Annotated in this window: 54 protein-coding genes (2 of these 54 cut by a window edge); 29 read left to right on the top strand and 25 right to left on the bottom strand. The window is 67.3% G+C overall.

The annotated features are described in order from the left end of the window. Window positions 1–271, top strand: the final stretch of a protein-coding gene (locus ACFVVI_RS22735; RefSeq protein WP_378992903.1) for an SDR family oxidoreductase. The gene continues 500 nt to the left of window position 1, outside the view; only the last 271 of its 771 coding nucleotides appear in the window; its start codon lies beyond the left edge, outside the window; its stop codon occupies window positions 269–271. A gap of 213 nt (window positions 272–484) precedes the next feature. On the opposite strand, the gene ACFVVI_RS22740 is transcribed toward ACFVVI_RS22735, so the two are convergent. Then, the gene (locus ACFVVI_RS22740) at window positions 485–2,653 is read right to left on the bottom strand and encodes an acyl-CoA dehydrogenase (protein WP_387446683.1); all 2,169 of its coding nucleotides are present in this window, start codon (window positions 2,651–2,653) and stop codon (window positions 485–487) included. Between the two features lie 339 nt (window positions 2,654–2,992). Here ACFVVI_RS22740 and ACFVVI_RS22745 point away from each other — a divergent pair, with 339 nt between their 5' ends. The 6 genes from ACFVVI_RS22745 (at window position 2,993) to ACFVVI_RS22770 (ending at window position 8,626) form a co-directional block, all read left to right on the top strand. Beyond that, window positions 2,993–3,601 carry a TetR/AcrR family transcriptional regulator gene (locus ACFVVI_RS22745; RefSeq protein WP_387446684.1) on the top strand — a complete coding sequence of 203 codons (609 nt, stop codon included), beginning with the start codon at window positions 2,993–2,995 and terminating at the stop codon, window positions 3,599–3,601. A 169-nt stretch (window positions 3,602–3,770) separates the two neighbouring features. After that, on the top strand, window positions 3,771–5,318 hold the full coding sequence (locus ACFVVI_RS22750) for a nitric oxide reductase activation protein NorD (protein WP_387446685.1): 1,548 nt from the start codon (window positions 3,771–3,773) through the stop codon (window positions 5,316–5,318). Then, window positions 5,315–6,109 carry a CbbQ/NirQ/NorQ/GpvN family protein gene (locus tag ACFVVI_RS22755; RefSeq protein ID WP_378992907.1) on the top strand — a complete coding sequence of 265 codons (795 nt, stop codon included), beginning with the start codon at window positions 5,315–5,317 and terminating at the stop codon, window positions 6,107–6,109. The genes ACFVVI_RS22750 and ACFVVI_RS22755 overlap by 4 nt, the downstream gene beginning before the upstream one ends. Window positions 6,110–6,260: 151 nt before the next feature. Beyond that, window positions 6,261–6,998: a hypothetical protein gene (locus ACFVVI_RS22760; RefSeq protein WP_387446686.1), complete on the top strand. Its 738-nt coding sequence runs from the start codon at window positions 6,261–6,263 to the stop codon at window positions 6,996–6,998. Between the two features lie 42 nt (window positions 6,999–7,040). After that, a complete protein-coding gene (locus ACFVVI_RS22765; RefSeq protein ID WP_387446688.1) occupies window positions 7,041–7,466 on the top strand; it encodes a hypothetical protein in 426 nt (141 codons plus the stop codon). After that, a complete protein-coding gene (locus tag ACFVVI_RS22770) occupies window positions 7,466–8,626 on the top strand; it encodes a phosphotransferase family protein (RefSeq protein ID WP_387446690.1) in 1,161 nt (386 codons plus the stop codon). Before ACFVVI_RS22765 ends, ACFVVI_RS22770 begins: the two co-directional genes overlap by 1 nt. A gap of 63 nt (window positions 8,627–8,689) precedes the next feature. Here the strand turns inward: ACFVVI_RS22770 and ACFVVI_RS22775 are convergent, their stop codons facing one another. Together ACFVVI_RS22775 and ACFVVI_RS22780 are read right to left on the bottom strand one after the other, a co-directional pair. Continuing rightward, window positions 8,690–9,946: an amidohydrolase family protein gene (locus ACFVVI_RS22775; RefSeq protein ID WP_387446691.1), complete on the bottom strand. Its 1,257-nt coding sequence runs from the start codon at window positions 9,944–9,946 to the stop codon at window positions 8,690–8,692. A gap of 60 nt (window positions 9,947–10,006) precedes the next feature. Then, window positions 10,007–10,867, bottom strand: coding sequence for an acyl-CoA thioesterase (locus ACFVVI_RS22780; RefSeq protein WP_387446692.1), 861 nt, complete (start codon window positions 10,865–10,867; stop codon window positions 10,007–10,009). Window positions 10,868–10,997: 130 nt separating this feature from the next. Here ACFVVI_RS22780 and ACFVVI_RS22785 point away from each other — a divergent pair, with 130 nt between their 5' ends. Then, on the top strand, window positions 10,998–11,315 hold the full coding sequence (locus ACFVVI_RS22785; protein ID WP_387446693.1) for a hypothetical protein: 318 nt from the start codon (window positions 10,998–11,000) through the stop codon (window positions 11,313–11,315). A 16-nt stretch (window positions 11,316–11,331) separates the two neighbouring features. Here the strand turns inward: ACFVVI_RS22785 and ACFVVI_RS22790 are convergent, their stop codons facing one another. After that, the gene (locus ACFVVI_RS22790; protein WP_387446694.1) at window positions 11,332–12,771 is read right to left on the bottom strand and encodes an amidohydrolase family protein; all 1,440 of its coding nucleotides are present in this window, start codon (window positions 12,769–12,771) and stop codon (window positions 11,332–11,334) included. Continuing rightward, window positions 12,768–14,009, bottom strand: a complete 1,242-nt coding sequence (locus ACFVVI_RS22795; RefSeq protein WP_387446695.1) for a CoA transferase — start codon at window positions 14,007–14,009, stop codon at window positions 12,768–12,770. Before ACFVVI_RS22795 ends, ACFVVI_RS22790 begins: the two co-directional genes overlap by 4 nt. 72 nt (window positions 14,010–14,081) lie before the next feature. Here ACFVVI_RS22795 and ACFVVI_RS22800 point away from each other — a divergent pair, with 72 nt between their 5' ends. Further along, complete coding sequence (locus ACFVVI_RS22800) at window positions 14,082–15,122, top strand: enoyl-CoA hydratase/isomerase family protein (RefSeq protein ID WP_387446697.1); 1,041 nt, start codon at window positions 14,082–14,084, stop codon at window positions 15,120–15,122. A gap of 141 nt (window positions 15,123–15,263) precedes the next feature. Beyond that, window positions 15,264–16,061, top strand: a complete 798-nt coding sequence (locus tag ACFVVI_RS22805) for an SDR family NAD(P)-dependent oxidoreductase (protein ID WP_378992923.1) — start codon at window positions 15,264–15,266, stop codon at window positions 16,059–16,061. A 49-nt stretch (window positions 16,062–16,110) separates the two neighbouring features. On the opposite strand, the gene ACFVVI_RS22810 is transcribed toward ACFVVI_RS22805, so the two are convergent. The 6 genes from ACFVVI_RS22810 to ACFVVI_RS22835 all read right to left on the bottom strand — a co-directional run bounded on the left by ACFVVI_RS22810 (window position 16,111) and on the right by ACFVVI_RS22835 (window position 21,499). Then, entirely contained in the window at window positions 16,111–17,301 is a 1,191-nt protein-coding gene (locus tag ACFVVI_RS22810) for an acyl-CoA dehydrogenase family protein (protein ID WP_387446698.1), read from the bottom strand. Window positions 17,302–17,371: 70 nt separating this feature from the next. Further along, window positions 17,372–17,830 carry a MaoC family dehydratase gene (locus ACFVVI_RS22815; RefSeq protein WP_378992926.1) on the bottom strand — a complete coding sequence of 153 codons (459 nt, stop codon included), beginning with the start codon at window positions 17,828–17,830 and terminating at the stop codon, window positions 17,372–17,374. 2 nt (window positions 17,831–17,832) lie between these two features. After that, complete coding sequence (locus ACFVVI_RS22820; protein ID WP_387446700.1) at window positions 17,833–19,044, bottom strand: acetyl-CoA C-acetyltransferase; 1,212 nt, start codon at window positions 19,042–19,044, stop codon at window positions 17,833–17,835. Further along, window positions 19,037–19,924, bottom strand: coding sequence for a hypothetical protein (locus tag ACFVVI_RS22825; RefSeq protein WP_387446701.1), 888 nt, complete (start codon window positions 19,922–19,924; stop codon window positions 19,037–19,039). Before ACFVVI_RS22825 ends, ACFVVI_RS22820 begins: the two co-directional genes overlap by 8 nt. Beyond that, complete coding sequence (gene fabG / locus ACFVVI_RS22830) at window positions 19,921–20,649, bottom strand: 3-oxoacyl-ACP reductase FabG (protein ID WP_378992929.1); 729 nt, start codon at window positions 20,647–20,649, stop codon at window positions 19,921–19,923. The genes ACFVVI_RS22825 and fabG overlap by 4 nt, the downstream gene beginning before the upstream one ends. Before the next feature lie 28 nt (window positions 20,650–20,677). Beyond that, the gene (locus ACFVVI_RS22835) at window positions 20,678–21,499 is read right to left on the bottom strand and encodes a mycofactocin-coupled SDR family oxidoreductase (RefSeq protein ID WP_387446702.1); all 822 of its coding nucleotides are present in this window, start codon (window positions 21,497–21,499) and stop codon (window positions 20,678–20,680) included. Between the two features lie 281 nt (window positions 21,500–21,780). Between ACFVVI_RS22835 and ACFVVI_RS22840 the strand changes: the two genes are divergently transcribed. Beyond that, entirely contained in the window at window positions 21,781–22,590 is an 810-nt protein-coding gene (locus ACFVVI_RS22840; protein WP_387446703.1) for an NAD(P)-dependent oxidoreductase, read from the top strand. A 56-nt stretch (window positions 22,591–22,646) separates the two neighbouring features. Here ACFVVI_RS22840 and ACFVVI_RS22845 read toward each other — a convergent pair whose 3' ends face one another. Further along, a complete protein-coding gene (locus ACFVVI_RS22845; RefSeq protein ID WP_379312491.1) occupies window positions 22,647–23,834 on the bottom strand; it encodes an acyl-CoA dehydrogenase family protein in 1,188 nt (395 codons plus the stop codon). A gap of 193 nt (window positions 23,835–24,027) precedes the next feature. Between ACFVVI_RS22845 and ACFVVI_RS22850 the strand changes: the two genes are divergently transcribed. Continuing rightward, window positions 24,028–24,537 (top strand): DoxX family protein, encoded by a 510-nt coding sequence (locus ACFVVI_RS22850; protein ID WP_387446704.1) that lies wholly within the window; start codon window positions 24,028–24,030, stop codon window positions 24,535–24,537. A 19-nt stretch (window positions 24,538–24,556) separates the two neighbouring features. Continuing rightward, on the top strand, window positions 24,557–26,068 hold the full coding sequence (locus ACFVVI_RS22855) for a class I adenylate-forming enzyme family protein (RefSeq protein ID WP_387446706.1): 1,512 nt from the start codon (window positions 24,557–24,559) through the stop codon (window positions 26,066–26,068). Window positions 26,069–26,146: 78 nt separating this feature from the next. Here the strand turns inward: ACFVVI_RS22855 and ACFVVI_RS22860 are convergent, their stop codons facing one another. The 4 genes from ACFVVI_RS22860 to ACFVVI_RS22875 are packed head-to-tail and all read right to left on the bottom strand — an operon-like array spanning window position 26,147 to window position 29,674. Further along, window positions 26,147–26,569, bottom strand: coding sequence for a PaaI family thioesterase (locus ACFVVI_RS22860; RefSeq protein ID WP_378992937.1), 423 nt, complete (start codon window positions 26,567–26,569; stop codon window positions 26,147–26,149). Continuing rightward, entirely contained in the window at window positions 26,566–28,071 is a 1,506-nt protein-coding gene (locus ACFVVI_RS22865; RefSeq protein ID WP_387446708.1) for a class I adenylate-forming enzyme family protein, read from the bottom strand. The genes ACFVVI_RS22860 and ACFVVI_RS22865 overlap by 4 nt, the downstream gene beginning before the upstream one ends. After that, window positions 28,071–28,886 (bottom strand): enoyl-CoA hydratase/isomerase family protein, encoded by an 816-nt coding sequence (locus ACFVVI_RS22870; protein ID WP_387446710.1) that lies wholly within the window; start codon window positions 28,884–28,886, stop codon window positions 28,071–28,073. Before ACFVVI_RS22870 ends, ACFVVI_RS22865 begins: the two co-directional genes overlap by 1 nt. Next, complete coding sequence (locus tag ACFVVI_RS22875; RefSeq protein ID WP_387446711.1) at window positions 28,871–29,674, bottom strand: enoyl-CoA hydratase/isomerase family protein; 804 nt, start codon at window positions 29,672–29,674, stop codon at window positions 28,871–28,873. Before ACFVVI_RS22875 ends, ACFVVI_RS22870 begins: the two co-directional genes overlap by 16 nt. Before the next feature lie 109 nt (window positions 29,675–29,783). On the opposite strand from ACFVVI_RS22875, the gene ACFVVI_RS22880 reads away from it, so the two are divergent. Beyond that, complete coding sequence (locus tag ACFVVI_RS22880) at window positions 29,784–31,034, top strand: CaiB/BaiF CoA transferase family protein (RefSeq protein ID WP_387446712.1); 1,251 nt, start codon at window positions 29,784–29,786, stop codon at window positions 31,032–31,034. A gap of 70 nt (window positions 31,035–31,104) precedes the next feature. Beyond that, window positions 31,105–32,004, top strand: coding sequence for an enoyl-CoA hydratase/isomerase family protein (locus ACFVVI_RS22885; protein ID WP_387446714.1), 900 nt, complete (start codon window positions 31,105–31,107; stop codon window positions 32,002–32,004). Window positions 32,005–32,072: 68 nt separating this feature from the next. On the opposite strand, the gene ACFVVI_RS22890 is transcribed toward ACFVVI_RS22885, so the two are convergent. Both ACFVVI_RS22890 and ACFVVI_RS22895 read right to left on the bottom strand, forming a co-directional pair. Continuing rightward, complete coding sequence (locus tag ACFVVI_RS22890) at window positions 32,073–32,837, bottom strand: SDR family NAD(P)-dependent oxidoreductase (protein ID WP_387446715.1); 765 nt, start codon at window positions 32,835–32,837, stop codon at window positions 32,073–32,075. Between the two features lie 57 nt (window positions 32,838–32,894). Further along, the gene (locus ACFVVI_RS22895) at window positions 32,895–34,070 is read right to left on the bottom strand and encodes a cytochrome P450 (RefSeq protein WP_387447014.1); all 1,176 of its coding nucleotides are present in this window, start codon (window positions 34,068–34,070) and stop codon (window positions 32,895–32,897) included. Between the two features lie 333 nt (window positions 34,071–34,403). On the opposite strand from ACFVVI_RS22895, the gene ACFVVI_RS22900 reads away from it, so the two are divergent. Continuing rightward, window positions 34,404–35,633 (top strand): cytochrome P450, encoded by a 1,230-nt coding sequence (locus ACFVVI_RS22900; RefSeq protein ID WP_387446717.1) that lies wholly within the window; start codon window positions 34,404–34,406, stop codon window positions 35,631–35,633. 69 nt (window positions 35,634–35,702) lie between these two features. After that, window positions 35,703–37,202 (top strand): acyl-CoA carboxylase subunit beta, encoded by a 1,500-nt coding sequence (locus ACFVVI_RS22905; protein ID WP_387446718.1) that lies wholly within the window; start codon window positions 35,703–35,705, stop codon window positions 37,200–37,202. Window positions 37,203–37,260: 58 nt separating this feature from the next. Here ACFVVI_RS22905 and ACFVVI_RS22910 read toward each other — a convergent pair whose 3' ends face one another. Beyond that, complete coding sequence (locus ACFVVI_RS22910) at window positions 37,261–38,388, bottom strand: NDMA-dependent alcohol dehydrogenase (protein WP_387446719.1); 1,128 nt, start codon at window positions 38,386–38,388, stop codon at window positions 37,261–37,263. A gap of 48 nt (window positions 38,389–38,436) precedes the next feature. Next, on the bottom strand, window positions 38,437–39,255 hold the full coding sequence (locus tag ACFVVI_RS22915) for an enoyl-CoA hydratase/isomerase family protein (RefSeq protein ID WP_387446721.1): 819 nt from the start codon (window positions 39,253–39,255) through the stop codon (window positions 38,437–38,439). Window positions 39,256–39,581: 326 nt separating this feature from the next. Between ACFVVI_RS22915 and ACFVVI_RS22920 the strand changes: the two genes are divergently transcribed. The 10 genes from ACFVVI_RS22920 to ACFVVI_RS22965 all read left to right on the top strand — a co-directional run bounded on the left by ACFVVI_RS22920 (window position 39,582) and on the right by ACFVVI_RS22965 (window position 50,249). Continuing rightward, window positions 39,582–41,222 carry an AMP-binding protein gene (locus ACFVVI_RS22920; protein ID WP_387446722.1) on the top strand — a complete coding sequence of 547 codons (1,641 nt, stop codon included), beginning with the start codon at window positions 39,582–39,584 and terminating at the stop codon, window positions 41,220–41,222. Further along, window positions 41,219–42,058: an amidohydrolase family protein gene (locus tag ACFVVI_RS22925; RefSeq protein WP_378992953.1), complete on the top strand. Its 840-nt coding sequence runs from the start codon at window positions 41,219–41,221 to the stop codon at window positions 42,056–42,058. Before ACFVVI_RS22920 ends, ACFVVI_RS22925 begins: the two co-directional genes overlap by 4 nt. A gap of 27 nt (window positions 42,059–42,085) precedes the next feature. Beyond that, a complete protein-coding gene (locus ACFVVI_RS22930) occupies window positions 42,086–43,138 on the top strand; it encodes an acyl-CoA dehydrogenase family protein (RefSeq protein ID WP_387447016.1) in 1,053 nt (350 codons plus the stop codon). A gap of 13 nt (window positions 43,139–43,151) precedes the next feature. Continuing rightward, window positions 43,152–44,354 (top strand): acyl-CoA dehydrogenase family protein, encoded by a 1,203-nt coding sequence (locus ACFVVI_RS22935; RefSeq protein WP_387446724.1) that lies wholly within the window; start codon window positions 43,152–43,154, stop codon window positions 44,352–44,354. A 21-nt stretch (window positions 44,355–44,375) separates the two neighbouring features. After that, window positions 44,376–46,034 (top strand): zinc ribbon domain-containing protein, encoded by a 1,659-nt coding sequence (locus tag ACFVVI_RS22940; RefSeq protein WP_378992957.1) that lies wholly within the window; start codon window positions 44,376–44,378, stop codon window positions 46,032–46,034. Next, the gene (locus ACFVVI_RS22945) at window positions 46,031–46,960 is read left to right on the top strand and encodes an alpha/beta hydrolase (protein ID WP_387446725.1); all 930 of its coding nucleotides are present in this window, start codon (window positions 46,031–46,033) and stop codon (window positions 46,958–46,960) included. The genes ACFVVI_RS22940 and ACFVVI_RS22945 overlap by 4 nt, the downstream gene beginning before the upstream one ends. After that, the gene (locus tag ACFVVI_RS22950) at window positions 46,961–47,377 is read left to right on the top strand and encodes a Zn-ribbon domain-containing OB-fold protein (RefSeq protein WP_387446726.1); all 417 of its coding nucleotides are present in this window, start codon (window positions 46,961–46,963) and stop codon (window positions 47,375–47,377) included. 17 nt (window positions 47,378–47,394) lie between these two features. Beyond that, window positions 47,395–48,543, top strand: a complete 1,149-nt coding sequence (locus ACFVVI_RS22955) for a thiolase family protein (protein WP_387446727.1) — start codon at window positions 47,395–47,397, stop codon at window positions 48,541–48,543. A gap of 64 nt (window positions 48,544–48,607) precedes the next feature. After that, a complete protein-coding gene (locus ACFVVI_RS22960) occupies window positions 48,608–49,627 on the top strand; it encodes an aromatic ring-hydroxylating dioxygenase subunit alpha (protein ID WP_387446728.1) in 1,020 nt (339 codons plus the stop codon). Between the two features lie 4 nt (window positions 49,628–49,631). Next, the gene (locus tag ACFVVI_RS22965; RefSeq protein ID WP_387446729.1) at window positions 49,632–50,249 is read left to right on the top strand and encodes a cysteine hydrolase; all 618 of its coding nucleotides are present in this window, start codon (window positions 49,632–49,634) and stop codon (window positions 50,247–50,249) included. Between the two features lie 80 nt (window positions 50,250–50,329). Here the strand turns inward: ACFVVI_RS22965 and ACFVVI_RS22970 are convergent, their stop codons facing one another. From ACFVVI_RS22970 to ACFVVI_RS22990, 5 genes are all read right to left on the bottom strand, one after another. Next, complete coding sequence (locus tag ACFVVI_RS22970) at window positions 50,330–50,632, bottom strand: hypothetical protein (RefSeq protein ID WP_378992962.1); 303 nt, start codon at window positions 50,630–50,632, stop codon at window positions 50,330–50,332. Window positions 50,633–50,640: 8 nt separating this feature from the next. Continuing rightward, window positions 50,641–52,149 carry a class I adenylate-forming enzyme family protein gene (locus ACFVVI_RS22975; protein WP_387446730.1) on the bottom strand — a complete coding sequence of 503 codons (1,509 nt, stop codon included), beginning with the start codon at window positions 52,147–52,149 and terminating at the stop codon, window positions 50,641–50,643. 77 nt (window positions 52,150–52,226) lie between these two features. Beyond that, window positions 52,227–53,525, bottom strand: a complete 1,299-nt coding sequence (locus tag ACFVVI_RS22980; RefSeq protein ID WP_387446731.1) for an amidohydrolase family protein — start codon at window positions 53,523–53,525, stop codon at window positions 52,227–52,229. A gap of 54 nt (window positions 53,526–53,579) precedes the next feature. Further along, window positions 53,580–53,726 carry a DUF1059 domain-containing protein gene (locus tag ACFVVI_RS22985; protein ID WP_378992966.1) on the bottom strand — a complete coding sequence of 49 codons (147 nt, stop codon included), beginning with the start codon at window positions 53,724–53,726 and terminating at the stop codon, window positions 53,580–53,582. Window positions 53,727–53,763: 37 nt separating this feature from the next. After that, the gene (locus ACFVVI_RS22990; RefSeq protein ID WP_378992967.1) at window positions 53,764–54,984 is read right to left on the bottom strand and encodes a CaiB/BaiF CoA transferase family protein; all 1,221 of its coding nucleotides are present in this window, start codon (window positions 54,982–54,984) and stop codon (window positions 53,764–53,766) included. A gap of 169 nt (window positions 54,985–55,153) precedes the next feature. Here ACFVVI_RS22990 and ACFVVI_RS22995 point away from each other — a divergent pair, with 169 nt between their 5' ends. Together ACFVVI_RS22995 and ACFVVI_RS23000 are read left to right on the top strand one after the other, a co-directional pair. Further along, entirely contained in the window at window positions 55,154–56,617 is a 1,464-nt protein-coding gene (locus tag ACFVVI_RS22995) for an aldehyde dehydrogenase family protein (RefSeq protein ID WP_387447017.1), read from the top strand. A 52-nt stretch (window positions 56,618–56,669) separates the two neighbouring features. Next, window positions 56,670–56,864 carry the start of a mycofactocin-coupled SDR family oxidoreductase gene (locus ACFVVI_RS23000; protein WP_067446961.1) on the top strand. 654 nt of this gene lie beyond the right edge of the window, so only the first 195 of its 849 coding nucleotides appear in the window; its start codon is at window positions 56,670–56,672; its stop codon lies off the right edge, out of view.

Here is a 56,864-nt window from a genome sequence, read left to right on the forward strand (position 1 = left end):
TGGCGTGATCTCGCTGACCCTGACAGGCGCTCGCGACCTCAGTGCGGTGGGCATCCGGGTGAACAGCATCGCGCCGGGAACGATGCACACCCCGATCATGGACTTCCTCGGCGAGGAGAAGCTCGCGAAATTCGCTGCGGCGGTGCCGTTCCCGAAGCGGCTCGGCGCACCTGCCGAATACGCGTTGCTGGCACAGCATCTGCTCGAGAATCCGTATATCAACGGTGAAGTCGTGCGTATCGACGGCGGGCAGCGTTTCCAGCCCAAGTAGATTCGCCGCCATCCTTGTCGATGGACAGTCGCAGATGGCCGCCACTTCGAATGCGGAGTGGCGGCCATCTGCTGTTCGGGCGGGTTCCGGCTCGGCTACAGCTCCGTACGTCCGCGATCAGAGCGGGTATGGAAATACACATCGCAATCTATCCCGTAAGTGAAACCGTTGCCCTATCGCCAGCGTGTTGGATCAACGGTACGAAGATGTCTGTCAGCGCAGGAGCGGATCGCGTGGCATTCCGAGAATGCGTTCCGCGATCTGGTTCCGGGTCACCTCTGAGGTGCCGCCCGCGATGCTCATCGCTCGGGCGCCGAGCAACATGAGCCCCGCCATGGCGGCGTCACCGTCGGCCAGTGCGATATCGGGGCCGAGCAGCATCGCTGTGATGGCTGCGTACTCGCTGAAGTGTTGCGCCACTTTCAGTTTGGTGATGTTGCCCTCGGGGCCCGCGCCTGCTCCTTCGATGCTGCGGACGGCACGGCGCAGGTTGAGCAGACGCAGGGCGTGGGCTTGCGCCAGGTATCGGCCCACGCGGACGTCGGTATCGGCCGAGCGCGATCGGTGCCGCTCGACCAGGCGCAGCAGCGTGCCGGAGTCTGCGGTGCCGGTGCCCGAGCCACCGCCGATGCTGACCCGCTCGTTTCCCAGCGCCGCTCGCGCGACGGCCCAACCATCGTTCACGGCACCGACCACGTCGGCGTCCGGCACGAAGACCTCATCGAAGAACACCTCGTTGAATTCCGAGCTGCCCAGAAGCATGCGCAATGGTCGCACCTGTACGCCGGGAGCCGTCATGTCGACGATCATCGTGGTGATGCCCGCGTGTTTGGCGACGCCGGGGTCGGTGCGGACGGTGGCCAGACCGCGCCGGCTGTAGTGTGCGCCGCTGGTCCACACCTTCTGGCCTGTGATTCGCCAGCCGCCGTCGACCCGCGTCGCCTTGGTTTTCACGGCGGCCGCGTCGGAACCGGCGTCCGGCTCGGAGAACAACTGGCACCACACCTCCTCCTGGCGCAGCGCCCGGTCGACGAATCTGTCGATCTGGCTCGGCGTCCCGTGCTGGATCAGGGTCAGAACGACCCATCCGGTGATCGAATAGTCGGGTCGCCTGAGTCGGACCCGTGCGAACTCCTCGTCGATCACCACCTGCTCGACCGCGGTGGCCGAACGGCCCCATGGCTTCGGCCAATGCGGCATGACGTAACCGGTAGCGATCAACTCCGGCAGGCGGATCGATTCGTCCATCGCGGCAATGCGCTCGACATCCCCACGGATCTCGGCGCGCACCTGGTCGGCTTCCGTGGGCAGGTCGACGGTACTGGTGCGGTCGACCCCGGCCGACGTCAGGGCGAAGACATCGGCGGCGGGCGCGTCACCACCGATGAGGGCGCGTAGCGTCACCGCCCGCCGCAGATGCAGGTGTGCGTCGTGGGCCCAGGTGAACCCGATTCCACCGTGCACCTGAATGTTCAGTTCGGCGTTGTGGACATAGGCGGGCAGCGCGATCGCCGCGGCGGCCGCGGCCATCAGCTGGAACTGACGCTCATCGTCGGCTGCTGCGCGTGCGGCGTCCCAGACGGTCGCGACCGCGGACTCCGCCTCCACCAGCATGTTCGCGCAATGGTGCTTCACTGCCTGGAATGTCGCGATGGGTCGCCCGAACTGCGTGCGGATCGCGGCGTAGTCGACGGCGGCATCGACACAATCGCCTGCCCCGCCGGCCGCCTCGGCGGCGAACAACAGCCGCGCCCGCGCCACCGCGGCGGCGCGTGCTCCGGCCAGAACCTGGTGCGGCTCGACCGAGACGTCATGGAGGACCACGCGTCCACTCCGTCTGGTCGGATCCATATTCGACGGTGTCTGTACCGAGATGCCCGCGGCAGCGCGTTCCAGGATCACCACGTCGTCTCCGGCGCAGATCAGCAGCAGTTCCGCCGAATCGGCACCGAGAACGATTCCCGCGCGACCGTGCGCGCGTCCCCGGTTGTCGATGGTGACCTCGCCGCCGAAGCCCACTGCGGCGGTGACTGTTCCGTCGACGAGTCCGGGCAGGAAACGCTCGCGCTGTTCGGTACTGCCCACGGCCGCCACCACCGCCGAGGTGATCACGGTCGAGACGAACAATCCCGGTGCGATCGCACGGCCCAACTCCTCGACGACCACCACCGATTCGGGCAACCCGTATCCGGAACCGCCGTACGCCGGGTCCACATGCAGACCGAGCAATCCCAGCTCGGCCAGTTGCGCCCAGAACGCGGGCGGGTCCTCTGTCGCGGCGTCGAGCAGTTCGCGCGCCGCCTGTCTCACCGCGCGGTCGGTGGCGAACTTCCGGGTGACCTCGGCCAGCGCGCGGTGTTCGTCGGTCAGTGCGATACCCATGAATACGTCCTCGGGGGCTGAGTCGATCGAGCGTTCGCGGGCAGGGAGGCTGTGATCGTGACGCGAACGAAGAGGTATTTACAGTATAGCTTTCGGTATGTCTGACGTGGGGAAATGCTGATCGGCGCCTTCGATCCACCGGGGTCCCGTGGATCGCGGTTCGCGAATTCATTGACGTGGTTCAATGACATATGTCAGTATTACCGACATGGTCAACGGCAGGACGATCAGCGACCTTCTCTCCTGAATTGATAAGGGGGAGAAGGAATTTGGTGACCACCCCATGAGCTCTGTGCGCGCCTGATTGACGCGAGTCAATGACGGGAGTTAGCTCGCCGCATGAGCGAAATCCAGGACAAGCCTCAGGGGCGACAGGCCCAACGTCTCCACACACGGAAGCGAGTGCTCGATGCGGCGGTTGCGGAATTCGGTAGAGCGGGCGCGGCCGAGGCCGACATCGCCACGATCGTCGAGGACGCGGGCGTGGCACGCGGAACCTTCTACTTCCACTTCCCGACCAAAGAGCACGTGCTGCTCGAACTCGAACAGCGCGAGGAGAAGCGCATCGCCGGGGAACTCGGACGGTACCTGCGGACACCGCACGATCTCGCGGGAGTGCTGGCGAAAGTCGTCCGGCTGGTCGCGGCTCTGGAGCGGCGATTGGGTAGCAAATTGTTCAAAGACCTACTTGCCGTGCACTTCTCACCGACCAGACCGTTGGACGACACCTGGCGAGAACATTCCGTGATCGCTTTGGTCGCCCAGGAGATCGAACAGGCCGCCGAGCGCGGTGAAGCGCAACTCGCCGTCGAGTCGTACCACAGCGCCGTGTTCTTCCTCATCGGCTTGTACGCCCTGCTCACCAGTACGAGCGGCTCGAAAGCGCTGCGCACCGCGGTGCTCGCCGACTACGTGACGACGACGCTGCGCAGCCTGGAGCCCCGATGACGCTGCCGCACCACACGATCCGCCGACAGATATGGAAACCCGATCATGCTTCTCGATCTCGTCCGACTTCTCCTCGCCTGGGGCGCGGTGGTGCTGATCATCGCCTTCTGGTACTGGATCCTGAGCAATATCGGGACATTCTGATCATGTGTACGGCTCCTGAACCGGCATGTACCCGCGGAGATCCACCGTGACCGCCACCCGGCCCGCCGCGTCGGTCGAACGCAGCTGCGCGGTGACGGCGGTCGCGCTGTCGGGTCGCCGCCGCGAAGGCGTCCGCCTGGTGACCGGCGAGCGGCGCGGCTTCGGCTTGAGCCCTGGACTCTGCATCGTCCATGTGCCGTATCCACAGCCGGTGCCCGACTGGAACCACACGACAGTGACCTGCGGCATCGCCCTGCAGTGTTCGCCGTCCAAGGACCGGATCGCGCGGTATCCGCTGCACGAGTTGTCCCCGCGGGAGCGCGGTGCGCTCTCGATCGTGGAGGGCGACGTCGCCGCGACCTGGGCCGGTGAGCGGTTTCCCGGACTGGTACCCGAGCTGCGCCGTCGGCTGCGCGCCCTGGAGTCCACCGATCCCGACCTGTCGGGCGAGGACATGATCGAGCGTGCCGTCGCGCTCGCTCGGTCACCGGGTGTGCTGGGGCAGTACCCGCTGCTCGGGAGCCTGCCGCTGGCCGTTGCGCCGCGTAGTCGCGTGTCGATCGCGGCGCGGCGGATCTACGGCCGGATGCCGTGGACCTCTACCCGTACCGACAGCTACCGCGTGTGGTCGGTACCGGTCGGCGGCGAAGGCGGCAGCCGGGCCTCGAACCTGCCGCCACCGAGCCGACCCGAGAACGAGGACATCGAGATCCGCGCCGACCAGCGCGCGGGGATCCCCTATCCGGAGTGGAACCAGTGGACGTCGAGTTTCCTGCCCGACCACGTCGCCGTCCTGGAACGCCGCCAACCCACCTCGTCGAGCCCGATCGCGCCCGCCGCACCCGAGGTGCGGCGCTGGTTCGAGGAACTCACCCATCGGTCCATGCGCGGTGGCCTCGTGGACGGGTCCGACCTCGACATCGACCGCTACATCAGCCACTACGTCGACACCCAGGTCGGTGCGACACCGCAACCACAGGTGTTTCGTGAACTGCTGCCCAGTGCCCGCGATGTCACGACCGCGGTCCTGCTCGACGGCAGTTCCTCGCTCGGTATCAACGGGGGCGCGACCTTCCGGTTGGAGCTGGACTGCGCGGACGCCCTCTCGCGGGCCATGACGGTCGCCAGGGAACGGCACGCGATCTTCGTGTTCACCGGCAATACGCGTCATCGCGTGGAAGTCCGGTGTCTGAAGGACTTCGACGACCGGACCTTCGTCGATGTCGGTGGGCTCGGGCTGGCGGCCGGTGGCTACACCCGACTCGGCGCGCCACTGCGGCACCTGACCAGTCGGTTGCTCGACCAACCCGCGCAGCGTCGCCAGCTCATCATCATCGGCGACGGCCTCATCTCCGACGAAGGGTACGAGGGCCGCTACGCGTGGGCCGATGTGGCGCACGCCGTCGAGGAGGCCGTCACCGCCGGGATCGCCGTCTACTACATCGGCATCGGACCGGTCCGTGTCGATCCACTGCCCGAAGTCTTCGGGCCCACCCGCTCGCAACGGATTCGGCGGGTGGAGGAACTTCCCCGCGTTCTCGCACATATTCACCGAGAGTTGGTCGACCTATGACATCTGATTCCTATTTCGCCGGTGGCGGCGAGGTCGAACTGTTCGAACGAGCGTTCCAGCAACGCCTTCCGGTCATGCTCACCGGACCGACCGGCTGCGGTAAGACCCGATTCGTCGAGCACATGGGCTCGCTGCTGGGTCGCCCGGTGGTCACCGTCAGCTGCCATGACGACATCACCAGCTCGGATCTGGTCGGGCGGTTGCTCGTCACCGGCGGTGATGTGGTCTGGAACGACGGCCCGCTCACCAGGGCCGTGAAGGGCGGGGCCATCTGCTATCTGGACGAGGTGATCGAGGCACGCCACGATTCGCTGGCCGTGCTGCATTCGCTCGCCGACCACCGGCGCGCGCTCTACCTCGACCGCGCCGATGAGGTAGTGCAAGCCCCCGAATCGTTCATGCTCGTCTGTTCCTACAACCCGGCCTACCGCAGTTCGCTCAAGGTCCTGAAACCGTCGTTTCGGCAGCGCTTCGTCACCATCGCCATGGACTACCTGGCGCCCGAGCGCGAAACCGACGTGGTGGTGACGGAATCCGGCGTCGATCGGGCCGTGGCGACGCGATTGGTGCACTGCGCGAACACCATTCGTGGCGCGGACGAGATATTCCACTTCGAGCCACCGTCGACGCGCGTACTGGTGGCCGCGGCCCGGCTCATCGCCGCGGGCGCGCGCGAGATCGACGCGGTGCAGGCCTGTGTGCTGGCGCCGCTGAGCACCGATACCGCCATTGGTGACGGCCTGCGCCAGATCGCCACCGCCGGTCTGCTCGCCGGCGAAGAACCCGTGTGACCACCTCGAGGAGAACGCTCTCATGAACGAGCAAGACCGTAGACGTAAGCGTGCGCTGATCGTCTTCCAATTCACCATCTATGGGTTTCTGCTGCTGATGTTCCTCATCCAGTTGCGGATGCTGATGACCAGTGACTGGTAGGAGAAAAATATGAATCTGCCGACATTCGTCAAGCGCCGTACCGGATCGGGGAACCCTCAGAGTTCCGATATCCGGACCGCCGGAAGCTATGACGAGCACGAAGCGGAAAGCCGGGCGAGCCAGCGCCGCGCCGACGTCTGGCTCACCGCGGGCACGGCACTGATGGGCACCTATGTTCTGGGCCTCTTCGGACTACCGATCTTTCTGCGCGGCGTCTGGTTGCAGCGCCGCGCGCAACAAGAGGGTTTGTCCGTGCGGCCGCTCATCGTCACGCTGATCGGGTATCTCGTCATCCTCGATGCCTTCCTCAACAGCGTCGGCTGGGTGCTCGATGTCTTCGCCAGCCACACCTTGGTCACACGGGTCTTCTTCACCGCCTGGGGCAATTTCTTCGACGCGGGCTACTGGTGGCACTACAACGAGCTCTGGATCGGCGGCGCGGGCGCGCCCGGTGAGAAGGGCTGGGAGTTCGCCTGTGTGCTCGTCGTCTTCCCGATGCGGATCGCCGCCGCGATCGCCTTCCTGCAGATGAAGCGGTGGGGCCATCAGTGGCTGATCGTCACCTGCTGGTTCGGTGTGGTCATCTGGGTCGGCTACATCGTGAACATGACCGTGTACGCCGATATCCGCTTCGACGGTGTCGTGCTGCCGGTGTTCGGCTGGTGGCTGTACGACATCTTCTACATCACGCCATTCCTGGCAATTCCCTATCTGCACACGGTCAATCGCGAGATATTCGCCGACTGACCGCGGTTCGACTCGATTTATCTGCTGAAGGAGAGTTTCGCGATGAGCACACCATCGTCCGAATCGGGATCGGCTCCGGCGGAAGAACTTCCGCTGGGAACCACGCCACCGTTCGCGCGCATGCATCGATGGCTCAAACGGGGAATCATGGTCTGCCTGGTCGCGCTGGTGGTCGAAGGGGCTTTCACCGTGCCGGCGCTCGCGCTCTGGTACGGCTGGCCGACCCTGTCGCTGCAGGAGATCTGCGACGAGATGATCAAGGTCCGCTACGACGACGACGCCTTGGAATGCCAGTATCCCGCCGATTTCAACGCACCGCCGCTCGGCGGGCAGCCCGAGGCGGCCGGGCAGACCACCGCACGTGACGAATGGGGCGTCCAGCCCAAACCCGGTTGGGACCACATCGGATTCCGGGAGCTCGTCCATCGCCACAACGAGCGGATCGCTCGAGAAGGCGGGGGCCGATAGTGCGCGATTCGGTACTCACTGCCCGAGCCGTCGGATCGGCGGTGGGGCAGGCGGTGCGGGTCGCGGTGGACCGCGCGGTGCCGGGAGGCGCCGCGCGCGTGCCGCTACGCGTGGAAGATGTCACCGAGGCCTGGCTCGCCGAGGTCTTCGGGGTGGCACCGGAACGGATCCATCGGATACGTGTCGTGGAATCCCACTCCGGGACCGCGGCGCGGGCGCGCATCGAGGTGACCTCGAACGCCGATGTCCCCGAGTTCCTGTTCCTGAAACTGCCGCCGCGCAACTACTTACAGCACGTCCTGATGAACCTGTTCAGCCTCGGGTCGCGCGAGGTCACCGCCTATCGCGTACTGGGCGATACGCCGCCGATCCGGGTCCCGCGATGCTATGCGACCCGCTCCGACCGGGTGCGTGGTCGCGATGTCCTGGTCTTGGAGGATCTGTCGCCGACCGCGCGTTTTCGTACGGTTGTCGATCCGCTCGGCCGCGACGAAGCGGAGGCTGTCGTCGACGCCATGGCGGATCTGCATGCCGCCTTCTGGCGCGACCCCGCGGACGCGGCGGCGGGCACCTCGTCGTGCCCACGGTCGGAAGTGGAAACCCAGCTCGGGCTCCTGATCCGGCGCCGTTTGCTCGGTGAGCTCACCGGGCCCGCCGCGGACCTGGTCCCGGCGACGATCCGGGAGCAGATCCGGATCTTCTACGAGCGGGGCAGGGAGATCGACGCCTTCTGGGCGCGTCAACCGCAGACCTTGATTCACGGTGACCCGCACCTGGGCAACCTGTTCTTCGAGGACGCGGGACCCGGCTTTCTGGACTGGCAGATCTCGACAACGGGTTGTGGCATACGCGATGTCGCCTACTTCGCGAACGCGTCGGTGGAACCCGAGTTGCTGCGCGAGATCGAACGCGGACTCGTCGAGCGCTATGCCGCCCGGCTCGCCGCCGCCGGCATCGCGGTAGATCCTGAGCGGCTGTGGACGCTGTACCAGGTCGGCATCACCGAGTTGCTGCTCGCCATCGTCTGCACCGCGGAGGCGGGCGAACGAATGCAGTCGAGCGCGGTGACCCGGTGCGGCGTCGCGCGGGCCGTCGCGGGCGTCGAGGCGCACAACAGCCTGGTATTGCTCGCCGCATTCCTCGATGGCAGGCGCGTCTGAGGTCGGGCGTGCCGGAAGGCTGCTGCCGCCGAATCCGATTCGGCGGCAGCGCAAGTCGTTGGGTCAGTGGGTTGTGGTGGTAGCGGCGCTCGGTTCGGGGTTGGCAATGGGCAGTCCGAGGAAGCGGCGGGCGTTGTCGCCCATGAAGTCGTAGGTGCGCTGGACGTCCATGCCTTCCGCGTATTTCCAGAAGCCCTTCGGCTCGGCCAGACCCTCCGGATGCGGGTAGTCCGAGCCGAAGAGGACTTTGTCCCAGCCGACGGTGTCGACGACGTCGGCCACGCATCCTTCCCAGAACGGGCTGACCCAGATATTGCGGCGGAACACCTCGTGCGGGTGCTCGGGGAAGTTCTGCGGCATCTTCTTGTACAGGTCTTCGAAGTCGTGGAACAGCGGGTAGATCCACGAACTGCCGTTCTCGACGCTGGCGACGCGCAGCTTCGGGAAGCGGGTCAGGGTGCCGTGGCAGATCAGACTGGTGATCATGTCGGAGATCTCGCGGTGGCCCAGCGCCATCCAGCGGAAGGGGCTCTGCGCCATGAAGTTCGCGGTGTGTGGCGGTTCCCAGGAGGCGATGTAGCTGTCCAGCGGGGGGTAGCTGGCGTGCAGCACGATCGGCAGGCCGGCGGCCTCGACATCGCGCCAGAACGGATCGAATTCCGGCAACGCGGGTGAACGCCAGCCGTGCAGGCCGTTCACCGGGCCCGGCTTGATCAGGGCGACCTTCGCGCCGTTGTCGAGGATGTACTCCAGTTCGCGCTGGGCCGCGTCCACCTCGGACAGATTGATGATCGGGGTCGAGTAGATCCGGTCGGCGTAGTTGTAGGACCAGTGCTCGGCCATCCACTGGTTGAGCGCATGGATGATCGCCAGGGTGAGCTGTGGATCGTCGGCCGCCGAATGCTCGACCAGACTGGCCAGCGTCGGATAGTTGAGGGCCTCGACGACTCCTTGGCGGTCGAGCTCGGTGATCCGGTCCACCGGATTACGGGTGGCCGCGGGTGCCTCGATCGCGGGTCCCTGCATCTCACGCAGCGTGAGCCCGTCGGAGTTCTCGCCCGCGAAGAACTTCTCGTGCGCGCCGGGCGCGGCGACCCGCTCGAAGGTCGGGTTGGGGATGAAGTCGGTGACCTTGTTGTTGATCACGATCCGGGTCTGCCGACCGATCTGCGCGAACTGCACCGCACGCGCGTACTGCTCCGGCAGATACTTCGTCAGCGAGTCCGGGGTCTCGTACATGTGCTGGTCGGCGTCGAAGATCGGCGCATCGCGGAATTGCTCCTCGGTCCGGCTCGCGGTCGGGTCGGGGGTGTTCGTCATCTGGTTCCCTTCCATCACTGCAGTCTTAGCTACTGTAATGCATACAGTATAAGTTGTGGTTCACCTGGCCGGTACGGCGTCGACATGGAACCTGAGTAGGGCCTCCTGGGCGAACGAGGCGACCAACGTGCCGTCCGCCGTGAAGACGTCCCCGCGTCCGAAGCAGCGCCCGTGTGCGATCGTCGCGCCGTAGTGGCGCAGGAGTAGCCAGTCGTCGGTGGCGAACGGCCGGTGGAACCAGACCGTGTGCGAGGTCGTCGCCGAGGTGAACGCGGTGCCGTTTCCGCGTTGGTCGATACCGTCGAACGGGCGCAGCGCGGTGCCGATCACGTTCAGGTCGGTGGAATAGGCCAGCAGCGCCGCGGCCGAGCCTTCGTCGTCGAGGGTGGGCATCCGCATCCACAGGTCGTAGTCGGTCCGTCCACAGCCGGGGGCGTCGAGATCGGTGACCGACCTGGTGTCCCAGGGGAGTAGGTCGAATCGGACACGGTTCTCGGGGCCCGGCAGTGAGGCGGTGGGGTGAAGGGGCTGGTAGGACGGGCCCGCTTCGGCGGCGTGGAGCGAGACGGCGCACGTGGCGATCGGGCGGCGGCCCTGCGTCGCGGTCACCGTCAGCGCACCGAACGAGCGGCCGTCGTGCAGTAGATCGGCGAGGTAGTGAACGGGGGTGTCGGAGGTGCCCTCCCGGAGGAACGACGCATGGAGGGATTTGACCGCTTTGCTCGGGTTCGCCGCGTTCGCCGTGCGCACGAACTGGCCGAGCAACTGCCCGCCGAAAAGGCGCCGGTGGGGCAGGTGCTGGTTCGGCCCCTCGAAGGTGTGTGGCGGACCGGTCGGGCTCGATCCAGCGCCATCGGTGGGCGGTGTGGGTATCGAGCGAAGTTCGAGGCAGGCCGCGAGGTCGTTCCAAATGTCTTCCACGGGAAGATTGTAAGTCATACGGTAATAGTTACAGTATATCCCTGATCTGCACTCGGGATCGAATTCTCTCACCTATGGTTGTGGCAACAGTATGAGTGTCAGGTTCTCGCGGATGCCGAGGTGATGGTCGATGACGAACTACAAGGATTTTCGGCGCAGGTCGCCCACGATCGGCGACCGGCGATCGTCGGCGTCACCCGCCGCCGACGAGCACGACGCGCCGATCCCCGGCGAGGTGGTTCGGACCATGAGCCACGACCTGCTCGACTATTTCGCGAAATGCCCACGGTGCGGTTACGCGGCGCAGGCAACGGAAACGGTCCGGGCCTTCTCGAGCGGGTTGGTCGAGCGCAGGCTGTATCGCACGTGCGGGTTGCCGTGTGGTTGGCACGATTCGGCGACGCAGGTCGCCGACACGGTTCCGGCGGTCCCGCTCCCCGCTCCGTAGCCGCCGATCACGGCGCTCACGCGAACAGTGCGCGATCGACGGCATCGGCCGACGGCTCGCGTAGTACCTGTTCCAGCGGCGCTCGCAGCACGACGAGATCCGCGGGCGCCCCCCGCCGAATCCGGCGTGGCCGCCCACCCGGGTCGTCGAGGGGGGTGAGGTATCCCGCGAGTGCCTGTGCGGGCGTGAGGCATTCGCCCGCGTTGAGGGTCGCGCCGGTTTCGGTGGATCGGCGACTGGCCGCGGCGATCACCGCCCATGGGTCGAGCGGGCCATAGGGCGAATCGCTGGACATGGCGAGGGGGACACCCTGAGTGAGCAGGCTTCGGCAGCGATATAGATCGTCAAGGTCGTCGGGTTCGACGTGGTCGAGGTAGTAGTCGCCGCGCTGGGACAGAAAACCCGGTTGGGTGATCACCCGCAGGCGGTGGCGGCGCAGATCGGCGATGCTGTCGGCGGGAACCAGCGCCGCGTGCTCGACGCGGTCGCCCGGGAAATCTCCTGCCACATCCAGGGCCGCGAGCAGCAGGAACAGCGCTGCACGGCTGACGCAGTGGACGGCCACCGCCCGCCCGCCGCGGTGGGCGGTGCGAATCCGATCCACCAGCGCGTCGAACTGTGGGAGTTCGGAGTCGGCGATGACGATCTTGTACGGTCCGACGCTGACCCGTTCGGGCAGTGGCGTGACGCTGTGCGCGGGCTCGCCGCGCAGGGGGACCCCGAGCAGGTGCAACCGCTGCGGCAGGTCGCCCCCGGTCACAGCGGTGACCAGCGCGGCTGCCGAGCGGGCCGACAGATCGGGGGTCGCGTCGGTGACACCGGTGATGCCGTAGCCGGTGAGGATCGCGCCGAGCGCACCGAGGTGCGGGGGCCTCGCGGGTGGCAGCCGGGTGCGTAACCAGGTGTCCGCGCGCCAGATCCGGCCCGTCGGGACACCATCGGCAGTGCATTCGACGCCGGGATGCGCCGCGTCGGTGATCTGCGCTGCGACGAGCGCGGCGGTGTTGAGGATCCACATCGCGCCACTGCGGTGCTGTACTCGCACCGGTCGGCTGCCGTGCAGGGCGTCGAGGGCGAGCGCGTCGAGATCGCCCGCGACGGTGTCGACATAGCCGACGCCGCGAACCCAGCCGTGCTCGTCGGCCGATGCCTCGGCCAGGGCAGTGCTCAGCGCGCGGCGGTTCGGGACGGCCGGTGGGCCGCAGCGCACCGATGCCGCGTCGGCGGCCGTGGCGTGCAAGTGCAGGTGATGATCGTGGAGACCGGGAATGACGGCACCACCGCGCGCGTCGATCACCTCCGTCGCCCCGTCCGTGGACAGCGACCGTCCGATATCGTCGATCCGGCCGTCCCTGATCCGGAGATCGAGACCGGGGATGCCGTCGATCTCCGCGTCGAGCACGATGACGACCCGGCCGCGCGCGGGTCGGCGAGTCCGGCTGGAGTCGTCGGTCACGGCACCGGAATCCTCAGCGACCCGAGTACGCGCGCCGTATCGGCACCGGAGTCCGCGGCGGAGCCGATCATCTTGCGGGACAGTGGTTTCGCGACCGGAATCGGCCCGTTCTCGGACTCGACGAACCAGGTATCACCGCGCTGCGCCGTGCGCGGGACCGGATCGGCGGTCAGCGTGCTCGCGACGACATCGGTCATCGAGATGTCCCACAGCACGCCGCGCCCATCGGCCGGCGCCGACATCGCGAGTACGGCGGCGGTCAGGCCGGTGAGTGGGTCGGCGATGGCGTCGCCGACGAAAGCCGTTGTGCCCGAATCGGGCTCGAAGGCGACCAGCCCGGCGGCCGCGGCGATGTCGTCCCCGAAACCGATCCGGTTCGACGCCCGACCCGCGGCGGTGATCGACACCCAGCTCGCCCCGCGCGCGACAGCCGCCTCGGCGTCGATCCCGAAACCGGCGAGCGCCCGGGGCCGCGACGCCTCGATGACGATGTCGGCGGCGTCGACCAGAGCCCGCAGCGCCGACCTTTCGGTGCGCTCGGTGGGATCGAGAACCACCGACTCGTGGCCGTGATGCAGGAGCGCGTAGAACTCCGGGCTGCCGCGGCGGGCGCCGTCGGGCCGTCCCGGGGTCTCGACCTTGACCACGCGCGCGCCCGCCAGACCGAGCAGATGGGCGCACAGCGGGCCCGCCCACAGGGCGCTGAAGTCGACGACGAGCAGCCCCTCGACCGGCCTCGGCGTCATCGGTGACGGGCAGTGCGCGGGCTCGTCGGGCCGCACCGGACCCGCCGCCACGCCGAGGAGTTCGGCGCGTTCGAGGAGTTCGTCGCCGCGATGCGTGCGTACCCAGTCGGCGAGCGCGGGCCACGGATCCGCCGCGTCGAGATCGTCGCCGATCAGCGCGCCGAGCAGCAGCGGATCATCGGGTCGGGCGCACGACACCGCCGCCCACCCGTCCGAGGTGCGCAGCAGTCGGCAACGGCCGCCCGCCGACACCGTTCCCCGGCGCCGTAGACCGGTGAGCGCCGCGCGTTCGCCCAGTAGCTGAGCCCCGTCGACAGTGATCGTTCGCTCCGAGAACGCGGCCAGCGTCGAGGACAGCTCCCTGGCCCTGGTGGCCGCGCGCCCCGGCGGCACCAGGGGCGGCCCGTCCGGGCGACCGGAGAGGGCGACCACGCCGCTCGCCGCCCAGTCCGCCGCGGGCGGACCGGGAACCGGCGCTGTCGTTGGCTGCACGGCTCGATAGTAGGTCGCGGGGCCCGCCCGGTCTCGGTCATCACCGAGCCGACACCGTGTCACTATTGCGCGGTGAGCCGTGAAGCGACTGATCTGGCCTCGGATGCCATGGAACTCGACATCAGCCCGCAGGGTATGCCGAGAAATCCGGTGCTGGTCATCGCGCTCGACGGGTGGGCAGGGGAGTCGCCCGAGCGGATCGCCCGGGTCGCCGAAGCGCTGGCAGGCTCGCTGCGCCTGTCGATCGGGGTGTTGCGTGGACCGGCCTCCCCACGTCTGGAGCCGCTGTTGCGCGCGCTCACCCTGACGCTGGCCGAGGATGCCGCGAGCTCGCCGATGATCGTCGACCATCCCGACCCCGAGGCGGCGGTGCGGCATCTGACGGAAGCTGTGCGGCGCAATCCGCAAGCGAGCGTGGCGCTGGGGCGACTGCTGCGCCAGACCGCGGTGCCCGATACGACCGCGGCCCTCGGTGCGGAAGCCGCGGTCTACTCGATGCTGCTGGCGGGCAAGGAGTTTCGGCGGTGGCTCGCCGAACGCGGCGGGCCGAAACCGGTGAACTTCCCCGATCGGCCGCTGGTGCGGCTGGACCGCGACGTCGACCTGCTGTCGGTGACCCTCGACCACCCTGAGCGCCGCAACGCACTGAGTGCCCCACTGCGTGAACAACTTCTGGAAGCCCTGCGGCTCGCCGAACTCGACGACAGCATCGAGCGGGTGCTCCTGCGCGGTGCGGGCCCGGTGTTCTGCAGCGGCGGCGATCTCGATGAATTCGGCACCGCCGTCGATGTGGTCGCCGCCTATCAGGTGCGGCTCGAGCGGGGGCCGTGGCGGGTCGTCGACCGGTTGGGCGAGCGGGTCTCGGCGCAGGTCCACGGCGCGTGTATCGGGGCGGGCATCGAGCTGTCGGCTTTTGCGCACCGGCTGGTCGCGGCGCCGGACGCGTACTTCCGGCTGCCCGAGATCGCGATGGGGCTGGTTCCCGGAGCGGGCGGCACCGTCAGCGTCCCGCGGCGGATCGGACGCTGGCGCGCGGCCTGGATGATGCTGACCGGCGATCGGATCGACACCGGTACCGCGTTGCGGTGGGGGCTTGTCGACGCCATCGAGTAGAGAGTTGATCGCTGCTCCCGTGAGGCATACTGAATGTATTACAGTAATGCCTTGCGGGACCGTGTCGTGTTGCCGGCTGTCGACAGTCCGCGGCGAGGTCCCACGGGAAACGGCGGTTCGCTCGAATGAGGTGGTTGCGGAATGGATTTGGGATTGCGGGGCGCGGCAACGGTCGTGGTGGGCGGTAGTCGCGGGATGGGGCTGGCCACAGCGCGCTGCCTGGCGGAGGAAGGCGCCAGGGTCGCGGTGATCGGCCGGTCGGCCGACGATGTCGAGCGGGCGAGCGTCGACTTGGCACAGCGGGGGAGTACCGACGCGATCGGACTTGTCGCCGACGTGCGCGATACCGGCCAGGTGGCCTCGGTCTTCACCGAACTGGAGCAACGGTGGGGTGGCGAACTCAACGCGCTGGTCAACACCGTGGGGCCGAACGTTCAGGGCACGGTCGAGGAACTGTCCGACGATCAGTGGCACGAGGCGGTCGACCACGGTGCGCTCGCCATCGTGCACTGCGTCAACGCGGCGCTGCCGCTGCTACGCAAGGCGCAGTGGGGACGGATCGTGAACTTCTCCGCGCATTCGACCCAGCGCCAGACCACCTCCCTGGTCGCCTACACCGCGGCGAAGGCGATGGTGACCAGCATCTCGAAGAATCTGTCGCTGTTGCTGGCCGAGGAGGAGATCCTGGTCAACGTGGTGTCGCCGGGGACCTTCGTCACTCCCGCGCTCACCGGCTGGGCGCGTTCGGTCGGTATCGACGACGACGATCCCTACCGGCTCATGGAGGCGATCGGCGCGCACTTCGGGCACCCCGCGCAGATGCCGAGAGCCGGCTTGCCCGAGGAGATCGGCCCGGTCGCGGCGTTCCTGGCCTCGCGCCGCAATTCGTACATGACCGGCGCCAACGTGAATGTCGACGGCGGCTCCGACTTCGTCTGAGCCACTATCGGTTTCGGCCGGACCCGCGAAGGGTCCGCCCTCGCTGACCTCAGAGCCGATAGTCGCGCAGCACGCCCTTGCCGATGATCCGCTTTTGGATCTCGCTGGTTCCCTCGCCGATCAGCATGAACGGAGCCTCCCGCATCAGACGTTCGATCTCGTACTCGGTGGAGTATCCGTAGCCGCCGTGGATGCGGAAGCTGGCCTGGGTGACCTCGTTGCAGAACTCGCTCGCCAGATACTTGGCCATGCCCGCCGCGACATCGTTGCGCAGCCCGGAATCCTTCAGGCGCGCCGCGTTGACCATCATCAGATGGGCTGCCTCGACCTTGGTCGCCATGTCCGCCAGCGAGAATCCGATCGCCTGATGTTCGACGATGGGTTTACCGAAGGCCGAGCGCTGCTGGGCATAGCGCGCGCCGAGTTCGAACGCGCGCAGCGCGATTCCGCAGGCGCGGGCCGCCACATTGACCCGCCCGACCTCGATGCCGTCCATCATCTGCTTGAAACCCTGACCGGGTTCGCCGCCGAGGACGGCGTCGGCCGCGACGACGTGGTTGTCGAGCAGCATCTCGGTGGTGTCGATGCCCTTGTAACCCATTTTGTGGATCTTGCCGGGAATGCTCAGTCCGGGAACGACCTCACCGAATCCGGCGGGTTTCTCGAGCAGGAAAGTGGTGAGATTGTCGTGCGGGCGTTCGTGACCCTCGTCGGTGCGGACGAGGGTGGCGACGAGCGTGGCCGTGGAACCGTTGGTCAGCCACATCTTGCGACCGTCGAGCGTGTATTCCCCCGAGTCCCCACGCACGGCCTTGGTACGGATGGCGGCCACGTCCGAACCGAGTTCGGGTTCGGACATGGAGAACGCGCCGCGCACTTCGCCGGTGGCCATGCGCGGCAGGAAATGCTGCTGCTGGGCCGTGGTGCCGTGGTGGGCGAGCAGATAGGCCACGATGAAATGGGTGTTGATGACGCCGGAGACGCTCATCCAGCCGCGCGCGAGTTCCTCGACACACAGGGCGTAGGTGAGCAGCGATTCGCCGAGGCCGCCGTACTCCTCGGGGATCATCAGGCCGAACAGCCCCATCTCCGCCATCCGGTCGACGATGTCGTGCGGATAGGTATCGGTGTGTTCGAGTTCCTGGGCGACGGGAATGATCTCCTTGTCCACGAATGTGCGCACAGTGGCCAGTATTTCGGTCTGCACCTCGGTGAGGCCGTGGGTTTGTCCGAGTTTCATCGGGAAATCCGTTCGGTGGAATCGGTGCCTGCGTGGCGTGAATCGGCGGCTGCGGTGGGCTCGGCGTGGGTCACAACACCACCACCGTGAGGGTTTCGGCCACCAGCGCCGGTTTGTCCTGCTCCTCGTCCTCGATGACCCATCGAACGGTGAGCAGGCACCGCGACTTCTCGACCGACAGGTCGAGCGGGGTCGCCGACGCCCGTATCCGGGTGCCGACACGCACAGCGGATGGGAAGCGAACCTTGTTGCTGCCGTAGTTTATTCGCGCCGTGCCGAATCCGATGGCGTAGAGGTCGCGGCCGAGGAACGGCAGCATCGACAGGGTCAGGTAGCCGTGGGCGATGGTGGCGCCGTAGGGGCCGTCGGCGGCGCGGGCAGGGTCGACATGGATCCATTGATCGTCACCGGTGCATTCGGCGAACGCGTCGACTCGTTTCTGGTCGATCGGGATCCACGGTCCCGGCCCGACGGTATCGCCGATCGCGGCCGAGAGGTCATCGAGTGAGGTGAAGGTGCGCGCGGCCATGATCACACCACCCGCTCGAAGACGGCGGCCAGGCCCTGGCCGCCGCCGATGCACATCGTCTCGAGCCCGTAGCGCTGTTCGCGTCGGTGCAGTTCCCTGGCCAGGGTGGCCAGCATCCGCCCGCCGGTGGCGCCCACCGGATGTCCGAGAGAGATGCCCGAGCCGTGCACGTTCGTGCGTTCGAGATCCCGGTCGCCGAACTTCCATTCCCGCATGACGGCGAGAGCCTGCGCCGCGAACGCTTCGTTGAGTTCGATCAGGTCGATGTCGGCGAGGGAGAGCCCCGCGTGGCGGAGCGCGGCGTCGGTGGCGGGGACCGGCCCGATCCCCATGACATCGGGTCGCACGCCGGCCACTGCCCACGACTTCAAGGTGACCAACGGGGTGAGGCCCAGTTGTTCGGCAGTCTCCCTGGTGGTCACCAGACACATCGACGCCGCGTCGTTCTGCCCGCTGGCGTTGCCCGCGGTGACCGTCGATTCCGGATCGATCCCGGCCCGAACGGGTTTCAGTGCGGCGAGTGATTCGAGGGTGGTGTCGGCGCGGGGGTGCTCGTCGGTGTCGATCACCGAATCGCCGCGCCGCGAGGAGACCGTGACCGGAATGATCTGCTCGGCGCTCGCACCGCTGTGGGCGGCATCGATGGCACGCTGGTGGGAGGTGACCGCCAGCCGATCCTGTTCTTCCCGGGGGATGGCGTAGGTCCGGCGCAGGTTCTCGGCGGTTTCGAGCATGCCGCCGGGCACCGGATAGTCCCTGCCGCCGGCGGTTTCGCGTCCGCGAGCCAGCGCATCGTGGACCCGGACCCCGCCACGCGCACCGCCCCAGCGCATATCGAGCGAGTAGAACGGGGCGTTGGTCATGCTCTCGACACCACCTGCGACCACTACCTCACTCGCACCACTGGTGACCTGCATGACCGCCTGGATCACCGACTGCAACCCGGATCCGCAGCGTCGATCGATCTGCATGCCGCCGACGGTCACCGGCAGCCCGGCATCGAGGGCCACGACTCGGCCGATGGCAGGCGCCTCGCTGTTGGGATAGCAGTGGCCCAGGATCACGTCGTCCACGACAGCGGGGTCGATCCCGGTACGCTCCAGCAGCCCGCGCAGGGCGATGACACCGAGATCGACCGCGGTGAGCGGGGAGAACACCCCGCCGTAGCGTCCGATGGGGGTGCGGACAGGTTCACAGATCACTGCTTCACGCATGGGTTCGGTCTCCGTCATGGTCGAATTCGGCGGTCAGAACGGTGTGTTCGACAGTTCGGTCGATGCCGTCACCGGTACGGACGGCGAGTTCGAGGTCGACATCGGCGTCGCGACGCTGGATGCGGGCGGGTTCGGCGCAGAACAGCGGCGCGAGATTGCGGTGACGCAATCGGGCCGGAGTCGACTGCGGCCGTTCCCGTCGCAGGGTCTCGGCCATGGCCAGGGTCATGAGTGGTCCGTGCACCACCAGCGCCGGATATCCCTCGACGCCGGTCGCGTAGGGCCAGTCGTAGTGGATACGGTGGGAATTGGCCGTGGCCGCGCTGAAACGCATCAAGACAGTGGGATCTGTGCGCAATTCCCAGTCCCATTCGGCCACGCGTCGCAATGGTCTACCCGCTGCCGCGGGGGCGGGCGGTGTCGCGATGCGGGCACCGGGTTTCGGGGCCTCGCGATAGATGAGATTCTGGCGTTCCACCACAGCGAGCGTGTCCGCTCCGGTGTAGAGCCGGATTTCGACATCGACCACCACCAGCGGTCCCGTCCGCCCGTTCTTGGGCGTCACCGCGACGACTCGCGATTCGCGCCGCACCGTCGACCCGATGGTCACCGCCTCGTGCAGTACCACGTCGCCGCCGGCGAACATGCGCCGCGGCAGCTCGACCGGAGGCAGGAACGAGCCACGGGCCGGGTGTCCGTCGGTCCCGATCGAAGACGACACTGGCCAGCGGGCCAGCGCCGCCCAATGCCACAGCGGCGGAAGCGGATCGCCCGCTCCGATCGAGGGTGCACCGGAGTCGAGGACCGCGCTCAGCGCGGCGACCGGTGCCGGATCGACGTATTCGTCGGTGACGACGGTGTGTGCCTGCCACGCGGTCACATGAACCGCCCGCCGGTCACTTCCAAGGTGGTGCCGGTCATATACGAGGACAGGTCGGAGGCGAGGAAGAGCGCGACGCCGGCGACCTCCTCCGGTTCACCCGCCCGCGACATCGGGATCTCCGCCATCTTCTGGTCCCAGACGTGGCCGGGCATCGCCGTGGTCATCGGCGACCGGATCAGGCCGGGTTGGATCGCGTTGACGCGCACCCCGAATCGGGCCGTTTCCTTGGCCGCCGCCTTGGTCAGACCGATGATGCCCGCCTTCGCGGCCGAATAGTTGGTCTGACCGGCCATGCCCACTTTGCCCGAGAGCGAGGAGATGTTGACGATGCTGCCACGTCCTTGCTCCCGCATGATCGTGGCGGCGAGTCGGGTCCCGTGCCAGCTGCCCTTCAGGTGCACTGCCACGACCTGGTCGAAATCGTCCTCGCTCATCGTGCGCATGGAGGCGTCGCGGGTGATGCCCGCGTTGTTGACCATGACATCGACCGAGCCGAATTCGCCGGTCGCGGTGGCGAGTAGTGCCGAGACATCGGCGGCGCTGGTCACGTCGCAGCGGACCGCGCGAACAGCGTCCGAGCCCAGCGCCTCCTGTGCCGCGTCAGGATTCAGGTCGCCGACGACCACTCGCGCACCCTCGCGCAGGAAGGTCGACGCGATGGCAAGGCCGATGCCCTGCGCCCCGCCGGTGACGACCGCGACGCGGCCCTCGAGAAGTGACATGGTGTGGAATCCTTTCGGCGATGCGCATTCAGTACTGCGTCGAGCCCAGGTCGACCGCGATCTGGGCGGCGGTGATGTAGCGGGACTCGTCGTCGGCCAGCCAGCTGACAGCGGCGGCGACGTCCTCGGGCATGGCCACCCAGTCCGGGAGGAACGGTGTCGTCATGTGTCCGAGTTGGGGATTGGATTCGAGCGAGCGGCCCAGCGCGGCGACCATGTCCCCGCTGCCCATGGGTGTCAGCACGGCGCCCGGATGCACGCTGTTGACCCGGATCCGATGTTTGCCGAGTTCGGCGGCCAATCCCCTGGCGATACCGGTCACCGCGTGTTTGCTGGCGGTGTAGTGAACCATGAACGGCTGCATCTTCAGCCCGGCGGCGGAGCTGATCAGGATGATCGAGCCGCCGCGCCCACCGTCGATGATGTGGTCGGCTCCGGCGATCGCGGTGTTCCAGGTGCCGGTGACATTGATGTCGATGACATCGCGAAACGACTCGGAGGTGATCTCGTTCCACCGCTGCGGGATACAGATGCCGGCGTTGGCGACGACGATGTCGAGCCGTCCCAACGTGGCGACCCCGTCGTCGACAGCGGCGCGCAACCCGTCCAGGTCGCGGGTGTCGACGGTGGCGGCGACGATGCGGCGGCCGGTCGCTTCGACCAGTCGTACCGTCTCCTCGAAATCCTCTGGCGTGGCCGAATCGTAGGGAACCGCGGCCGGCAGCGGGCCTGCGAGATCGACGGCGATGATGTCGGCGCCCTCGCGCGCCAGGCGCACCGCGTGCGCCCGGCCTTGTCCGCGCGCTGCGCCGGTGATGAAGGCGACCTTGTCGCTGTGTCGGCCGGTCACGTTTTCTCCTCGGGCTGTCGGGCGCTTACGGATCGTGTGGGACAGGGGTGGTGATCCCCGCCCGCGGATACAGCACCAGAACTCATTATCGTATGTTTTATCGTAAAGACAACAGTATTGCGTCAGGACACCTTATGGCCCGACCGTTCGCGGTGCAAGAACGACCGCGTCGGGTTCGGGCCCGCTGTTACAGTTGGCATTACTGGATCACTGTCTATTCGCGAATCGTCGCATCGTTCTCGGTGGCGAACGGGTGTCATCGCGAGGGAGGAGCGGCGCGGATGTCGAAGGTTGTCGGGTTCATCGGAGCAGGTCAGATGGGCGAGCCGATGGTGGTTCGACTGGTGGCGGCAGGTCATCGGGTCGTGGTGTACGCGCGGAAGGAGGTGGTGCGGGAACGGCTGCGGGCGGCGGGAGCCGAGGTCGTCGACTCGGTGCGGGAGGTCGCGGTCGCGGGCGAGGTGATCATCGCGTGCCTGTTCTCGGATCACCAGCTACGCGAGGTGCTGTCGGGGCCGGAGGGAGTGCTCGCGATGGCGCGGGAAGGTGCGGTGGTGGTCTCGCACACGACCGGTGCGGTCTCGACGATCACCGAGCTGGCCGGTGCGCGACCCGACGGTCCGGTCCTGCTCGACGGACCGGTCAGTGGATCGGCCGACGACATCGCCGCAGGGCGGCTCACGGTCTTGCTCGGTGGGCCGTCGGACGCGGTCGAGACCGTCCGGACGGTGCTGTCCGCCTACGCGAGCACCCTCTTGGCCACCGGTGCGCTCGGCAGCGCGCTCGGTGTGAAACTGGTCAACAACGCCCTGTTCGCCGCGAACGCCCAACTGGTGGCTGTGGCCGCCGAAGTCGGCCGCAAGCTGGGCATCGAGGAAGCGCAGTTGCTGGAGGCGCTGTCGGCGGCCAGCGGCAACAGCTACGCGGCCGATTCGATTCGGCGCACCGGCGGTCTGGCGAAATTCGAGAAGCGCGCCGCGCCGTTCCTGCGCAAGGACGTCGCCGCCTGCTTGACCGCGACCGCCGACCTCGGCATCGACCTCGGCGGTCTGGGGGCCGCGATCGCCGACGGTCCGCTCGACTTGAGCTGACGTCGGGCGGACCGGGTCGGCCACAGCCCTGCAGTGGTGGCCGACCCGGCCGGTCGTTACTCGGCGGCTCGCTCGGCATTCTTGATCAGCCCGCCGCCGATGATCAGGCGCTGGATCTCGCTGGTGCCCTCGTACAACCGCAGCAGCCGGACGTCACGGTAGATCCGTTCCACGGCCACATCGCGCATGTATCCCGTGCCGCCGTGCACCTGCACCGCCGAATCGGCTACCCGCCCGGCCATTTCGGTGCAGAACAGTTTGGCCACCGACGGGGCGACCCGCCGATCCTCGCCCGCCACCCAGGCGCGCGCGGCGTCGCGAACCAGGGCGCGGCCCGCCATCACTCCGGTCTGCATATCGGCCAGGTGAGCCTGGACCAACTGAAACCGCCCGATGGGGGTGCCGCCCTGGGTAGCGGTCGCGGCGTAGGCGACGGATTCGTCGAGCGCCCGCTGCGCCGTGCCCACCGCTAGTGCCGCGATATGGACACGACCCCGTGCCAGCGAGGTCATCGCCGCGCGGTAGCCGATGTCCTCGCTACCACCGACGAGTGCGTCGGCGCCGACGCGGACATCGTGGAAATACACCTCGGCGGTCCACGCGCCCTCTTGGCCCATCTTGCGGTCCTTCGGGCCGACTGTCACGCCGGGGGCGTCGGCGGGAACCAGGAACACCGAGATGCCCGCGCCGTCCTCGTCGGCCGGACGGGTGCGGGCGAAGACGACGAACAGATCGGCGACCGGTGCGTTGGTGATGAAGCGCTTCTCGCCGTTGATGATCCAGCCGTCACCTGACCTGGTCGCGCTGGTGCGCAGCGCCGCGGGATCGGACCCCGCACCGGACTCGGTGAGCGCGAACGACGCGACGACAGCGCCGGAGGCGATGTGCTCGAGCCATCGAGATTTCTGTTCCTCGGTGCCGAACCCGACCAGGACCTGACCGGCGATACCGTTGTTGGTGCCGAACAGTGAGCGCAGCGCGAGCGTGGTGTAGCCGAGTTCCATGGCCAATTCGACGTCCTGGGCGAGATCGAGTCCGAGGCCGCCCCATTCCTGGGGGATCGCGTAGCCGAACAGGCCCATGGCCTTGGCCTGACGCGCGATCTCGTCGGGCATCCGGTTCTGTTCGGCGATCTCGCGCTCTCGCCCGACGACCACGTTTCGTACGAAATCCTTGGTCTGCGCCAGTATTTCGCGGAAGTCCTCCGCGGTGACCGCGCTGATGGCGGTGGATGCGCTCGTCATGGCAGGGCCTCCTCGTCACGGCGCTTCGCGGCCGTGGTGCTCGATGTGTCTGGTGGGCAAGTGGCCCGATGCGCCGTCTTGACCGGACGTACGTAGTGTCTAACATTACTGTAATACCAGCGGTAAGTGATACGGGAGCTGAGTCGAGCATCGTGCTCACGGCGCGGACCTCGATGGACAGGGTGGTACAACGATGACTGCGTACGACACGGGCGTGCTGATTCTCCGAGTGTGTCTCGGCCTCACCATGGCCGCGCACGGCTACCAGAAGTTCTTCGGGGGTGGGCGGATACCGGGCACCGCCCGCTGGTTCGACAGCATCGGGATGCGGCCGGGCATCGTGCACGCGCGCCTCGCCGCGAGCAGCGAGATCGGCGTCGGCCTCGCGCTGGCCTTCGGGTTGCTCACACCGATCGCGGCGGCGGGGTTCGTCGCGCTCATGCTGGTCGCCGCCTGGACGGTGCACAGGTCCAAGGGCTTCTTCATCGTGGGAGAGGGCTGGGAGTACAACCTGGTGCTGGCGGTGGGCGCGGTGGGTGTGGCCACCCTCGGTCCCGGCCGGATCAGCCTCGACCAGTTGATCTTCGGCACCGACCGGGTGGACGGCTGGTGGGGATTCGGCCTCGCCGTCGGCCTCGGCCTCGCGGCCGGGGTCGGCCAGCTCGCACTGTTCTACCGGCCGCCGGCTCCCGCCCGGTCCTGAGTGAATCACAGGGCGACAGATGTCGATACAGGATCACGACGAGAGCTCCGCCGCGACCGAGCTCGTGACAACACTCGCCGAGGGGCTCGCGGGCTTCGGCGAGCGGCCGTGCATAGAGTTCGAGCGGCGCTGGTATTCCGGCAACGCCGTGCGAGCCTACATCCACCGGATCACCGCGGAGTTGGACCGTGCGGGCGTGCGCGCCGAGGACTCGATCGGGATCGTCGTCCGCAATCGGGTGCCGCACGCGGCCGCGATCCTCGGGTTCATCACGCAACGTCGTCCGGTCACGATGATCAACTCGTATCAGTCGGCCTCGGGCATCGCCCGCGACATCGAACAGACGCGTCCGGTCGCGGTGATCGCCGATCGGCGGGACTGGACGGCGCCGGTCGTGGCCGCCTGCGAGCGGGTGGGCGGTGCCGGGATCGCGGTGGCGCTGGAGGAGCCCTCGGTCGAGACTGTCGTGCACGGTGACCGGTCGACCGGTCGAGTCGCCGATCAGGTGACATCCGTGCCCGGATTGCACATCCTGACCAGCGGAACTACCGGCCCACCCAAGCGGGTGCCGATCCCCCTGTCGGCGTTGGGACATACGGTCCGCACCATGACCGGTGGGGTGACCGTCGCCGATCCCGACGATCCGCCGGAATTGGTGTACTGGCCGTTCGGGAGCATCGGTATCTGTCAGCTGCTCGCGGCGCCGTTCCTCGGCAAACGCATGGTGTTGCTGGAGAAGTTCACGGTCGAGGAATGGGTGCGGGCGGTCAAGACCTACCGGGTCACTCGGACCGGCGTGCAACCGACGATTCTGCGCATGCTGCTGGAAGCCGAGGTGCCGCCGCAGGACCTGTCGTCCCTGGAATATCTGCCGGGTGGATCCGGCCCGCTCGAGCCGGAACTGCGTGCGGAATTCGAACGCCGCTACGCCATTCCACTGCTGTGGGCCTATGGTGCCACCGAGTTCGCCGGCTCGGTGTGTGCGTGGACGCCGCAGTTGCACGAGCGATTCGGTGCGACCAAGGCCGGCAGCGTCGGTGTGCCGCTGCCCGGAGTGCGCGTGCGCATCGTCGACGCGGAGACCGGTGCGCAGGTGGGTGTCGGCGCGACGGGACTGCTCGAGGCCGAGGTGGCCGCGCTCGGTGCCACCTGGGTACGGACCACCGATCTGGCCTCCGTGGATGCCGACGGGTTCGTGACGATTCACGGGCGAGCCGACGGCGCGATCAATCGTGGCGGTTTCAAGATCCTGCCCGAAACCGTGCGTGCCGCCCTGCTCACCCATCCCGCGGTACGGGATGCGTGTGTTGTCGGCGTCCCGGACAGCCGATTGGGTCAGGTACCTTTCGCCGCCGTGCAGCCGCGTCGCGAAGTGCCGAAACCCGCGGAAGCGGACCTGATCGCACACCTGCGAGACCAGCTGCCGAGCCACCACGTGCCCGTCGCGATCGCCGTAGTCGACGATCTTCCGCGCAATGCCGCGCTGAAAGCCAGGACGGACGCGGTGGCCGCCCTGTATGCCGGGCGTTGACATCGACGAGGTCTCGGCGCGACTGGTTGATCGCGCCGGGACCCGGCCGATGTCGAAGGCGTAGCGCCCGTTCGGGTGCTAGCTGCCCGTGGTCGCCGATCCGTCCGTCGCGAAGCTCACCGTCGCGAAATTCACGGTCGCCAGCGCCGCCAACGCGCCGTCCTCGCCGTCGAATACCTCGACCTGGACCACGATCGACCGTTTGCCCGCGTGCACGATCTTGCTCACCGCGCGCGCGGTGCCCTCGGTGATCGGGCGGAAGTAGCGCACGCTCAGATCCGAGGTGACGATACCGGCGTTCGGCGGCCGGGACTCCAGGGCGAGGGTGCCCGCCGCGATGTCGGCCAGTGTCGCGATCAAGCCGCCCTGCAGCCCACCGGAGGTGTTGACCACGTGCGGCGCGACGGGCAGCTCCCAGATGAGCGAGCCGTCGAGGTCGGTCGCCTTGCGGAAGCCGATGTGGTCGAGTAGTCCAGTGATCTCTCGGATGGTCGACATCATGTCGGATCACCACTTTCGGAATGTGGTCGTGGGCCGATGGGGGATGCGGTGAAGTGTTCGCGGACCGCGGACAGGTCCGCCTTGCCCGACGGGGTGCGCGGAATCGCCTCGACGACAGCGATATCGGTGGGGATCTCGTAGCGGGCCAAACGAGTGCTCAGATAGCTGACCAGCTCATCGAGCTCGGCGTGGCGACCCTCGCGCAGCTCGACCATGGCGACCGGGGTCTCGCCGAGCCGGTCGTCGGTCCTGGCGACGACCGCCGCGCCGCGGACCGCGGGATGTTCCTCCAGCGCGGCGCGCACATCATCGGGCATGATCTTGAATCCACCTCGGATGATGGCCTGATCGGCACGTCCGAGAATCCAGAGGAACCCATCGGCGTCGATGCGGGCGATATCGGTGGTCCGTACCCAGCTCGCGGTGGGACCGAGCTGGCCGGGCGCGACCTCGAGCCGGCCGGGCACATCCGGCCCGAGCGCGGTGCCGTCCTCGTCGACCACCCGCAGGCGGGCGCCGCCACTGGCCCGGCCGACGCTGCCGCGCTTGGTGGTCCAGAACTGCCGGTGGTCGGGAAGCGTCCAGCCGGCGACGCCGCCGCCGAATTCGGTGGCGGCATACGACGTCAGGACCGGAATGCCGAACTTGTCCTGGAAGGCGTCGGCATCGGCGGCCGACAGCGGCGCGGTGCCCGAGGTGACCACCCGCACGCCCGCCAGATCCGCGGGGCCGAGGTCGGAGTGCAGCACCATCCGCAGGGCGGCGGGGACCAGCGACACCGCGCCCGGCCGGTGCGCCCGCACCGCCGCCGCCCAGCGTTCGAGGTCGAAGCGCGGCAGGAAGACGAACGGCCTGGCAGCGACGACACACTGCAGAATGCGGAAGATACCGCCGATGTGCACCAGCGGGGCATTCACGATCGCGACGCCACCGCGCGGTGCGGTCGGTGTGGCGGCCTGCTCGAAGTCGGTGCCGATGACACTGCGCGCCAGCATGTCGTAGGTGATCTCGACACGCTTGGGCGGCCCGGTGGTCCCGCTGGTGAGCATGCGGACGGCGATCCCCGGCAACGGGGTGCCCGCGTCGTGCTCGCCGATCGGCTCGCTGGGGATCGGTGCGGTGTCGAGGTCGGCGATGGTCACGGTCGCGGCCCCCGGCCCGACGAGGCTGGCCAGGTCCGCCTCTCCGCCGATCACCAGTGGCAATTCGAGCGCGGCGATATCGGATCGGGTGCGGTCGTCGCCACGGGAGGGGTTGATCACCACGACGGTGCCGCCGCTGAGCAGCACGCCGAGGAACGCGGCCACGTGTTCGGGGCGGTTGCGCAACAGTATGCCGACCTGGCACGGCGTTGTGATCAGCGCGCTGACGCGTCGCGCGGTCTCGGCGAGTTCGCCCCAGCTGTGCCAGGTTCCGTCGAATTCGATGGCCCGTGAACTCGGCGCCAGGTCGAGGACTCCGGCGATGCGCCCGCTCAGTGGATGGTCGTGGGTGTCGGTCATCAACGAATCCTCGGTTCGGTCGAAATGCCGCGGCGTTGTGCATCCCCCGCGGCCGCGGCGAGTTCCGCCTTGGCGATCGGGTTGCCCAGGCGGGTGTAGATCAGGCCCTGATCGAGTGCGGCCCGGTAGGGCTTGTCCAGCGATTCCCAAATCGCCTTCACCGTGCCCTGGGTCGCCGTCGGCGGCTTGGCCGCGATGCCGGCGGCGATGGCGTGCGCGCGTTCCCAGAGCTGTTCGCGGGTCACGATTTCGGTCACCAGGCCGATGCGCAGCGCGGTCTCGGCGCAGACCCGTTCGTCGTTACCCATCAACGCGATACGCAGGGTCTCCCCGAGCCCGACCCGGCGCATGAGCCCGATCGGCTCCAGCGCGCAGACCAACCCCGCCGACACATGGGAGTCGAAGAAGGTGGCATCGTCGGAACAGATCACCACGTCGGACTCGTTGACGAAGTAGAACGCTCCCGCCGTGCACAGGCCGTTGACCGCGCACACCACCGGTTTCCACATCTTCTGCCACTTGGGGCTCAACAGCTCGCCGGGGTCCTCGTGGTGCCAGATCCCGTCGGGTTGGCCGTAGGCGGACTTGATGTCGAGTCCCGCGCTGAAGGCGCGAGTGCCCGTTGCGCGCAGGACGACCGCGTTGACCGAGTCGTCGAGCCTGATCCGGCGCCACGCGTCGCGCACCTCCTCGCACATGGTGCGGTCGAAGGCGTTGAGTCGTTCGGGGCGGTTCAGGGTGAGGGTGGCGACCCGGTCGTCGGCGTCGATGTCGAGCGTGATCGTGCTGTAGTCGGCGCTCATCGGCACTGCCATTCCGGGGCGCGCTTCTCGACGAACGCGCGCGGTCCCTCGAGCGCGTCCTCGGTGCGGGTGACCCGTTCGCGGAACGACTCGGCCAGCATCTCGGCCTCGTGCATCGGCACGTCCAGGCCCTTGACGATCGCCAGCCGGGTGCCGCGCACCGCCAGCGGCGCATTGGAATTGAGGATGTCGGCGATCTCGCGAGCCCGCTCGAGCAGGCGGTCGTGCTCGACGACCTCGGTGATCATGCCCAGTTCGTAGGCACGCTGGGCGCTCATCCGCTCGTGCTTGCCCATCATCGCCATCCGCAGGGCCACGGTGCGCGGGAGCACCCGCGCCAGACGGACCACCTCTCGGCCTGCGACGAGCCCGATGCTCACATGGGGATCGAAGAAGGTCGCTCGATCCGAGGCGATGATGATGTCGCCGGTGGTCACCCAGTCCAGGCCCGCGCCGCAACAGATTCCGTTGATCGCGACAACAATCGGTTTGGTCATGGTCCGGAAGGGCGGGGTCCCCTCCTGCGGAGCCTCCCACTGCTCGTAGGTCGACAGGTACGGCTTCTCGTTGAGGACCTTGCCGTCGCCGGGGATGGCCTTGACGTCGGCGCCGGTGCAGAAGGCACGACCGTTCGCGGTCACGATGAGCAGCCAGACCTTGTCGTCGTTCTCGGCCTCGTCGTAGGCGGCGCGCAATTCGGTGATCATGTGCGGGCTCAGCGCGTTGAGGGCCTCGGGCCGGTTCAGCGTGATGGTGGCCGTGTGCCCGTCTACCTCGTAGCCGATGGTGTCGAACGGCATGCATTCCTCCTAGGGGACAGGGCGTGGCCCATACTGTTAGATATACAGTAGACAATACCGTTATGGTTCTGCCAAGGTGACGTGAAGTACCGACGAGGAAAGAGTGGCGATGGCCGAGAACGGGACCACACCTTCGGGCGGCACGGGAGCCGACCGGCCCGCCGGGGGGAGTACGACCAGGGGCGTCCTCGACGGTGTGCGGGTGCTCGACTACGGCCGGTTCATCGCCGCCCCGTGGTGCACCGCGATCCTGGCCGACATGGGCGCCGATGTCGTTCGCGTCGAGAAGCGCGAGGGCGGCGAGGACCGCTGGGTGCAGGCGGTGACCGAGGGTGGCGAGGGCGGCACGTTCCTGCAGTGCAATCGCAACAAGCGGTCGCTGACCCTGGACTCGACCACGCCGGACGGCGCCGAGATCACCCGTCGCCTCGTGGCAGGCGCCGACATCGTCGTCGCCAACATGCCGTTGGCCGGAATGCGGGCCAGCGGACTCGACTACGACACCCTGCGCGCGGTCAAGGCCGACATCATCCTGGCCAGCGCCACGGCCTACGGTGAGGGCGGTCCCTACAGTGACCGGATCGGTTTCGACGGTGCGGGCCAGGTCATGTCGGGCGCCACCCACCGCCAGGGCCTGCCCGAGCAGCCGATCCGCACCACAGTCCCCTACACCGACTTCGGCACCGCGATGACACTGGCCATCGGGGTCATGATGGCCCTGTTCCACCATCGCGCCACCGGCGAGGGCCAGCACGTCGAGGGCGCGCTGCTGCCGACCGCGCTGATGATGAGCAACGCGTTCCTGATCGAGCGCGACCTGCTCGGCGTCGACAAACCGCGCATGGGCAATCGGGGGACCTCGGTCGCACCGTGCGACCTCTACGAGGTCACCGACGGCTGGGTGCTGCTCCAGGTGGCCGGGCAGCCGATGTTCCGGCGCTGGTGCCGGTTGATCGGCCGGGAGGATCTCATGGACGACCCGCGCTTCGCCGGTGACGACCTGCGCTGGCAGCACAGCGACTTCCTCAACGACCTCATGCAGGACTGGTGCCGGGGTCGCACCAAGGCCGAGGTGCTCGCGGCGCTCGAGCGGTTCAAACTGCCCGCGGCGCCGATGCACAGCACCCACGACGTGCTCGAGGACCCGCACGTCGAGAAGCTGGGCTACCTCGAGCGGATCGACTATCCGGGAGCGTCGAAGCCGGTGCCGATCGTCGGAACCCCGTTCCGGATGTCGCGCACACCGGGACGGATTCGCCGGCGCGCGCCGCTGCTCGGCGAGCACACCGGGCAGATCCTGGCCGATCTCGGCTACAGCCCCGACGAGGTGGCCGACCTGCGCGAGCGGCAGGTCGTCTGATGACCACGCCGACCACCGCGCGCTACGGACAGCGCGCGCCCATCCCCCTCGAACAAGGAAGAGACAGTCGATGACCAGTTCCAGTACCGCCGAGGGCCGCGTGCTCTACGAGGTCGATCCCGATCGCAGGATCGCCACCATCACGCTGAACAACCCGTCGCAGCGCAACTCCTACAACGCCGCCATGCGGGACGGGATCGCGCGCTACCTGGACGAGGTCGCCGACGACGACGACATCACCGTCGTGCTGCTGCGCGGCGCCGAGGGGGTGTTCAGCACCGGCGCCGACATGAACAACGCCTACGGCTGGTACGGGGAGCGCCCCGCGTCCAACGGCGATCGGCCCGCCAAGAGCCGACCGAGTCAGCGCCGCCGACTCACGGTGGACCGCAAGTCTTTCGGCTTCTACCACAATTTCATGGGCTTCCCGAAGGTCACCGTCGGCGAGATCAGCGGCTACGCGCTGGGCGGCGGATTCGAAATGGCCCTGATGACCGATATCTCGGTCATCGCGCGCGACGCGAAGATCGGCATGCCCGCGGCGCGGTTCCTCGGCCCGGCGCTGGGCAGTCTGCACATGTTCTTCCATCGGCTCGGCCCGGTGCTCGCGCGCCGGATGCTGCTCACCGGCGACATCATCGAGGCGGGCACGCTCGAGCACCTCGGTGTCTTCACCGAGACCTGCGATTCGGCGGCGGTCACCGCGCGGGCGCGCTACTGGGCCGAGAAGGCGGCGAAGATGCCGGCCGACGGTGTGGTGATCGCGAAGGAGGCGTTCCGGATGGTCGAGCAGAGTCAGGCCTATCAGGGCGAGGAGGTGGCGAGCTATCTGTTCCACGCCTACGGCACCAACCTGCAGTTCTCGCCGGGAGAATTCAATTTTGTGAAGACCAGGGCCGAGCACGGCACCAAGGAGGCGTTCCGGCTGCGCGACGCCCACTTCCACGTGCCCGAGCCGGAACTGGACTAGCGAGAACCTGACAATTGAGGCCCGGGTCCCTGCGGGGGCCCGGGCCTCAATTGTGTTGCGGTGTCGCGTTACATCACCAGGCCGCCGTCGACCGGCAGCACCTGGCCGGTGACGAACGACGCCGCGTCGGAGGCGAGGAAGACGAACGCGCCCGCCACCTCGGCAGGCTCGGCCCAGCGCCGCAGCGGAATGCGATTGAGCATCTGCTCGGCGAACTTCGGATCGGTGCGGATCGTGGCGGTCATCGGGGTGGCCGCGGCCGGGGCGAGCGCGTTGACGGTGATCTGCTTGCGGGCGAGTTCGCGGGCCAGCGATTTCGTCATGCCGACGATGCCGGATTTAGCCGCCGAGTAATTGACCTGGCCGAGCGTGCCGACCAGTCCCGCCGACGAGGTCACATTGATGACGCGGCCGGTGCCGTCGGTCGGCAGGTACGCCAGCGCTGCCTGCGTCACGCGGAACGCGCCGAGCAGGTGGATGTCGAGCATCCGCAGCACCGATTCCTCGGTGGTGGCACCGAACATCGCGGGTTCGGTGGCGCCGGCGTTGTTCACCACGATATGCAGTGTCCCGTCGGCCAACTCCGCGGCGGCACTCGCGGCCGCATCGGCGGCGGCCCGGTCGCGAACATCGAGCGCCGCGGCGGCGGCTCGGCCACCGTCGGCGACGATCTTCTCGGCGGTGACCGCCGCGGCGGCGCCGTCGATATCGGTGACAAGGACCGCCGCACCCTGGGCGGCCAGCGCCGCGGCGACGGCCGCGCCGATGCCGCCGGCCGCACCGGTGACCAGCGCCGAACGGCCGGTGAGATCGAAGATGTTACGGGTGGTCACAGGGCTCCTCGGAGTCGAAAAGGGCTGGCTCGGTGTGGGCGGTCGACCCGCCGCGCGTCAGCGGACATCGAAGGTCACCGGCAGCGAACTCGGCGAGCGGAACGGCTGGCCGAAGATGTGGGGGTCACCGTCGGGCAGCAGAGTGATATTGGTCAGTCGCGACAGCAGTGCCTCCATGGCGACGCGCGTCTCCAGGCGGGCCAGGTGCAACCCGAGGCAGGTGTGCGCGCCCGCGGTGAAGCTGATGTGCGGGATGTGCGGCCGGAAGATATCGAATTCCTCGGAACGCTCCCACCGGGTCTCGTCACGGTTCGCCGAGCCGAGGCAGACATCGACGACCGCCCCCGCGGGGATGGCCACGCCCTCCAATTCGGTGTCTTCGGTGACGTAGCGCTGCACCAGTGTCAATGGTGTCTCGAACCGCAGGCCCTCTTCGATCGCCTGCGGGAGCAGGCTGTGATCCTGTTGGATCGCGGCGAATTGCTCGGGGTGGTTGAGCAATTGGAACAGCAGGTTCCCCGACGAGCGGTAGGTCGTTTCCAGGCCCGCGGGCAACAGCAGCCGGAGGAAGGAGTAGATCGCGCGGTCGCTGAGCTTCTCGCCGTCGATATCGGCGGTGACCAGGTCGCTGATGATGTCATCACTCGGAGTGGCTCGCCGCTGCTCGATATGACCGAGGAAGTACTCCTTCAGTTCCTTGGAAGCTTGCAGCGCCCTCGGCACGTTGCCCGCGTAGCTGATGATCGCCACGGCGGCGTCCCGGAAGAAGGGCAGGTCCTCGGCCGGTAGCCCGAGCAGGCGGGCGATAACCCGGGTGGGGAACTCGAAGGTGAAGTCGCGGACCAGGTCCGCGCGTCCCTCGTCGATGAATTCGTCGATGAGTTCGTCACAGATCGGGCGGACCACCTCGGGTTCCCACACGGCCAGCGACTGCGGTTTGAAGGCCGCCGACACCAAGTTGCGGTGGGCGCGGTGCGGTGCCCCGTTCATCGCCAGGATGGTGGGGCCCATGAACACGCCGATCGTCGCGTCGTAGAGCTGGGTGCTGAACACCGTGTTGTTGCGCAAGACCTTGTTCACCGCGGACCACGACATCACGGCGTAGGTATCGGTGGGGCGCAGTTCCTTCGGGGTTCTGGAGTAGTCCATCACCGTCCCGTGGAATACGCCGCCCGCGCGCCGCCGCGCGGCGAAGAAGGGGTAGGGATCGTGGGGATCGGGAACGTCCCCCATCGTCTCTGCTCGGTCCTCAACTGGGCTGTTCACAGCTCACCTCTGGCTTCGTCACACCGTACGAGTATTGGGAGTAATACTTACTGTAAGACATACAGTATCTGACCGGCATCCGGGTCGGCAATGCGACTGCCGAGGTGAGGGCCTCGAACGCGGGGCGGCGGGCGGCGAGGGTACCGCACCGATCGGGCGCTCCGTAGCGGTTACAGAAAGCTTGACAGTAAGGGTAACTATAAATCAGTCTTGTGGGCGAGACAACGCCGTCGACGCGGGTGCGTGCGAGGTGGTGGTTGCTGGGTTGCCAGCTCGGAACGGGAAAAGGTGCTGATAGTGATGCCGATCGTTGATGAGGCCGCGAACGTACTGGCGGATCCCTCCGCCTACGCCGACGAGCCGCGTTTGCACGCCGCGTTGGCCGCGCTGCGGGCGGACAAGCCGGTCTCGCGGGTGGAAGTGGCGGGGTACAAACCGTTTTGGGCGATCACCAAGCACGCCGACGTGATGGCGGTCGAGCGGGCGAACAGTCAGTTCACGAACTGGCCGCGCCCGGTGTTGATGACGGCGGAGTCCGACGAGATGCAAGCCGCGATCGGGATCCGGACGCTGATCCATATGGATGATCCGCAGCATCGGGTGGTGCGGGCGATCGCGGCGGACTGGTTCGGTCCGAAGGCGATGAAGGCGATGGGTGAGCGGATCGAGGAGCTCGCGAAACGCTACGTGGATCGAATGCGGGACACGGGGGGTGAGTGTGATTTCGTGTCCGAGATCGCGGTGAATTTCCCGCTGTACGTGATCATGTCGTTGCTCGGGGTGCCGGAGTCCGATTTTCCGTTGATGCTGAAGTTGACTCAGGAGTTGATGGGCTCCGATGACGATGAGTTGAAGCGGTCGACGCCGCCGGACGAGGCGATGAACGCGTTGGTGGAGATGTTCACCTTCTTCACCGCGTTGACCAACTCTCGACGAGAGCATCCGACCGATGATCTGGCGTCGGCGATCGCGAACGCGAAGGTCGACGGTGAGTTGTTGTCGGATGTGGATGTGGTGTCGTATTACGCGATTATCGCGACGGCGGGTCATGACACGACGAGTAGCAGTATCTCGGGTGGTATGCGTGCGTTGATCGAGCATCCTGAGCAGTTGGATCGGTTGCGGCAACATCCGGAGTTGATGGCGGGTGCGGTGGAGGAGATCATTCGGTGGGTGACACCGGTGAAGGCGTTCATGCGCACGGCTGCTGAGGATTCGGTGGTGAACGGGGTGTCGATTCCGGCGGGGGATTCGTTGTTGTTGTCGTACGCGTCGGCGAATCGGGATGAGGATGTTTTCGATGATCCGTTCCGGTTCGATATCGAGCGTGAGCCGAACAAGCATGTGGCGTTCGGTTATGGTGTTCATTTTTGTTTGGGTGCGGGGTTGGCGCGGATGGAGATCAGTAAGTTCTTCGGGGAATTGTTGCCGCGTTTGCGGTCGATCGAGTTGGCGGGGGAGCCGGAGTTGACGGCGACGACGTTCGTGGGTGGGTTGAAGCATTTGCCGATCCGTTTCACCATCGACTGACCTGAGAATCCCGCCCCTCCCGAATTCCCGCGCTGTCCGCGCGACCGATCACAGAAGACAGGCCACGACATGACAACTGCCAACACCTGGGACGAGACCCTCGACGATCTCGGCCGTCGCCGCGCGCGCGTGCTGGAGATGGGCGGTCCGGACCGGGTCGCCAAACACCGGGGGAAGGGCAAGCTGGACGCCAGGGCGCGCATCGAACGGCTGCTCGATCCCGGCACGTTCCAGGAGTTCGGCACACTCGTCGGCGGCGACATCGCCGCCGCCGACGCGATTGTGACCGGGTCCGGGCTGATCAACGGTGTCCCCGTCATGGTCGGTGCCGAGGACTTCACCACCCTGGCCGGCTCGATCGCTCCCGGCAGCAATTCCAAGCGCTACCGGCTGGCCGAACTGGCGGTGCGCGACAAGGTGCCGCTGGTGATGCTCTTGGAAGGAGCGGGGTTCCGCCCGACCGGCGATCACTACGGTCGCACCCCCACCGATCTGCTGGCCCAGGCGCAGTGCTCGGGCAAGGTGCCGATGGTCACCGCCGTGCTCGGGCCATCGGCGGGCCACGGCGCGCTGGTCGCCCCGGTCGCCGACTTCTCCATCATGAGCAGGCAGGGCTGCATCTTCACCGCGGGACCGCCGGTCGTGAAAGTCTCGACCGGCGAGGACATCTCGAAAGAAGACCTGGGTGGGCCCGACGTCGCGCTGCCCAGCGGTGTCGTCCACAACGTCGCCGAGACCGACGAGGACGTCCTCGACGAGATCCGCCGCTACCTGTCCTATTTCCCGCCGAGCGCGTGGTCTTATCCGCCGGTGTACCTCGCCGACGAGACCACGGGTCCGCGCCCGACGCCGGAGTTGCTCGACATCGTCTCCCGGGACAACGTGCAGAGCTACGACATGCGGGCCGTGCTCGATGTCGTGTTCGACGGCACCGACTGGTTCGAGGTACAGCCCGAACGCGGCACGCCGATCATCTGCGCGCTGGCGCATCTGGGTGGGCACCCGGTCGCGGTGGTGGCCAATCAGCCGCAGGTCCTCGCGGGTTCGATCGATACCGAGGCCGCGGACAAGGCGGCCCACTTCATCATGGTCGCCGATTCCTTCCACCTGCCGATCATCTTCCTCGCCGACAACCCAGGGATGCTGCCCGGCAGCGAGTCCGAGCGGGAGGGCGTATTGCGCAGCGGCGCGCGGATGTTCGTCGCGCAGACCGCGGCGACCACGCTGAAACTGCATGTGACACTGCGCAAGGCCTACGGATTCGGTTCGATGGTGATGTCGCTGATCGGATTCGACGGTCAGGCGGGCACCTTCGCCTACCCGGGCGCCACGATGGGCGCGATGGGCGCTGCCGCGTTGAGCAACGCCTCCAACGCCGAAGCGGATCTGGCCGCCGAACTGCGCGAGATGGAGCTGAAGGCGTCCTACCATTCAGCCGAACACATGGGATTCGACGAACTGATCCGGCCCGAGGAAACCCGCGACGTTCTGCTGCGCTCGCTGCAGCGCGGCCTCTACGGGCGGCAGACTCCCGCCCAGCCCGTGCAGCGCACCGTCATCATTCCCTGAACCGCCGACAGCTTGGGGGGCCGAACGACATCGTTCGGCCCCCCTTGCTTCGTGCGTGCTACCGATCGGCGTCGGTGAAGCGAATGATGCCGCGCAGACCGGGGGTGCGGTGGATTTCCTCGTAGCCCTCGTTGATCTGGTCGAGCCGGTACTCCTTGGTGAGCGTGCCGTCCAGATCGAGGTCGCCGAGTTTGTAGAGGGCCAGCACCTCGAGGATGTCCTCGTGCGGATTCCCGCCGCCGAACAGGCTGCCCTGCAGGTTCTTCTGCAACAACGTCCGCATCGACAGCGTGAGCGGCACCTGGGCGGCCACTGCGGAGCCCATGGCGGTGAGCACGCAGGTGCCCGCTCGGGCAGTGAGGTCCATCCACGCCTCGAGGTCGTCGCCGTCTCGTCGCCCCATCGACGCGATCACCTTGTGGCACATCCGTCCGCCCGTCGCGGCGGTGATGCCGGCGGCGGCGGTCGCGAGATCGGGATAGACATCGGTGGCACCGAGTTTCTCGGCTTGCGTGCGCTTCCACTCGACCGGGTCGACGACGAAGATCCGCGACGCCCCGGACAGCACCGCGCCCTGCAGCGTGGACGCGCCGACGCCGCCGAGCCCGATGATCGCGACATCCTCACCCGGCTGGATCCGTGCGGTGTGGACAGCCGAGCCGTAGCCGGTGGTGATGTCGCAACCGACGAGGCAGGCGATCTCGAACGGGATCGACGGGTCGATCTTGACCACCGAGGCCCGATGGACCACGGCGTACGGCGCGAACGCGCCGACCAGTGCCATCGGGTGCACTCCGCGCCCCCGCGCGGTAGCCCGGAAGGTTCCGTCGGAGACGGCCGCGCCACCGAGCAGGCCTGCGCCCAGATCGCACAGATTGCACAGTCCCGCACGGCACGGCCCGCAGGTGCCGCAGGACGGAACGAACGACATCACCACATGGTCGCCCACGGTGAGGTCGTGCACGTCCGCCCCGACTTCGACCACTACCCCCGCGCCCTCGTGACCGCCGAGGACCGGGAAGCCGGCCATGGCGATGTCGCCGGTGACGAGATGGCGGTCGGCATCGCACAGCCCGGCCGTCTCCATCCTGACCGTGACCTCACCCGCACGCGGCTCGCCGATCTCGATGTCTTCGATCGACCATGGCTGATTGCGGTCCCAGATCAACGCGCCTCTGGTCTTCATCGGTACCTCTTCAATAGTGTCGGACGGTGGGAAGAGTCGGCTGCGGCGTCAACGGCCGCGGAACTCGGGATCACGGCGCTGTCGGAAGGCGGTCAGGCCCTCTTTGAAATCGGCGGTACGGCAGGCGAGTTCGAGGGCGTAGAGCTCGTTGTCCATGGCCTCGGTCAACCCGGTGACCAGATTGCGATGGATGGACTGTTTGGCCAGGCCCAAGGCGATGGTCGGCGCGGCGGCCAACCGGGCGAGCAGCTCCTCGGTTGCCCGGTCGAGGTCATCGGGCGCCGCGACCGCGTGGATCAGGCCCCAGTCGGCGGCCTCGCTCGCCCCGACCTTCTCGCCGAGCAGCAGCATTCGCTTGGCCCTGGCCAGCCCGATCAGGCGGGGGAGCAGCCAGGTGGAGCCGGAGTCGGGGCTGAATCCGCGCGGCAGGAACGGCTCCCAGAAGACAGCGTCGGTGTCGGCGAGGGTGAAATCGGCGGCGATCGCGAGATTGCACCCGAGCCCGGCCGCCCAGCCTCGGACGGTGCACACCACCGGTAGATGCACCGTCTGGAGCAGCTCGATGACCCGGTGGGCGGTGTGGGGGATGCGTCGCACCAGATCTCCGGTCGGCGGGCGCTCGCCCGCGCTGTTGGTCGCCACCCAGTCGACACCGGAGCAGAAGTCCGCTCCGGCGCCGGTGATGTGTACGACGCGCAGCTCGGCGTCGGTCGCGGCGGCGGTGAGCGTGGCGACCAGGGTGTCGATCATGCTGGGGGAGAGTGCGTTGCGTCGGTTCGCCCGGTCGATGGTGAGGCGCAGAATCGGTCCGTCGTGCTCGACGCCCACCGTCCCCGCGTTGTTGTCGGGCGCGTTGTCGGTGGTCACTGTCGTCCCCGATTCTTCCTGGTCGATCGGTATCGGTGAGTCATACCGTTACATATACAGTAAAGACTACCGTTTGAATTTGCGACAGGTGGCGGATCGATTGCGCTCGCCGCTGGGCCGGTCTTCGACGGTTCAGGAGCGATCCTCGGACGAAACCTTGCGTCAGGCTCTACTGTTACGTATACAGTAGTCATATCTATTCGGCTTGCGGCAAGCTTTCCCGTCAGGCGGCGCGCGACACCCGCCGCTTCGTTCCGCTAGGACATCGAGGACCGAACCATGCACACAGAACAATCGAACTTCCGCGCAGGTAGCGGAGCGCTCTGTTGACCGAATGGACGATCGGCGCTGTATTCGACGAGGTCGCGGCGGCAGTGCCGGATCGGACATTGACAGTGTGCGGCGAGCGTCGCCGCACCTTCGGCGACACCGCGCTGCGCACCAGGAAGTTCGCGAACTTCCTGGTCGAGCGGGGATTCGGTGTGCACACCCCGCGCGCGGAACTGGATCGATGGGAATGCGGGCAGGATCGGATCGCGCTGCTCATGCGCAACGATCAGTACCTGGACGTGATGATCGCCGGTATGAAGGCACGGGTCGTACCGGTCAACATCAACCACCACTACACCGCCCACGAGATCCGGGATCTGCTCGCCTACATCAAGCCGCGCGGCATCGTCTACCACCGGTCCTTCGGTTCGGTCGTCGAGCAATCCGCGCCCGAGGGCGTCGAACTGCTGGTCTCGGTGGACGACGGCAGTGACGTCCCCGAGCTGGCGGGTGCGATCGGCTACGAGGACGCGGTGGCGCTCGGCGCCGACGAACCGGTGATCGAGACCTCGCCCGACGACCTGGTGATGCTGTGCACCGGCGGCACGACGGGCAGGCCGAAGGGTGTGCTCTGGCGCCAGGGCGATATGTACGTCTCCTCGATGAACGGCGCCGACCACGAGTCGGGCGAGCCGCTGCGCCAGCTCGCGCTGATGACCGGTCACGTCTGGTTCGCGGTCTCGCCGCTGTCGCACGCGGCCGGGATCTGGACCTCGTTCGCCGGCCTGCTCGCCGGGCAGACGATCGTGCTCTACGACGACCAGCGCAAGTTCGACGCGCACCGTGCGCTGCGCGTGGCCGAACAGGAAAAGGCCGCGCTCATGACGATCGTCGGCGACGCCTACGCCGGACCGTTGGTGCGCGCGATGCGCGAGCAGACCTACGATCTGTCCGCGCTGATGGCGATCGGCACCGGCGGCGCGGCGACCAATCCGGTGCACCGGCGCGACCTGCTCGAGCTACTTCCGCACGCGTTCGTCGTCGAGGGTTACGGGTCGTCGGAAACCGGCGGCATGGGCTTCGGTCGCAGCACCAAGGGCAACGAAGTCGACAGCTTCGCGCCGATGCCGGGCGGAACGGCTGTCAGCGACGACCGCACCCGGTTCCTGACGCCGGGCGAGGGTGAGGTCGGCTGGGCGGCGCGGTCCGGGCGTGTCCCACTGGGATACCTCGACGACCGCGATGCCACCGAGCGCACCTTCCCCGTCATCGGCGACATCCGGATGGCGATCCCCGGTGACCGGGCGACCGTCGACGCCGACGGCTCGTTGCGGTTGCTCGGGCGTGACGCCCTCGTGGTGAACACCGGGGGCGAGAAGGTATTCGTCGAAGAGGTCGAGGAGGTGCTGCGCTCGAACCCCCGGATCGGTGACGCGCTCGTGGTCGGCAGACCGAGTGCGAGATGGGGCAACGAGGTGGTCGCGCTGGTCTGCGTCGATCCCGGCGACCGTGTCTATGCCGCGAATCGGGTCGGTCCGGCGGCGTTGCGGCAATTGTGCCGATCTCGGCTGGCCGGTTTCAAGGTGCCCAAAGCCGTGATCTATGTCGACGAGATCCGTCGGCTCGGAAACGGCAAACCGGACTATCGCTGGGCCATGCAGCGCGCCGCCGCGGAAGCCGAGGGAAACGGGGAATGACGATGCGCAAGGTCAACGACTGTCTGGTCAATGTCCACTTCGGCGAGCTCGAGCAACCCACCTGGATGCTCAAGGTCCGCGACGACTATTTCAAGGGCGCGGCGTCGATGTACGCCCAGGTCGAACTCGGTGCCTTGCTCGACGAGATGGACGAACAAGGCGTCGAGAAGGCCGTTCTGATGTATTCGATGGTGAAACCGTCCAAGACCGCGCTCGCGTTCGTCGAGGCACGCCCGGATCGGTTCTCGCTGGCGGTCAACGGCGTCGATCTCCTGCGCCCGGTCGCCTCGCTGCGTGAACTCACCGCGTTGGTGCGCGACCTGCCCGTCACCTACACCACCACCGGGGCGAGTTTCTGGGGCGACGGCCGGTATCCGCCGACCGACGCGGTGTACTACCCGCTCTACTACAAATGCGCCGAGATCGGTCTTCCGTTGTGCATGAACACCGGGATTCCTGGCCCGCCGATCCCGGGTGAGGTCCAGAATCCGATCTATCTGGACCGGGTGTGCTACCAGTTCCCCGAACTGAAACTGTGCATGATCCACGGCGCCGATCCGTGGTGGGACACCGCGATCCGGCTGCTCATCAAGTACGAGAACCTGCGCTTGATGACCTCGGCCTGGTCGCCGAAACGGTTGCCGGACAGCTTGATCCACTTCATGCGTACCCGGGGGAAGAACAAGGTCATCTTCGGTTCGGACTGGCCGGTGCTCGCTATGCGCAGGCTGGTGCCCGAGGCCGAGGCCTTGGATCTGCCCGCGGACGTGCTCGACAACTACCTCTACAACAACGCGCAGGAGTTCTTCTTCGGCGACCGATCCGTCGGCGACTGACGCGCCGCAATCAGGAGAAATACGATGTTGGACCGATATGAACTGCGTCGACAGGACTACAGCCTGTCGGCGGATCAAACCGAACTCCAGGCCGTCTACGCGAAGTTCTTCCGTTCGCGGTGTTCCCTCGAGACCGTCCGCGCGGCGGAGGAGACCGGATTCGACAAGGATCTGTGGGAGCAGCTGTGCGCGACCGGCGCGACCTCGATGGCGTTGCCGGAAGCGGTCGGCGGTGACGGCGCGACCCTGGTCGAATTGTCTTTGGTCGCTGAGGAATTGGGACGGGTGATCGCTCCGCTGCCGTGGATCGATCACATCTGCGCGGCACGGTTGCTGGGCCGACTCGGCGCGCTGACCGCGGGCGAGAGTGACAGCACCGAGGTGGTCGAGGGCACACGGTTGCTCGCCCTCGATACCCGCGTCGACCCCGCGACCGGCGTGCGGCTCATCGCCGCGGGCTCGGTCGCCGACGACATCATCGTCCGTGACGGCGACGACATCGTGCGGGTGAGTTTCGATACCCGCCCCGCGAAGGTCGACAACATCGGCCGGCTGCCGATGGCCTGGGTGGACCCGGCCGCCGCCGACCGCCGGACCGTGCTGGCCAGTGGCGCGCAGGCGCTCACCGAGTACCACCGGGCGCTCGACGAATGGCGCGTGCTCACCGCCGCGGCCCTGGTGGGGCTGATCGACGAAACCCTCCGGATCGCCGCGGAATTCGCCACCACCCGCTACACGATGGGTGTCCCGATCTCGACCCTGCAGGGCATCTCCCATCCACTGGCCAATATCGCGATCACGGTCAATGCCGCGCGCAACCTGACCCGGCGCGCCGCGTGGTTCCTCGAACACGAGCCCGACACGCAACCCGGTCTGTCGGCCGCGGCGTTCGTCTTCATCGCCGAGGAGGCGCCGCGGGCGGCGACGATGGCCGTCCAGGTGCAGGGCGGACTCGGGGTCGCGACGGAAGCGGCCGCGTCGGCCTATCTGGTGCGGGCCCGAGGCTGGCCGCTGGCCGCCGGTGACCTCGGCGCCAGCGCAGTGCAGGTCGCTGAACTCTTCGCCGCAGCGTCGGCCTAGGACGGAGTAGAACATGGATTTCTCACGAGTCGAACTCTCTGCCGATGACCAGGAATTCCTGGACGGCGCACGAGCCTTTCTCACCACCCACGTCACCGACGAGGTGCGTCGCCGCGATCGCGAGACCGGTGACAACTTCGACGCAGGCGTGCACGAGGCGCTCGGCGCGGCCGGGTGGCTGAAGGCGGAGCTCGCCGACGAAGCGGACGGCGGGCTCAATCGCCTGCGGCGCCGGATGTGGGACCTGGAGAAGCGGCGGGTCCACATTCCCTGGGTCACCTGGGGTACGACCGCGATCGTCTCCAAGTCCGTGCGCAAACATGGTTCGGCCGAATTGCAGGAAGAGGTACTGCCCGGCCTCGAGCGCGGTGAGATCCGGTTGTGCCTGGGATACACCGAGCCCGACGGCGGGTCCGACGTCGCGATGTGCAAGACGCGGGCGGTGCGTGACGGCGACCAGTGGGTGATCAACGGCTCGAAGATGTTCACCACCGGCGCGCACAACTGCCAGTACGTCTTCCTGATCACCAATACCGACCCCGAGGCGTCGAAACACAAGAGCCTCACCATGTTCCTGGTGCCGCTGAACAGCCCTGGCATCGAGATCCAGGGCATCCGCACCGTCGACGGTGATCGGACCAACATCGTCTACTACAGCGATGTCCGGGTCGACGACAAGTACCGTCTCGGTGAGGTGAACGGCGGGTGGGCCGTGCTGATGGGCCCCCTCAACGAGGAACACGGTGTGGTCGGCGCCGATGACGACGGCCTGCAGGATGTCTCGATCCTCATCCACCAGGGCACGATGATGGCGACCTCGGTCGAAAAGGTGGTCGCCATCGCGGCCCGTCCCGGCCCCGACGGGCGTCGTCTGCTCGACGACCGGTCGGTCGGCTATCGCCTGGGCCGCAGTATCGCGCGGATGGAAGCCGCGCTCGCCGCGCCGCACATGTTCGGCCGCGTCGCCATCGCGCAGGCCATGCGCGACATCTCGCCCGAGCTGATGGACATCCTCGGCCCCGCCGCCGCGCTGCCGATCGAGACCGAGGGCGCCGCCGACAACGGCGGGATGGAATACATCTACCGCTGGGCGCCGCTGTGCGGCATCTACGGCGGCACCCTCGAGGTGTTCCGCAACATGATCGCCCAGCACATTCTCGGGCTCGGACGGGCCAACTACTCGCTGCCGGCCAAACCCAAGGCGCAGGCGAGCTGATCGCGCTCGGAAGGAGCACCCATGGCCGAGACCACGCAACGGCCGCCGCCGCCGATCACGCCGGAGACCGCTTTCTACTGGGCCTCCGGCGCTGACGGTCGCTTGCGGATCACCCAGTGCCGCTCCTGCGCGGCGCTGATCCATCCGCCGCAACCGGTGTGCCGGTACTGCCGTGCCGATCAGCTCGAGATCAGCGTGGTCTCGGGATTCGCCACGCTGATCGGTTTCACGGTCAACGAGCGATTCGCGGTGCCCGGGCTGCCCGCGCCCTATGTCGTCGCGCAGGTCGCGCTCGAGGAGGACTCGCGAGTCCGGTTGACCACCAATGTGATCGACTGCGATCCCGCCGATCTCGTGCTCGGCCAACGGATGGCGGTGGTGTTCCAGCAGGCGGGTTCGGCCTGGCTACCGCTGTTCCGCCCGGCGGATCCGGCATCGCCGCCCGCGGCGATGCCGGTGGACCCGATCGACCCGGCCGCCGTGCGCGAGCATGTGCGGCCGATGGCCTCGCGCGAGAAGTTCGAGGACAAGGTCGCCTTTACCGGGATCGGCCGGTCCGAGATCGGGCGGCGGCTCATGGCCGACCCGCTGTCGCTGACCCTGGCGGCATGCCGGGCGGCGGTCGCCGATGCCGGACTCGACCTCGACGACATCGACGGTCTGTCGACCTATCCGGGGTCGGGAAACTTTGGGCCCTTCTCCGAAGGCGGCGTCACGGCGGTGGAATCGGCCCTGGGCATCCGCCCGACCTGGTACAACGGCAGCGCGGAGACCTTCGGCCCCGGCGGCTCGGTGATCGCGGCGATGCTCGCGGTGGCCAGTGGTCTGGCTCGTCATGTGCTGTGCTTTCGCACGGTGTGGGAATCCACCTACGCCGAACACGTTCGCGCCGGGACGATCACGCCGTCCGGCGGGATCACCGACCCGTGGCTCACTCCGTTCGGCGCGATCTCGGCGGCGCACCTGCTCGCCCAGACCGCGCAACGGCATTTCCACCGCTACGGCACCGATCGGGAGACACTGGGCTGGATCGCGCTCAATCAGCGAGCCAACGCGGCCCTCGACCCCTCCGCGATCTACCGGGACCCACTGACCATGGACGAGTATCTGTCCGCCCGCACCATCACCACACCGTTCGGTCTCTACGACTGCGACGTGCCGTGTGACGGTGCGGTGGCCGTGATCGTCTCGGCCAGGGAAACCGTCGCCGATCTGGCCCGACCACCGGTCTTCGTCGAGGCGGTCGGCACCCAGATCATCGAACGGCTCGAATGGGATCAGAGCACGCTCACCCACGAACCGCAGGTGCTCGGCCAGGCGGCGCATCTGTGGTCGCGCACCACCCTGGGTCCCGACGACGTGGATGTCGCCGAGCTCTACGACGGATTCACCTTCAACTGTCTGTCCTGGATCGAGGCGCTGGGCTTCTGCGGTATCGGCGAGGCCAAGGACTTCCTCCAGGGCGGCAAGAACATCGCGCGCGACGGAGTGCTGCCGCTGAACACCCACGGTGGGCAGCTCTCGCACGGGCGCACCCACGGCATGGGTTTGATCCACGAGGCGATCACGCAGTTGCGTGGCGGGGCTGGGCAGCGACAGATTCCAGCGGCCCGGGTCGCGGTCGTCAGCAGCGGTGGACTGACTCCCAGCGGTGTGATGCTGCTGCGGGCGGACTCGTGAGCGCCGAGGGCACCGGCCTGCTGCCGGAGCACAGCGCCGTCGACACCGTCGTCACCAGGGAAGTCGAGGTCGCGGGAATCCGGATGTCGGCACTGTGCGCCGAGGTCGCCGAACCTCGCGCCGTGCTGGTCGCCGTGCACGGCGGCGCGACGACGGCGCGCTATTTCGATCTACCGGACCGGCCGTCGCTGTCGCTGCTACGGGTCGGCGCCCGACTGGGTTTCACCGTTCTCGCGCTCGACAGACCGGGATACGGCGCTTCGGAACCCTGGGGTGAGTTGTTCGACGAGCCGCAGCGCCGCGTCGACGCGACCTATGCCGCGATCGACGCGCTGCTGGGAACGAGCGAACGCGGCGCCGGGGTTTTCCTCGCCGGACATTCGGCGGGCTGTGACCTGGCCGCGCGGATGGCCGCCGACGATCGGGGCGCCGAACTGCTCGGCCTCGAACTGGCGGGCACCGGTGTCGACAAGCGTCCCGAGGCCATCCGGGTGATCGAAAAGATCCGAAAGACGGGCAGGGCGGGCGGAATTCGTGAACTGCTGTGGTTCCCCCAGGACAGCTACCCGCCGGAGGTCCTCGGTGGTCGTTCGCTGACCTCGGGCACGCCGGGCTACGAGGTCGCTGTCGTGCACGACTGGCCGACGGACTTCCCCACGCTCGCCGCCCGGATGCGTGTCCCGGTCCGGGTGACCGACGCCGAGTACGAGCAGGTGTGGCGAACCGACCCGGCTGCCCGCGCCGGGATCGCCGAATTATTCACCACCACATCACGTTTCGTGAACAACGTGCAATTCGGGTGTGGGCACAACCTGAGCGTCGGCTACGGCGCCGCGGCCTATCACCTGGGCCTGTTGTCGTTCGTGGAGGAATGCGCGCTGCGATCGACCCCCGCCCGCCACCGATCAGAAGTCGAGGAACCATAGATGCAACGAATGATCGCTCCGGAAATCTCCAACTGGCCCGCCGAGGAGTTCCACCTCGTCGGCGGATCGTGCACCGACTGCGGTGCGGCGGTGTTCCCGATCCAGGACCTGTGCCCGCGGTGCAGCCGCCCGTCGATCGAACAGATCACCCTGCCGCGCAGCGGAACCCTGGTGGCCTGGACCACCCAGGGATTCCTGCCGGGCGCGCCCTATCTCGGGGACGAGACGGCCCGGACCTTCGTGCCCTTCGGCGTCGGGCTGGTGCAGCTCGGTGACGTGATCCGGGTCGAGGCCAGACTCACCGAGAACGACCCGGACAAGCTCGAATTCGGGATGGGCGTCGTGCTCACGACCGTCCCGCTCGGCACCGACCCCGAAGGCGCCGAGGTTCTCACCTTCGCCTTCCAACCCGCCTGAGGGACAGGAGTTCTGACATGACCAACGAGGTAGCGATCATCGGCGTGGGGATGCACCCCTTCGGCCGATTCGAGGGCAAGACCGCCATGCAGATGGGCACCGACGCGATCCGGGCCGCGCTCACCGACGCCGGGCTGGAATGGCGCGATGTGCAATTCGCGGTCGGCGGCAGTTGGGAGGTCGCCAATCCCGACGCGATCGTGGGCATGATGGGACTGACCGGTATTCCGTTCACGAATGTCTTCAACGCCTGCGCCACCTCCGCCAGCGCCACCGAGGCGTGCGCCGACGCGATCCGGCTCGGTAAGTACGACATCGGCATTGCGATCGGCATGGACAAGCATCCGCGCGGCGCATTCACCGTCGACCCCACCCTGGTCGGCATGCCCAAGTGGTACGGCGAGAACGGTCAATACCTGACCACGAAGTTCTTCGGGATGAAGGCCAATCGCTACCTCCACGACCACGGTATCTCGCAGGAGACCCTGGCCAAGGTGGCCGCCAAGAACTACCGCAACGGCGGCTTGAACCCGAATGCCTTCCGGCGCAAGCCGATCAGCGAGCAGGAAATTCTCGACTCGCCGATGTTCAACTACCCCCTGACCCACTACATGTTCTGCGCGCCCGATGAGGGCGCGGCCGCGGTGATCATGTGCCGGGCCGACATCGCGCACCGGTATACGAACAAGCCGGTCTTCGTGCGAGCTGTCGAGGTACGGACCCGGACCTACGGCGCCTACGAGGTCAATACGACCTACGCCCCGGTGCAGGAGGATGTCTCGCCCTCGGTCTATGCCGCGCGCAGCGCGTTCGAGTCGGCGGGGGTCTCGCCCGGCGACATCGATGTGGTCCAGTTGCAGGACACCGACGCCGGCGCCGAGATCATCCATATGGCCGAAGCGGGCTTCTGTGCCGACGGCGAGCAGGAACGGCTGATCGCCGAGGGGGCGACCGAGATCTCCGGATCTCTGCCGGTGAACACCGACGGCGGACTCATCGCCAACGGCGAACCGATCGGTGCCTCCGGCATGCGCCAGTTGCACGAGCTCGTCCTGCAACTGCGCGGCACCGCGGGCGATCGGCAGGTCGGCGGTACACCCACAGCCGGGTTCGCCCTGCTCTACGGCGCTCCCGGCACCGCGGGCGCCACCATCGTCACCACATGAACGCGCCGGGCTCGGCCGACCGAGACCGAAATCCTGGAAAGTTGCCCAGCACTGGAGGTTTGCTGTGAAGGTCCCGTTCACCTGGAAGGTCACCGGCTGGTTCATGGTCGGCTGGTCGGCCGAGTTCCCGATCGGGCAGACACGCCCGTTGAAGTACTTCGGCGAGGACCTGGTCGGCTACCGCGACGAGGCGGGCGAGGTACACATCCTGACCGGCCACTGCAAGCATCTCGGCGCCCATCTCGGCCACGGCGGCAAGGTCGTCGGCGACTGTGTCGAATGCCCGTTCCATGGCTGGCGGTGGGGGCCGGACGGCCGGAACAAGAACATCCCCGGCGAGGACCGCGTCAACCGTGGTCTGCGTCTGCAGGTGTATCCGGTCAACGAGCAGAACGGGTGTGTGTTCATGTGGCACCACCCGGAGGGAAAGCCGCCGCAGTGGGAGATGCCCGACATCCTCACGATGTTCCCCGACCTCGGTTCCGATCCGGACGCCTACTACCGCCCGTACCCGGAGTTCTCGAGCAAGACCGAACGTGAGCCCGTGCACCCACAGGTGGTGCTCGAGAACGGTCCGGACAGTTTGCATTTCGAGTATGTACACGGCGCGACGGTCACCCCGCAGATGCTGGACTACAGCGCGGTCGACCACACGTGGAACTTCCTGACCGGATGGCCGGACGCCCGCAGCGACGACCCGAACAAGATGGCGTTGAAGATCCACGCCCAGATGTTCGGTCTCGGCGGTTCGATCAGCGCGTTCGAGGGGTCGTCGAAGCACCGGCTGATCTTCGCGACGACTCCGGTCGACGACGAGTGCTCGGATCTGTTCTATTCGATCTGGTGGCCGAAGAACCCGGGTGACGACGGCGATGTGCCGCCGCCGGAAGTCCGTGCGCGGGTGGAGAAGCAATTCCTGGTGACGGTCTGGGAGGACCTCGACATCTGGCGCTACCAGAAGTACGTGGAGAAGCCCCCGCTCTCGCCCAAGGACGCCAAACCGTATCTGTCGCTGCGCCAGTGGGCTGCCCAGTTCTACGACGTGCCACCGGCCGACGCCGCGACAGTATCGTCCGCGCGGTGAGCGGATGAGCGCGCGGTCACTGGCCGATCTGGTGGCCCCGGCCCATACGGCCGTGATCACCCAGGAATGCCAAGGCGCGGTGGTCGGCCCCGCCGCCGGGTTGCCCGCGCTCGCGCGTGAGGCCCGGCGGGCCGCGCTGCCCAACATCACGACCCTGCTCCCGGCGGCCCGCGTCGCCGGGGTACGGGTCGTGCACTGTCTGGTGTGGCGGCGCGCGGACGGGCTCGGCTCCAATCACAACGCGAAGTTGTTCGCCCTCGGGCGCCGCGGCGTCGCGGTGACCCCGGGCAGCGAGGGTGCGACCCTGCTGCCCGAACTGGGCCCGGAACCCACCGATCTGGTACTCGGCCGACAGCACGGTCTCGGGCCGATGGGCGGCACCGACCTCGACGCCGTGCTCCGCAATCTCGGTGTCAAGACCATTGTGGTGGTGGGTGTTTCGCTGAATGTGGCGATTCCGAACCTGGTGATGGACGCGGTCAACGCCGCCTACGACGTCGTGTTGCCCCGCGATGCGGTCGCGGGCGTACCCAGCGAATACGGCGAGGCGATCATCGACAACACCTTGTCGTTGATCGCCACCGTCACCACGACCGCCGAGCTGATAGCCGCTTGGCGCTGAGGCAGGCAACCTCGTCGGCGACAACAAAACGGCGCTCCAGCCTTCTCGAGGCTGGAGCGCCGTGTGCGTAGGTCGTCCGATCAGTCGCTGGACGGCAGTTGCTTGGCCTCCTTGAGACCGAGCGGGATCTCGTTCACATCGAGGGTGCCTTTGCCCGCTCGCGTGACGAGCAGCTCGGCGCCGGTGTCGTGGACGTAGCGTTTACCGACCGCGGTGCCGCCGGCGAACGCGGGATCGAGGACCGCCCCGGTGCCGGTCTCACTGCCCAGCGGCACCATCGGGGCACCGCCACAACGCAAGTCGTCGATGGCGTCGGTGGATTTGATGACGATGACCTGTGTTTCACAGACCTGGCTCGTCAGCCGAGTGCCGCTCTTGATCACGATGACTCCTAGAGGATGGACGGGGCGGAGGAGATCTCCTGGATGAGGTTGCGCCGCAGGATCTTGCCGGTCGGCGTGGTGGGAAGGTCGTCGCGGAAGACGACCCGGTCCGGCGTGCGCGACCCACGCAGATTGGCCCGCACGTGGGCGCGCAGCAGTTCCGGATCAGGCGTGGCGCCGGGGGAGGCGACGATGACGGCGACGATGATCTGCCCCCACTGTTCGTCGGGCACGCCGATCACGGCGACTTCGCGAACATCGGGATGTTCGACGAGCACGTCCTCGATCTCGGCGGGAGCGATGTTCTCCCCGCCGCGGATGATGGTGTCGTCGGAGCGGCCACCGATGAACAGATAGCCGTCGGCATCGAGTTCGGCGAGGTCCTTGGTGGGGAACCAGCCCTCGGCATCGAGGACGGAACCGAGCTCGGCGTAGACCCCCGAAACCTGCGGTCCCCGGACGAACAACTCGCCGACCGCGCCGGGCGCGAGCACCGCCCCGGCGGCGTCGCGGATCTGCAATTCGACACCGGGCACCGCCCGCCCGACCGAGCCGAGTCGCCTGGCGACCGCGGGGTCGTTGGACCCGTGGGCGAGCCGGTGATCCTCGGGGGTCGACACCGCGATGGTCGAACTGGTCTCGGTGAGACCGTAGGCGTTGACCAGGCCGACCTCGGGCAGCAGCTCGAGCACCGCGCGAACCAGCGGCAGCGGCGCCTTGGCGCCGCCGTAGGCCAGGGTGCGCAGCGTCGGAAGTTCGACGCCGGGCCCGGCACGGAGCACGGTGACGATGCGATCGAGCATGGTGGGTACGACCGTGGCGTTGGTGATCTGTTCCTCGCGGACGAGGTCGATCCAGCGAACCGGGTCGAACTGGCGCAGGTACACGGTGCGTCGGCCCGCGTACAGATTCGACAGCGCCGCGCTGACGCCCGCGATGTGATAAGGCGGTACACAGATCAGCGCCGCGTCGCCGGGTTCGGCGGAGGCGAACTCCACGGTGCCCATCACGTAGCCGGTGAGATTGGCGTGCGTCAGTTCGACGGCCTTGGGTCGCGCGGTCGTGCCGGAGGTGAACAACAGCACGGCGACGTCGTCGGGCGAGGCGTCCTGAACTGTGTGCTCCCCGTTGGCGGTCCGGAGGGCGGCGAGGAACAACGCGGAATCGATGACCTGTTTGCCGCAGCCCGCCACCATCTCGAGGTATTCGGAGTCGACAACGATCAGCGGGTTCGGCAGCCGGTCGATCAGGTCGCGCAGGCCGGTAGCGCTGAGGCGGTAGTTCAGCGGTGTGAACGCCACCGCGGCGCGCGCGGATCCGAACAGCAACAGCGGCAGCATGATGCCGCCGGTTCCCACGTACGCGACATGCTCGGCACCGGAGGAACCGATCAGTCCGGCCGCCCGGTCGGCCAGTTCGCTCAATTGCGCCGCGCTCGTTCGCGTTCCGTCGGAGACGACCGCGGCCCGCTCCGGTTCACTGGCCGCGACCATCTCGAGCATTACCGAAATGCTCAATTCATCACCTCATCGATTTCGGAGAAGGATGCGGCCACCCTGGTCTGCATACCGAGGGTGGCCGCGTCGTCGTGCGGTCAGCCCGCGTTCTGGGCGGTAGCCGCTTTGATCTGCGCCGCGAACGCCTCGAGCTTGTCCTCGGATGTGGAGTTCTTGTGCTTGCGGGCCTGCACGCTGACGTCGTGATCGGCCGCGGCCGCCCGCAGCGCGCCGACGGTGGCCTGCTCGCGCGGAATGTGCTGAAACGGGTCGAAGGAGTACCAGCGCATCGCGTTGAGGTGGGTCATCTTGTCGATCTCTTCGTCGGGAACCTGCTCGCGCCCGAGGACCTGCTCGAGTACCTCGGGAGCGTCGGGCCACATGGAATCGCTGTGCGGGTAGTCCATTTCCCACATGATGTTGTCGATGCCGATCTCGTGGCGCAGCCGCACACCGATCGGATCGCTGATGAAGCAGGTCATGAAATGGTCGCGGAACACTTCCGAGGGCAGCCTGCCGCCGAAGTCCTGCATCGTCCAGGTGGAGTGCATCTCGAAGGTGCGGTCGACGCGCTCGAGGAAGTACGGAATCCAGCCGGTGCCGCCCTCGGACAGTGCGATCTTGAGGTCCGGGTAGTCCTTGACCGGGCGCGACCAGAGCAGGTCCGCCGCGGCCTGGACGATGTTCATCGGCTGCAAGGTGATCATCACATCCGGCGGCGAGTCGACCGCGGGGATGGACAGGCGTCCCGAGGAGCCGATATGGACATTGAGCACGGTATCGGTGTCGACCAGGGCTTTCCACAGCGGATTCCAGAACGGATCGTGGAAGCTCGGGTAGCCGAGCGCGGCGGGATTCTCGCTGAAGGTCAGCGAGTGCACGCCCTTGTCCGCGACTCGGCGGACTTCGGCGGCGCACAACTCGGCGTCCCAGATCACCGGCAGTGCCATCGGGATGAACCGGCCCGGGTAGGCGCCGCACCATTCGTCGATGTGCCAGTCGTTGTAGGCCCGGACCAAGGCGAGGGAGAAATCGGAGTCCTCGGTCGCGAACAGTCGTCCCGCGAAACCGGGGAACGACGGGAAGTTCATCGACGCCAGTACCCCACCCGCGTTCATGTCCTTGATGCGTTCGTGGACATCGAAACATCCGGGGCGGATCTCGTCGAGACCGTCGGGCTCGAGACCGTATTCCTCTTTCGGGCGCCCGGCCACGGCATTGAGCGCCACATTGGGGATGACGGTGTCGCGGAACTTCCAGACATCGGCGCCGTTGTCGGTGCGCACCAATTGCGGCGCCTCGGCGGCGTACTTCGCGGGCAGGTGGTTGGTGAACATGTCCGGCGGCTCGATGATGTGATCATCGACGCTGATCAGGATCATGTCGTTCTTATCCACGATCACACTCCTTAAATGATTACAGTAAGGCTTACAATATAGCTCATGGTCGGTTCAGTAGGCCATGAACAGGATTTGCTCGCGGCTGTATCGGTGGTCGGGGTGCTGCTCGGCGAGATGGCGCTGAGCGGCGGCGACCAGGTCGTCTTCATCGGTTCCGATCAGGAATTCACCGCACGGGCAGCTCAAATGCCGCTTCATGATTCGGCCCCGATCGGCGGCACGGTGGGTTCGGCGGTCACAGGATCGCCCCGCTCTCCTTCGCCGCGATGATGTCGTCCCATTCCAGGCCGAGCTCGAGCAGGATCGTCTCGGTGTGCTCGCCGTACTCGGGGGCCCGGCTCGCCGGTGCGGGCTGCTCGTCGAATTGCACGGGAGCGGAGACGGTTCGGTAGTCGTTGCCCGCGCTGTCGGTGGCTGTCATGAGATAGCCGTTGGCCGCGACCTGGGGGTCGTCGAGAACTTCGCGTGGACTCGCGATCGTCGCCCAGACGCCGGGCTCGTCGGCGAGCGCCTTCTGCCAGTCGGCGAGATCGCGCTCGGCGAAGGTCTTGCGCAGTTCGGCGGTGGCGGCCTCCTGGTTGACGACCAGGTTCGCCAGCGGCACGAACCGCTCGTCGACACCGAGATCGGGCCTGCCGATGCGTTCGCAGAATCCGCGCCAAAAACGGTCGGCTTGCAGGAGTACGAGCTGGACCCAGCGGTTGTCGCGGGTGCGATAGCGGTTCACCGCAGGATTGAGCGCGGTACCCGCCTCGCCGGCCGGAATGCGGTCGATGTCGTAGTAATCGGCTGCGGCGATATCCGGTGCGACGGCCCACATGCCCTGTGCCAGTAGGGAACTGTCGACCAGCGGAGCGTGCCCGGTGCGTTCGCGGTGGAACAGGGCGGCGGTGACGCCGCCGGCCAGCGTGATGCCGCCCTGGAGGTCGCCGAAGGCGGGTCCCTGGGCCATCGGGAATTCGGAATTCGTCGGCGTCAGCGCGTACGCGACGCCGGCGCGCGCCAGATAGCTCGCCGCGTCGAAGCCGCCGCGGTCCTTCTCCGGGCCACGGCTGCCGTGGCCACTGCCTCGGACGATGATGACGTTCGGGTTGAACTCGCGGATCTGCTCCACGGTCAAGCCGGCTCGCTCGAGTGGCGCGGGGAGCCAATTGGTCAGGAAGACGTCGGCTCCGGCGATCAATCGGCCGAGGATCTGCCTGCCCTGGGTGGACTTGATATCGACGCCGATGCTGCGTTTGCCGTGGTTGCCGAGCTCCATCATGAAGTTGGCCCGCACCTCGGTGCCGGTGCCGTCGAGGCCGCCGATGGTCAGGTTGCGGCACGGATCGCCGCCGTTGGTGTCCTCGATCTTGATGACATCGGCGCCCCAGTCGGCCAGCGCGGCTCCCGCGCTCGGCACGTAGGTCCACGATGCCAATTCGACCACTGTGACGCCACTGAGCAAACCGGACATCGGTGCTCCTCTCCCGCAATTGATACGTGTCGTGAAGTACTATACGGTAATCATTACAGTTACTCATCCAGGATGGCCATCGGGAGGCAATGTGAGCGACATCGTCGAAGAGCGGACGACGCTGAGTCCGGAGTGGGGCCGTCAGGCAGCCGCCGAGGCCGAATTCCGCATGCTCATCGACGGTGAGCTGACGGCAGCGGCGTCGGGCGCATCGTTCGACAATCGCAGTCCGGCCACCGGGGAAGTGCTCGGCACCACCGCGGCGGCCGACGAACAAGACATGCTGCGCGCCATCGCCAGCGCTCGCCGGGCCTTCGACGACACCACATGGTCGACCGACCGGGACCTGCGCCGCCGCTGCCTCGAACAGCTGCAACGCGCGTTGGAGTCGGAGCTCGAGCTGTTCCGCACCGAACTCGTCGCCGAGGTGGGTTGCCCGGTGATGACCACGCAGACAGCGCAACTGGAGTGGCCGCTGGCGGAAGCGCTGCGGTATCCGGCGGGCCTGATCGACGAGTTCGAGTGGGAGCGGACTCTCGCGGGCGGCGGCGTCTTCGGCGATCGCAACCGGCGCATCGTCGTACAGGAACCGGTGGGTGTGGTCGCCGCGATCTGCCCGTCGAACTTCCCGCTCGAGGTGATCCTCAACAAGCTGGGACCCGCGCTGGCCGCTGGAAACACCGTCGTGCTCAAACCCGACCCGAACACCCCGTGGAACGCGACCAGGCTCGGTCGGTTGATCGCCGAGCACACCGACTTCCCGCCGGGCGTCGTGAATGTCGTGACGACACCGTCCAACGAGGTGGCCGGACTCCTGGCGAGCGACCCCCGCGTCGACCTCATCTCGTTCACCGGTTCGACCGGCGTCGGGCGCACGCTGATGCGCCAGAGCGCGGGCACGATGAAGCGGACCTTCCTCGAACTCGGCGGAAAGTCTGCGCTCGTCGTGCTCGACGACGCGAAGCCCGAACACGCGCTGCGCAGCGCGGTGGGGGTCTGTGTGCACGCGGGCCAGGCGTGCGCGGCGACGAGCCGGATGCTGGTGCACCGCTCGATGTTCGACGACATGGTCGCGGCGGTGGGCGCGATGTTCGCGGCGGTGCCGGTGGGCGATCCGGTGCTGCCGCAGACGCTGGTCGGCCCGGTCATCAGCGCGGCCCAGCAGACCCGGGTACTCGATATGTGCGAGCGGGCGATTCGCGACGGCGCGCGACTGGTCACCGGTGGTGGCTTGCCCGCCGATCTGCCCGCCCACCTCGCCGGTGGCCACTTCGTCGCTCCGACGGTGTTCGTGACCGATGATCCGAACTCGGCGATCGCCCAGGAGGAGATCTTCGGTCCGGTTCTGGTGATGCTCGCGTTCGACGACGACGACGAGGCGGTGCGGATCGCCAACAACAGCGCCTTCGGCCTCGCGGGCGCGGTGCTGTCACAGTCCGACGAACGCGGTATGGGCATCGCCCGTCGACTCAGGACCGGTGCGGTCGGCGTCAACGGCGGCATGTTCTACGGCGCCGACGCGCCGTTCGGCGGCTACAAGAACAGCGGCGTCGGTCGCCAGTGCGGCATCGAGGGTTTCCAGCAATACCTGGAGACCAAGACCATCGGCTCCCGGACGCCGCGACAGCGCTGAGTCGCTGTCCGGCAGAGCAATTCACCATCGAAGTACTGAAAGGTTGTCACCAGTGGGAAAATTGGACGGCAAGGTCGCGGTCATCTCGGGCGCGGCGCGAGGGCAGGGACGTTCGCACGCGGTGAACCTCGCCGCCGAGGGCGCGAGCATCATCGCCTTGGACATCTGTGCCGACCTCGAAGGCAACACCTACCCGCTCGCGCGGCCCGAGGACCTCGAGGAGACGGGCAGGCTGGTCGAGAAGGAA

It is taken from the genome of Nocardia sp. NPDC058114 (assembly GCF_042884695.1).
Lineage (GTDB): Bacteria > Actinomycetota > Actinomycetes > Mycobacteriales > Mycobacteriaceae > Nocardia.

Bases quoted from the DNA above. Each gene is read 5' to 3' on its own strand.
- ACFVVI_RS22900 (WP_387446717.1), top strand. From the start codon at position 34,404: ATGCCGATCGTTGATGAGGCCGCGAACGTACTGGCGGATCCCTCCGCC.
- ACFVVI_RS22845 (WP_379312491.1), bottom strand. From the start codon at position 23,834: ATGACGAGCGCATCCACCGCCATCAGCGCGGTCACCGCGGAGGACTTC.
- fabG (WP_378992929.1), bottom strand. From the start codon at position 20,649: ATGTCACTTCTCGAGGGCCGCGTCGCGGTCGTCACCGGCGGGGCGCAG.
- ACFVVI_RS22810 (WP_387446698.1), bottom strand. From the start codon at position 17,301: ATGAAACTCGGACAAACCCACGGCCTCACCGAGGTGCAGACCGAAATA.
- ACFVVI_RS22765 (WP_387446688.1), top strand. From the start codon at position 7,041: ATGAGCACACCATCGTCCGAATCGGGATCGGCTCCGGCGGAAGAACTT.
- ACFVVI_RS22925 (WP_378992953.1), top strand. From the start codon at position 41,219: ATGACGATGCGCAAGGTCAACGACTGTCTGGTCAATGTCCACTTCGGC.
- ACFVVI_RS22755 (WP_378992907.1), top strand. From the start codon at position 5,315: ATGACATCTGATTCCTATTTCGCCGGTGGCGGCGAGGTCGAACTGTTC.
- ACFVVI_RS22760 (WP_387446686.1), top strand. From the start codon at position 6,261: ATGAATCTGCCGACATTCGTCAAGCGCCGTACCGGATCGGGGAACCCT.
- ACFVVI_RS22750 (WP_387446685.1), top strand. From the start codon at position 3,771: ATGTACCCGCGGAGATCCACCGTGACCGCCACCCGGCCCGCCGCGTCG.
- ACFVVI_RS22985 (WP_378992966.1), bottom strand. From the start codon at position 53,726: ATGAAGCGGCATTTGAGCTGCCCGTGCGGTGAATTCCTGATCGGAACC.
- ACFVVI_RS22865 (WP_387446708.1), bottom strand. From the start codon at position 28,071: ATGACCGACACCCACGACCATCCACTGAGCGGGCGCATCGCCGGAGTC.
- ACFVVI_RS22895 (WP_387447014.1), bottom strand. From the start codon at position 34,070: ATGGGGGACGTTCCCGATCCCCACGATCCCTACCCCTTCTTCGCCGCG.
- ACFVVI_RS22885 (WP_387446714.1), top strand. From the start codon at position 31,105: ATGACCAGTTCCAGTACCGCCGAGGGCCGCGTGCTCTACGAGGTCGAT.
- ACFVVI_RS22965 (WP_387446729.1), top strand. From the start codon at position 49,632: ATGAGCGCGCGGTCACTGGCCGATCTGGTGGCCCCGGCCCATACGGCC.
- ACFVVI_RS22820 (WP_387446700.1), bottom strand. From the start codon at position 19,044: ATGCGTGAAGCAGTGATCTGTGAACCTGTCCGCACCCCCATCGGACGC.
- ACFVVI_RS22785 (WP_387446693.1), top strand. From the start codon at position 10,998: ATGACGAACTACAAGGATTTTCGGCGCAGGTCGCCCACGATCGGCGAC.
- ACFVVI_RS22840 (WP_387446703.1), top strand. From the start codon at position 21,781: ATGTCGAAGGTTGTCGGGTTCATCGGAGCAGGTCAGATGGGCGAGCCG.
- ACFVVI_RS22805 (WP_378992923.1), top strand. From the start codon at position 15,264: ATGGATTTGGGATTGCGGGGCGCGGCAACGGTCGTGGTGGGCGGTAGT.
- ACFVVI_RS22870 (WP_387446710.1), bottom strand. From the start codon at position 28,886: ATGGCAGTGCCGATGAGCGCCGACTACAGCACGATCACGCTCGACATC.
- ACFVVI_RS22875 (WP_387446711.1), bottom strand. From the start codon at position 29,674: ATGCCGTTCGACACCATCGGCTACGAGGTAGACGGGCACACGGCCACC.
- ACFVVI_RS22990 (WP_378992967.1), bottom strand. From the start codon at position 54,984: ATGTCCGGTTTGCTCAGTGGCGTCACAGTGGTCGAATTGGCATCGTGG.
- ACFVVI_RS22995 (WP_387447017.1), top strand. From the start codon at position 55,154: ATGCTCATCGACGGTGAGCTGACGGCAGCGGCGTCGGGCGCATCGTTC.
- ACFVVI_RS22855 (WP_387446706.1), top strand. From the start codon at position 24,557: ATGTCGATACAGGATCACGACGAGAGCTCCGCCGCGACCGAGCTCGTG.
- ACFVVI_RS22955 (WP_387446727.1), top strand. From the start codon at position 47,395: ATGACCAACGAGGTAGCGATCATCGGCGTGGGGATGCACCCCTTCGGC.
- ACFVVI_RS22740 (WP_387446683.1), bottom strand. From the start codon at position 2,653: ATGGGTATCGCACTGACCGACGAACACCGCGCGCTGGCCGAGGTCACC.
- ACFVVI_RS22950 (WP_387446726.1), top strand. From the start codon at position 46,961: ATGCAACGAATGATCGCTCCGGAAATCTCCAACTGGCCCGCCGAGGAG.
- ACFVVI_RS22860 (WP_378992937.1), bottom strand. From the start codon at position 26,569: ATGATGTCGACCATCCGAGAGATCACTGGACTACTCGACCACATCGGC.
- ACFVVI_RS22775 (WP_387446691.1), bottom strand. From the start codon at position 9,946: ATGACGAACACCCCCGACCCGACCGCGAGCCGGACCGAGGAGCAATTC.
- ACFVVI_RS22940 (WP_378992957.1), top strand. From the start codon at position 44,376: ATGGCCGAGACCACGCAACGGCCGCCGCCGCCGATCACGCCGGAGACC.
- ACFVVI_RS22850 (WP_387446704.1), top strand. From the start codon at position 24,028: ATGACTGCGTACGACACGGGCGTGCTGATTCTCCGAGTGTGTCTCGGC.
- ACFVVI_RS22910 (WP_387446719.1), bottom strand. From the start codon at position 38,388: ATGAAGACCAGAGGCGCGTTGATCTGGGACCGCAATCAGCCATGGTCG.
- ACFVVI_RS22935 (WP_387446724.1), top strand. From the start codon at position 43,152: ATGGATTTCTCACGAGTCGAACTCTCTGCCGATGACCAGGAATTCCTG.
- ACFVVI_RS22815 (WP_378992926.1), bottom strand. From the start codon at position 17,830: ATGGCCGCGCGCACCTTCACCTCACTCGATGACCTCTCGGCCGCGATC.
- ACFVVI_RS22880 (WP_387446712.1), top strand. From the start codon at position 29,784: ATGGCCGAGAACGGGACCACACCTTCGGGCGGCACGGGAGCCGACCGG.
- ACFVVI_RS22745 (WP_387446684.1), top strand. From the start codon at position 2,993: ATGAGCGAAATCCAGGACAAGCCTCAGGGGCGACAGGCCCAACGTCTC.
- ACFVVI_RS22905 (WP_387446718.1), top strand. From the start codon at position 35,703: ATGACAACTGCCAACACCTGGGACGAGACCCTCGACGATCTCGGCCGT.